56 protein-coding genes and 1 pseudogene (2 of these 57 running past the window's edge) are annotated in these 56,392 nt (G+C 67.7%); 35 read left to right on the forward strand and 22 right to left on the reverse strand.

Annotated elements, in window-relative coordinates:
* Positions 1-379: the 5' portion of a peptidylprolyl isomerase gene (locus tag MAAFP003_RS10280; RefSeq protein WP_096286617.1), read on the reverse strand. It extends 521 nt beyond the left edge of the window; only the first 379 of its 900 coding nucleotides appear in the window; it begins with the start codon at positions 377-379; the stop codon falls past the left edge of the window.
* A gap of 104 nt (positions 380-483) precedes the next feature.
* Between MAAFP003_RS10280 and MAAFP003_RS10285 the strand changes: the two genes are divergently transcribed.
* Positions 484-1,146 (forward strand): MBL fold metallo-hydrolase, encoded by a 663-nt coding sequence (locus tag MAAFP003_RS10285; RefSeq protein ID WP_096291037.1) that lies wholly within the window; start codon positions 484-486, stop codon positions 1,144-1,146.
* The gene (gene hisS / locus MAAFP003_RS10290; RefSeq protein WP_096286619.1) at positions 1,143-2,429 is read left to right on the forward strand and encodes a histidine--tRNA ligase; all 1,287 of its coding nucleotides are present in this window, start codon (positions 1,143-1,145) and stop codon (positions 2,427-2,429) included. Before MAAFP003_RS10285 ends, hisS begins: the two co-directional genes overlap by 4 nt.
* Here hisS and MAAFP003_RS10295 read toward each other — a convergent pair.
* The 3 genes from MAAFP003_RS10295 to MAAFP003_RS10305 are packed head-to-tail and all read right to left on the reverse strand — an operon-like array spanning position 2,407 to position 4,444.
* Positions 2,407-3,519 carry an NADH:flavin oxidoreductase gene (locus MAAFP003_RS10295; RefSeq protein WP_243393852.1) on the reverse strand — a complete coding sequence of 371 codons (1,113 nt, stop codon included), beginning with the start codon at positions 3,517-3,519 and terminating at the stop codon, positions 2,407-2,409. The genes hisS and MAAFP003_RS10295 overlap by 23 nt on opposite strands.
* 5 nt (positions 3,520-3,524) lie before the next feature.
* Complete coding sequence (locus MAAFP003_RS10300; RefSeq protein WP_096286623.1) at positions 3,525-3,962, reverse strand: hypothetical protein; 438 nt, start codon at positions 3,960-3,962, stop codon at positions 3,525-3,527.
* Positions 3,959-4,444 carry a peroxiredoxin family protein gene (locus tag MAAFP003_RS10305; protein WP_096286625.1) on the reverse strand — a complete coding sequence of 162 codons (486 nt, stop codon included), beginning with the start codon at positions 4,442-4,444 and terminating at the stop codon, positions 3,959-3,961. Before MAAFP003_RS10305 ends, MAAFP003_RS10300 begins: the two co-directional genes overlap by 4 nt.
* 93 nt (positions 4,445-4,537) lie before the next feature.
* Here MAAFP003_RS10305 and MAAFP003_RS10310 point away from each other — a divergent pair, with 93 nt between their 5' ends.
* The 3 genes from MAAFP003_RS10310 (at position 4,538) to MAAFP003_RS10320 (ending at position 7,254) form a co-directional block, all read left to right on the forward strand.
* Positions 4,538-5,185 carry a TetR/AcrR family transcriptional regulator gene (locus tag MAAFP003_RS10310; protein WP_096286626.1) on the forward strand — a complete coding sequence of 216 codons (648 nt, stop codon included), beginning with the start codon at positions 4,538-4,540 and terminating at the stop codon, positions 5,183-5,185.
* 226 nt (positions 5,186-5,411) lie between these two features.
* Positions 5,412-5,699, forward strand: coding sequence for a PPE family protein, SVP subgroup (locus MAAFP003_RS29145; protein WP_165796351.1), 288 nt, complete (start codon positions 5,412-5,414; stop codon positions 5,697-5,699).
* A 79-nt stretch (positions 5,700-5,778) separates the two neighbouring features.
* Entirely contained in the window at positions 5,779-7,254 is a 1,476-nt protein-coding gene (locus MAAFP003_RS10320) for an HNH endonuclease signature motif containing protein (protein WP_096286630.1), read from the forward strand.
* On the opposite strand, the gene helR is transcribed toward MAAFP003_RS10320, so the two are convergent.
* The 5 genes from helR to MAAFP003_RS10345 form a co-directional block, all read right to left on the reverse strand.
* A complete protein-coding gene (gene helR, locus MAAFP003_RS10325) occupies positions 7,251-9,428 on the reverse strand; it encodes an RNA polymerase recycling motor ATPase HelR (protein ID WP_207768502.1) in 2,178 nt (725 codons plus the stop codon). The two genes, MAAFP003_RS10320 and helR, sit on opposite strands and share 4 nt — an antisense overlap.
* Positions 9,429-9,520: 92 nt before the next feature.
* Positions 9,521-9,841, reverse strand: a complete 321-nt coding sequence (locus MAAFP003_RS10330; protein WP_096286632.1) for a hypothetical protein — start codon at positions 9,839-9,841, stop codon at positions 9,521-9,523.
* On the reverse strand, positions 9,838-10,302 hold the full coding sequence (locus MAAFP003_RS10335) for an SRPBCC family protein (protein ID WP_096286634.1): 465 nt from the start codon (positions 10,300-10,302) through the stop codon (positions 9,838-9,840). Before MAAFP003_RS10335 ends, MAAFP003_RS10330 begins: the two co-directional genes overlap by 4 nt.
* Positions 10,299-10,613 carry an ArsR/SmtB family transcription factor gene (locus MAAFP003_RS10340; protein WP_096286636.1) on the reverse strand — a complete coding sequence of 105 codons (315 nt, stop codon included), beginning with the start codon at positions 10,611-10,613 and terminating at the stop codon, positions 10,299-10,301. Before MAAFP003_RS10340 ends, MAAFP003_RS10335 begins: the two co-directional genes overlap by 4 nt.
* Positions 10,610-11,173 carry a TIGR03086 family metal-binding protein gene (locus MAAFP003_RS10345; RefSeq protein ID WP_243393854.1) on the reverse strand — a complete coding sequence of 188 codons (564 nt, stop codon included), beginning with the start codon at positions 11,171-11,173 and terminating at the stop codon, positions 10,610-10,612. The genes MAAFP003_RS10340 and MAAFP003_RS10345 overlap by 4 nt, the downstream gene beginning before the upstream one ends.
* Before the next feature lie 79 nt (positions 11,174-11,252).
* On the opposite strand from MAAFP003_RS10345, the gene MAAFP003_RS10350 reads away from it, so the two are divergent.
* Positions 11,253-12,275: an Rv2578c family radical SAM protein gene (locus MAAFP003_RS10350; RefSeq protein WP_096286638.1), complete on the forward strand. Its 1,023-nt coding sequence runs from the start codon at positions 11,253-11,255 to the stop codon at positions 12,273-12,275.
* Here the strand turns inward: MAAFP003_RS10350 and MAAFP003_RS10355 are convergent.
* The gene (locus MAAFP003_RS10355) at positions 12,272-13,876 is read right to left on the reverse strand and encodes a purple acid phosphatase family protein (protein WP_096291040.1); all 1,605 of its coding nucleotides are present in this window, start codon (positions 13,874-13,876) and stop codon (positions 12,272-12,274) included. The genes MAAFP003_RS10350 and MAAFP003_RS10355 overlap by 4 nt on opposite strands.
* An 89-nt stretch (positions 13,877-13,965) precedes the next feature.
* On the opposite strand from MAAFP003_RS10355, the gene MAAFP003_RS10360 reads away from it, so the two are divergent.
* Positions 13,966-14,406: a hypothetical protein gene (locus tag MAAFP003_RS10360; RefSeq protein ID WP_096286640.1), complete on the forward strand. Its 441-nt coding sequence runs from the start codon at positions 13,966-13,968 to the stop codon at positions 14,404-14,406.
* 33 nt (positions 14,407-14,439) lie between these two features.
* On the opposite strand, the gene ypfJ is transcribed toward MAAFP003_RS10360, so the two are convergent.
* Genes ypfJ through MAAFP003_RS10375 form a run of 3 tightly spaced genes read right to left on the reverse strand, consistent with a single transcriptional unit; the run spans position 14,440 to position 16,755 of the window.
* Positions 14,440-15,318, reverse strand: a complete 879-nt coding sequence (gene ypfJ, locus MAAFP003_RS10365) for a KPN_02809 family neutral zinc metallopeptidase (protein ID WP_096286642.1) — start codon at positions 15,316-15,318, stop codon at positions 14,440-14,442.
* Between the two features lie 19 nt (positions 15,319-15,337).
* Positions 15,338-15,841 (reverse strand): SRPBCC family protein, encoded by a 504-nt coding sequence (locus MAAFP003_RS10370; RefSeq protein WP_096286643.1) that lies wholly within the window; start codon positions 15,839-15,841, stop codon positions 15,338-15,340.
* Between the two features lie 26 nt (positions 15,842-15,867).
* On the reverse strand, positions 15,868-16,755 hold the full coding sequence (locus tag MAAFP003_RS10375; protein ID WP_207768525.1) for an oxidoreductase: 888 nt from the start codon (positions 16,753-16,755) through the stop codon (positions 15,868-15,870).
* A 60-nt stretch (positions 16,756-16,815) separates the two neighbouring features.
* On the opposite strand from MAAFP003_RS10375, the gene aspS reads away from it, so the two are divergent.
* The 3 genes from aspS to MAAFP003_RS10390 are packed head-to-tail and all read left to right on the forward strand — an operon-like array spanning position 16,816 to position 20,143.
* Positions 16,816-18,591, forward strand: coding sequence for an aspartate--tRNA ligase (gene aspS, locus MAAFP003_RS10380; RefSeq protein ID WP_096286645.1), 1,776 nt, complete (start codon positions 16,816-16,818; stop codon positions 18,589-18,591).
* A complete protein-coding gene (locus MAAFP003_RS10385) occupies positions 18,588-19,031 on the forward strand; it encodes a nitroreductase family deazaflavin-dependent oxidoreductase (protein ID WP_096286647.1) in 444 nt (147 codons plus the stop codon). The genes aspS and MAAFP003_RS10385 overlap by 4 nt, the downstream gene beginning before the upstream one ends.
* A gap of 47 nt (positions 19,032-19,078) precedes the next feature.
* A complete protein-coding gene (locus MAAFP003_RS10390) occupies positions 19,079-20,143 on the forward strand; it encodes an FUSC family protein (RefSeq protein ID WP_096286649.1) in 1,065 nt (354 codons plus the stop codon).
* A 6-nt stretch (positions 20,144-20,149) separates the two neighbouring features.
* Here MAAFP003_RS10390 and MAAFP003_RS10395 read toward each other — a convergent pair whose 3' ends face one another.
* Positions 20,150-20,539, reverse strand: a complete 390-nt coding sequence (locus MAAFP003_RS10395) for an MmcQ/YjbR family DNA-binding protein (RefSeq protein WP_096286651.1) — start codon at positions 20,537-20,539, stop codon at positions 20,150-20,152.
* Between the two features lie 90 nt (positions 20,540-20,629).
* Here MAAFP003_RS10395 and MAAFP003_RS10400 point away from each other — a divergent pair, with 90 nt between their 5' ends.
* Together MAAFP003_RS10400 and MAAFP003_RS10405 are read left to right on the forward strand one after the other, a co-directional pair.
* On the forward strand, positions 20,630-21,562 hold the full coding sequence (locus tag MAAFP003_RS10400; protein WP_096286653.1) for a transglutaminase family protein: 933 nt from the start codon (positions 20,630-20,632) through the stop codon (positions 21,560-21,562).
* Positions 21,555-22,604 carry a zinc-binding metallopeptidase family protein gene (locus tag MAAFP003_RS10405; protein WP_096286655.1) on the forward strand — a complete coding sequence of 350 codons (1,050 nt, stop codon included), beginning with the start codon at positions 21,555-21,557 and terminating at the stop codon, positions 22,602-22,604. Before MAAFP003_RS10400 ends, MAAFP003_RS10405 begins: the two co-directional genes overlap by 8 nt.
* On the opposite strand, the gene MAAFP003_RS10410 is transcribed toward MAAFP003_RS10405, so the two are convergent.
* The 4 genes and pseudogenes from MAAFP003_RS10410 to MAAFP003_RS10425 form a co-directional block, all read right to left on the reverse strand.
* Positions 22,601-25,234 (reverse strand): circularly permuted type 2 ATP-grasp protein, encoded by a 2,634-nt coding sequence (locus MAAFP003_RS10410; RefSeq protein ID WP_096286657.1) that lies wholly within the window; start codon positions 25,232-25,234, stop codon positions 22,601-22,603. The two genes, MAAFP003_RS10405 and MAAFP003_RS10410, sit on opposite strands and share 4 nt — an antisense overlap.
* A 26-nt stretch (positions 25,235-25,260) precedes the next feature.
* Complete coding sequence (locus tag MAAFP003_RS10415; protein WP_096286659.1) at positions 25,261-28,590, reverse strand: transglutaminase family protein; 3,330 nt, start codon at positions 28,588-28,590, stop codon at positions 25,261-25,263.
* 66 nt (positions 28,591-28,656) lie between these two features.
* Positions 28,657-29,394, reverse strand: coding sequence for a hypothetical protein (locus tag MAAFP003_RS10420; RefSeq protein WP_096286661.1), 738 nt, complete (start codon positions 29,392-29,394; stop codon positions 28,657-28,659).
* Positions 29,395-29,678: 284 nt separating this feature from the next.
* Positions 29,679-30,687, reverse strand: a pseudogene (locus MAAFP003_RS10425) (DUF2189 domain-containing protein).
* Positions 30,688-30,915: 228 nt separating this feature from the next.
* Between MAAFP003_RS10425 and MAAFP003_RS10430 the strand changes: the two are divergent.
* Entirely contained in the window at positions 30,916-32,271 is a 1,356-nt protein-coding gene (locus MAAFP003_RS10430; RefSeq protein WP_096286663.1) for a replication-associated recombination protein A, read from the forward strand.
* Positions 32,272-32,275: 4 nt separating this feature from the next.
* Here the strand turns inward: MAAFP003_RS10430 and MAAFP003_RS10435 are convergent, their stop codons facing one another.
* Positions 32,276-32,899, reverse strand: coding sequence for a hypothetical protein (locus MAAFP003_RS10435; protein WP_096286665.1), 624 nt, complete (start codon positions 32,897-32,899; stop codon positions 32,276-32,278).
* A 212-nt stretch (positions 32,900-33,111) separates the two neighbouring features.
* Here MAAFP003_RS10435 and MAAFP003_RS10440 point away from each other — a divergent pair, with 212 nt between their 5' ends.
* From MAAFP003_RS10440 to aroQ, 10 genes are all read left to right on the forward strand, one after another.
* Positions 33,112-33,501 (forward strand): secondary thiamine-phosphate synthase enzyme YjbQ, encoded by a 390-nt coding sequence (locus MAAFP003_RS10440; RefSeq protein ID WP_207768526.1) that lies wholly within the window; start codon positions 33,112-33,114, stop codon positions 33,499-33,501.
* Positions 33,502-33,588: 87 nt separating this feature from the next.
* Positions 33,589-36,300, forward strand: coding sequence for an alanine--tRNA ligase (gene alaS, locus MAAFP003_RS10445; protein WP_096286669.1), 2,712 nt, complete (start codon positions 33,589-33,591; stop codon positions 36,298-36,300).
* Positions 36,301-36,825, forward strand: coding sequence for a Holliday junction resolvase RuvX (gene ruvX, locus MAAFP003_RS10450; RefSeq protein WP_096286671.1), 525 nt, complete (start codon positions 36,301-36,303; stop codon positions 36,823-36,825).
* Positions 36,818-38,065, forward strand: coding sequence for an endolytic transglycosylase MltG (locus MAAFP003_RS10455; RefSeq protein WP_096286673.1), 1,248 nt, complete (start codon positions 36,818-36,820; stop codon positions 38,063-38,065). The genes ruvX and MAAFP003_RS10455 overlap by 8 nt, the downstream gene beginning before the upstream one ends.
* Positions 38,040-38,879: a shikimate dehydrogenase gene (locus MAAFP003_RS10460; protein WP_096286675.1), complete on the forward strand. Its 840-nt coding sequence runs from the start codon at positions 38,040-38,042 to the stop codon at positions 38,877-38,879. Before MAAFP003_RS10455 ends, MAAFP003_RS10460 begins: the two co-directional genes overlap by 26 nt.
* Positions 38,880-38,993: 114 nt before the next feature.
* Positions 38,994-39,413 (forward strand): A24 family peptidase, encoded by a 420-nt coding sequence (locus MAAFP003_RS10465; RefSeq protein WP_096286677.1) that lies wholly within the window; start codon positions 38,994-38,996, stop codon positions 39,411-39,413.
* 54 nt (positions 39,414-39,467) lie between these two features.
* A complete protein-coding gene (aroC, locus tag MAAFP003_RS10470; protein WP_096291042.1) occupies positions 39,468-40,679 on the forward strand; it encodes a chorismate synthase in 1,212 nt (403 codons plus the stop codon).
* A 7-nt stretch (positions 40,680-40,686) separates the two neighbouring features.
* Positions 40,687-41,250: a shikimate kinase gene (locus tag MAAFP003_RS10475; RefSeq protein ID WP_096286679.1), complete on the forward strand. Its 564-nt coding sequence runs from the start codon at positions 40,687-40,689 to the stop codon at positions 41,248-41,250.
* Positions 41,247-42,335 (forward strand): 3-dehydroquinate synthase, encoded by a 1,089-nt coding sequence (aroB, locus tag MAAFP003_RS10480; RefSeq protein WP_096286681.1) that lies wholly within the window; start codon positions 41,247-41,249, stop codon positions 42,333-42,335. Before MAAFP003_RS10475 ends, aroB begins: the two co-directional genes overlap by 4 nt.
* Positions 42,332-42,766: a type II 3-dehydroquinate dehydratase gene (gene aroQ, locus MAAFP003_RS10485; protein WP_096286683.1), complete on the forward strand. Its 435-nt coding sequence runs from the start codon at positions 42,332-42,334 to the stop codon at positions 42,764-42,766. Before aroB ends, aroQ begins: the two co-directional genes overlap by 4 nt.
* Before the next feature lie 3 nt (positions 42,767-42,769).
* On the opposite strand, the gene MAAFP003_RS10490 is transcribed toward aroQ, so the two are convergent.
* Positions 42,770-43,507, reverse strand: coding sequence for a B-4DMT family transporter (locus MAAFP003_RS10490; protein WP_207768503.1), 738 nt, complete (start codon positions 43,505-43,507; stop codon positions 42,770-42,772).
* 33 nt (positions 43,508-43,540) lie between these two features.
* On the opposite strand from MAAFP003_RS10490, the gene MAAFP003_RS10495 reads away from it, so the two are divergent.
* Together MAAFP003_RS10495 and MAAFP003_RS10500 are read left to right on the forward strand one after the other, a co-directional pair.
* Entirely contained in the window at positions 43,541-44,653 is a 1,113-nt protein-coding gene (locus MAAFP003_RS10495; protein WP_096286687.1) for a M24 family metallopeptidase, read from the forward strand.
* Between the two features lie 38 nt (positions 44,654-44,691).
* Positions 44,692-45,009 (forward strand): hypothetical protein, encoded by a 318-nt coding sequence (locus MAAFP003_RS10500; RefSeq protein WP_096286688.1) that lies wholly within the window; start codon positions 44,692-44,694, stop codon positions 45,007-45,009.
* 8 nt (positions 45,010-45,017) lie between these two features.
* Here MAAFP003_RS10500 and MAAFP003_RS29910 read toward each other — a convergent pair whose 3' ends face one another.
* On the reverse strand, positions 45,018-45,140 hold the full coding sequence (locus tag MAAFP003_RS29910) for a hypothetical protein (protein ID WP_279304391.1): 123 nt from the start codon (positions 45,138-45,140) through the stop codon (positions 45,018-45,020).
* 21 nt (positions 45,141-45,161) lie between these two features.
* On the opposite strand from MAAFP003_RS29910, the gene efp reads away from it, so the two are divergent.
* The 4 genes from efp to MAAFP003_RS10520 all read left to right on the forward strand — a co-directional run bounded on the left by efp (position 45,162) and on the right by MAAFP003_RS10520 (position 49,571).
* A complete protein-coding gene (efp, locus tag MAAFP003_RS10505; RefSeq protein ID WP_085221955.1) occupies positions 45,162-45,725 on the forward strand; it encodes an elongation factor P in 564 nt (187 codons plus the stop codon).
* 2 nt (positions 45,726-45,727) lie between these two features.
* Positions 45,728-46,213, forward strand: coding sequence for a transcription antitermination factor NusB (gene nusB, locus MAAFP003_RS10510; RefSeq protein WP_096286690.1), 486 nt, complete (start codon positions 45,728-45,730; stop codon positions 46,211-46,213).
* Complete coding sequence (locus MAAFP003_RS10515) at positions 46,210-46,566, forward strand: antitermination protein NusB (protein WP_096286692.1); 357 nt, start codon at positions 46,210-46,212, stop codon at positions 46,564-46,566. The genes nusB and MAAFP003_RS10515 overlap by 4 nt, the downstream gene beginning before the upstream one ends.
* 158 nt (positions 46,567-46,724) lie before the next feature.
* Positions 46,725-49,571 carry an aminotransferase class I/II-fold pyridoxal phosphate-dependent enzyme gene (locus MAAFP003_RS10520; protein ID WP_096286694.1) on the forward strand — a complete coding sequence of 949 codons (2,847 nt, stop codon included), beginning with the start codon at positions 46,725-46,727 and terminating at the stop codon, positions 49,569-49,571.
* Positions 49,572-49,600: 29 nt separating this feature from the next.
* Here the strand turns inward: MAAFP003_RS10520 and MAAFP003_RS10525 are convergent, their stop codons facing one another.
* A complete protein-coding gene (locus MAAFP003_RS10525) occupies positions 49,601-49,963 on the reverse strand; it encodes a hypothetical protein (RefSeq protein WP_096286695.1) in 363 nt (120 codons plus the stop codon).
* 247 nt (positions 49,964-50,210) lie between these two features.
* On the opposite strand from MAAFP003_RS10525, the gene MAAFP003_RS10530 reads away from it, so the two are divergent.
* The 6 genes in view from MAAFP003_RS10530 to MAAFP003_RS10555 are tightly spaced (at most 25 nt apart) and all read left to right on the forward strand, a layout consistent with a single transcriptional unit that may run on beyond the window.
* A complete protein-coding gene (locus MAAFP003_RS10530; RefSeq protein ID WP_096286697.1) occupies positions 50,211-50,960 on the forward strand; it encodes a GntR family transcriptional regulator in 750 nt (249 codons plus the stop codon).
* Positions 50,957-51,187, forward strand: coding sequence for a 4Fe-4S dicluster domain-containing protein (locus MAAFP003_RS10535; RefSeq protein ID WP_096286699.1), 231 nt, complete (start codon positions 50,957-50,959; stop codon positions 51,185-51,187). The genes MAAFP003_RS10530 and MAAFP003_RS10535 overlap by 4 nt, the downstream gene beginning before the upstream one ends.
* A 25-nt stretch (positions 51,188-51,212) precedes the next feature.
* Positions 51,213-52,601, forward strand: a complete 1,389-nt coding sequence (locus MAAFP003_RS10540; RefSeq protein WP_096286701.1) for an ABC transporter substrate-binding protein — start codon at positions 51,213-51,215, stop codon at positions 52,599-52,601.
* Positions 52,598-53,473 carry an ABC transporter permease gene (locus MAAFP003_RS10545; protein WP_243393856.1) on the forward strand — a complete coding sequence of 292 codons (876 nt, stop codon included), beginning with the start codon at positions 52,598-52,600 and terminating at the stop codon, positions 53,471-53,473. Before MAAFP003_RS10540 ends, MAAFP003_RS10545 begins: the two co-directional genes overlap by 4 nt.
* Positions 53,470-54,222 (forward strand): ABC transporter ATP-binding protein, encoded by a 753-nt coding sequence (locus MAAFP003_RS10550; protein WP_096286703.1) that lies wholly within the window; start codon positions 53,470-53,472, stop codon positions 54,220-54,222. The genes MAAFP003_RS10545 and MAAFP003_RS10550 overlap by 4 nt, the downstream gene beginning before the upstream one ends.
* Positions 54,219-56,392, forward strand: the 5' portion of a protein-coding gene (locus MAAFP003_RS10555) for a fumarate reductase/succinate dehydrogenase flavoprotein subunit (RefSeq protein ID WP_096286705.1). It continues 508 nt past the right edge of the window; 2,174 of the gene's 2,682 nt are visible here — the first part of the coding sequence; it begins with the start codon at positions 54,219-54,221; its stop codon lies off the right edge, out of view. Before MAAFP003_RS10550 ends, MAAFP003_RS10555 begins: the two co-directional genes overlap by 4 nt.

The following is a 56,392-nucleotide window of genomic DNA, read 5'->3' on the forward strand; positions in this document are numbered from 1 at the left end:
TCGGCACCTTGCCGGTGCGCGGCGGCTTGACCGGCTTGGCGGCCGGATCCGTCGACGGCGGGTACTGGCAGTTGGCGCCCACGGTGTCCGACGGTTTGAACACCGGCAGCGGCGGAACCGGCGGAACCTGACCCGTTTGCGGAGTCGTCGTGCCCGACGCCGCCGGCGAGTTGCTCGTCGTCGGCGCTGCCGTGTCCTGCTTGTGCTTGTTGTTCGTGTTGATCACGGTGACCACCACCGCGGCGATCACCGCGATGGCTGCCACGACGCCGCCGACGATGACTAACACACGTCGCCTGCGGGCTTGCTTCGCCCGGCGTTCGAGCTGCCGTTCGAGTTTGCGCTTGGCGTTGGCGCGTCGCTGTTCGTTGGTCGGCACGGCCGGTATGCCTCCATGCGTGTCAGTGGGGGCGGGTTTGCAGGCTCAGGCTAATGCGGGCGGCGCGAGCGGTGTCAACTGGGCCCCGTGGGAAAATGGCGAACGTGTTGATCACCGGATTTCCCGCGGGCATGTTGCAGTGCAACTGCTACGTGCTGGCCGAGCGCCCCGGTACGGACGCCGTGATCGTGGATCCGGGGCAGCGAGCGATGGCGCCGTTGCGGCGCATCCTTGACGAGAATCGGCTCACCCCCGCCGCCGTGCTGCTCACCCACGGGCACATCGACCACATGTGGTCTGCTCAGAAGGTTTCGGACACCTACGGCTGCCCGACCTACATTCATCCCGAAGACCGCTTCATGCTCAAAGACCCCATCTTCGGTATGGGGCCACGGCTGGCGCAGCTGATGACGGGTGCGTTCTTCCGGGAGCCCAAGCAGGTGATCGAACTGGACCGCGACGGCGACAAGATCGACCTGGGCAACGTCAGCGTCAACGTCGACCACACGCCCGGGCACACCCGCGGATCGGTGGTCTTCCGGGTGGCCGCGGACCAAGACGTGGTGTTCACCGGCGACACCCTGTTCGAGCGCTCGGTGGGCCGCACCGACCTATTCGGCGGCAGCGGCCGCGATTTGCTGACCTCGATCATCGACAAGCTTCTGGTGCTCGACGACAACACCATGGTGCTGCCCGGCCACGGCGCGGCGACCACGATCGGGGCCGAGCGGCGTTTCAATCCGTTCCTCGAAGGCCTGGCCGGATGACGGAGTCGTTCACCGCGTTTTCCGCGCCCAAGGGCGTGCCCGACTATGTCCCGCCGGACTCGGCACAGTTCGTCGCGGTGCGTGCTGGCCTGCTGGGCGCGGCACGGCGGGCCGGCTACGGTGACATCGAGCTGCCCATCTTCGAGGACACCGGGCTGTTCGCCCGCGGCGTCGGTGAATCCACCGACGTGGTGTCCAAGGAGATGTACACCTTCGCCGACCGTGGTGACCGCTCGGTGACGCTGCGGCCGGAGGGCACCGCCGGGGTGGTGCGCGCGGTGATCGAGCACGGCCTGGACCGCGGCGCGCTGCCCGTCAAGCTCTGTTACGCCGGGCCGTTCTTCCGCTACGAGCGTCCGCAGGCCGGCCGGTACCGCCAGCTGCAGCAGGTGGGCGTCGAGGCGATCGGCGTCGACGACCCGGCGCTGGACGCCGAAGTGATCGCGATTGCCGACGGCGGGTTCCGGTCGCTGGGCCTGGACGGGTTCCGGCTGGAGATCACCTCGCTGGGCGATGACAGTTGCCGACCGCAGTACCGGGAACTGTTGCAGGAGTACTTGTTTGGGCTCGACCTCGACCAGGAAACACTGCGACGCGCACGACTGAACCCGCTGCGCGTGCTCGACGACAAACGGCCCGAGGTGAAGGCCATGACGGCCGATGCGCCGGTGCTGCTCGATCACCTGTCCGATGAGGCCAAGCAGCACTTCGACACGGTGCTGGCCCACCTCGACGCGCTGGGTGTGCCCTACGTCATCAACCCGCGGATGGTGCGCGGGCTCGATTACTACACCAAGACGACTTTCGAGTTCGTGCACGACGGACTCGGCGCGCAATCGGGCATCGGTGGCGGCGGCCGCTACGACGGGTTGATGCGCCGGCTCGGTGGACAAGACCTGTCCGGCATCGGTTTTGGGCTCGGCGTGGACCGCACGCTGCTGGCGTTGCGCGCCGAGGGCAAGAGTGCGGGGGAGACCACGCGCTGCGACGTCTTCGGAGTGCCGCTCAGCGACGCGGCCAAGCTGCGGCTGGCGGTGCTGGGCGGTGAGCTGCGGGCCGCCGGTGTCCGGGTCGATATGGCCTACGGCGATCGTGGGCTCAAGGGCGCGATGCGCGCCGCCGACCGATCCGGTGCCCGCCTCGCGCTGGTCGCCGGTGATCGCGATCTGGAGTCCGGCACGGTCGGCGTCAAGGATCTCGCGGCCGGGGAGCAGGTGTCGGTGCCGATCGAATCGGTTGTCGCCGAGGTTCTCTCGCGTTTCAGGCGACTTCCCAATCCTTGATGTTGGCGACGGGCCCGAACAGGTCCCGCGGCACATCCGGTGACAACGGTCGTCCGGATCGCACGCGCTGGGGCCAGTCGCGATTCGCCAGCGCGGGTTTGGCCAGGGCGACGACATCGGCAGCGCCCGAGTCGATGATGGCGGCGCCGTCTTTCGGGTCGTCCAGGTGGCCGTTGGCGATGATCGGCAGCCCGCTGTACTGCTTCGCAAGCTGCGCGAGCGATTTGTCTGAACCGGCGAATGCCGGTGCAAGCGCGCGATATTCGGTGGTGTGTATGTAATCGATGCCGGTGTCGGCCAGCGTGGCGAAGATGGTGGCCGCGTCGTCCTCGCCGCCCGTCCAATGATGGTGGTTGTCGGAAACCTTTCCCTGGGAGATCCGGATACCGACCGCGATCTCGCCACCGACTGCCGACGCGACGTCGTGGCAGACCTCGGCCGCGAGGCGCACCCGATTGGCGACGCTGCCGCCGTAATCGTCGGTGCGGGTATTCAGGTAGTCGGTGAGGAATTCGTCCAGCAGATACCCATTCGCACCGTGGATCTCCACACCGTCGAACCCGGCGTCGCGCGCCTGCCGCGCGGCGTTGACGAAGGCGCTGCGGACTTGGCCGAGATGCTCGACGGTCATCGCTTGGGGAATTTTGAAGGGGCCGGCACCGCGGTACATGGGTAGTTGCTCGCCTTTCGGGCGTATGGCGGACGGCCCCCAGGTGGTGTCGGTATGCGGGTTGCCCTGCGACTGGCTGCCGGCATGCATGAGTTGAGCGAAATATTTGGCCCCGCAGTCATGGACACCCTCGACCACTGGCTGCCAGGCCGACGCGTGCACGGCGTTGGCGATGCCTGGTTGAAAGAGATATCCCTGACTGGTCAGGTCGTCGATGTAAAGCCCCTCCGTGATCAACAGGCCGAATCCGCCCCGGGCGAATCTGCGGTAGTAGGCAGCGACCTGGTCGGTGGGCAGTCCGTCGGCCGTCGCGCTGACTCGTGTCATCGGTGCCAGGGCCACGCGATTGGCGAGTTCGACCCTTCCGATTTTCGCGGCGTTGAACAAGGTCTGATAAGGCGGACACGTGTCGTCGGGCACTGCCATCACTTTCGGATCGGTTGACGCGGGTCGTTGTCTCGATGAACGGCAAGCACATTCACCGCAGCCAACCACATACACAACAGCGGTATGAACGGAGGCTTGATCCGCAGGGGAAGCACCTCGGCTGGCACCTCCGGGTGCAGATGTACATAGGTAGCCCCCGCCATGTTGGCAATCAGTGCGGCTGAGGCGGCGGAGGTGAGCGGGTTGGCACGTGGAGAGTGTTTGCGCCTCAAGCGGGAGGCTGAAAGCAGACTCAACCCAATAGATATCTCACCGACTATGCCCATCGGTATGCTGGATCGCGGCAATCGACTGTTGGTGATTTGAACATTGAACTGCGTACGAAACGGTTCGATCAACTTCAACAATCCGAACCAGAACATCACCCAACCCAGGAATGGCGTGTTGTATCGCAAGATTTTCGCGGGGTTGCTCATCGTAGGTCCGGATGCTCCTTGATGTAGCGGATGAAGCCGATCACGTCGTCGGCGACCAGCCGGCCTATGGCACCGCTCGAGTAGACGGCGAGTCGGACCGTCCCGTCCGGCGCCAGGACGAAGCCGGTCGATTGCAGGTAGTGCGGCTCCTCGCTGACGTAGGCGTCGGTCACTGCGGCGATCTTGTCGGCGTCGGCGCTGTGGCCGACCGGGAAGGACAGCTTGCGCTTCGACACCAGCGCTGCGGTGGTCTCGGCATCGTCGACCGAGAAGGCGACGACCTTGACGCCAAGGTCGTTCAGCGCGTCGGCGGCACGAGAGAACGCGGCCAACTGCGCGTTGCAGTAGGGGCACCACGACCCGCGGTAGATCAGGACGACGCCGTAGTACCCGGCGAGATCGCCCGGTAGCGAGATCGTGCCGCCACCGACCGCTGGAAGTTCTAACGCGGGAAACTGATCACCGTTATTCAGGCGGGACATGCATTCCTCTCCCGGGGTAGGCGGACGACGTGGACAAAGTGTGCTGAACCCGAACTGGACTATCAAGTCCAATTCGATCTACACTTCTGCTTCATGCCGTCAAAAGAGCGCCCCGCGGGTGCGCGGCTGACGAATCGCGGTGCGGCGACCAGAGCGCGAATCGTCGCTGCGGCCGCGGCACTCGTCCGCCGGCAGGGTGTCGCCGGAACAAGCCTGGACGACGTCATCGCCGATACCAACACGAGTAAGTCGCAGCTGTACCACTACTTCCCGAACAAGGAAGCGCTCATCTGCGAGGTCATCAAGACCCAACTCGGCCAGGTCATCGCGGCCCAGCAGCCAAATCTCGGCGAAGTCTCCTCGTGGGAAGGACTGCAGCGCTGGTGCGACCATGTCTTGGCGATGGCCCGCGCTACACACGGTGTCGGGGGTTGCCCGCTAGGTTCGCTCGTGGGCGAGCTCGCCGAACAATCCGACTCGGCGCGACAGCAGCTTGCGCAGAGCTTCGCCGAGTGGCAGGCATATCTCGCTGCTGGCATGACGACGATGCGTGGCAATGGTGAATTGTCCGCCGATGCCGATCCCGCCGATCTCGCACTGTCGATGATGAGTGCGGTGCAAGGCGGCTTGCTGATGGCGCAGACGATGCGCAGCGCGCGGCCTCTCGAACTCGCGCTGGACATGGCGCTCGGGCACATCGCTACCTACCGCAGCGACCCGAAGCGGGGGCGCAAGGCCTGAGGGCAACGAGCAGGTGTCGGTGCCGCTCGATTCGGTTGTCGCCGAGGTGCTCTCGCGTTTTGGGCGCTCATCGCCGCCGGTTTTGACCGGGCGGGCGGAAATTAGCGATCCCGTCGACGAATATTCAGCAAACTGGTTCATGGCGGCCCGTGGTTATTGTACGGTCGTGCAAGATTGCGCGGGACAGGCGTCGTCGCCGCGCAGGCCGGCCGATAAGGAGACGTCCGTGGAACGTGCTGAGATGCCGAGCGGGGCAACCCCTCCCAGGGTGAAGTCGTTCCGCGATTTCTCCAGCGTGGTGGTGGAGTGCGCGGCTCTGGGCGCGTCGCCCGCGCTGGGCTCGCTGTCGGTACCGCCGGCCTGGCCGAAGTCCGCTCCCAGGCCCGACGAGCTCCCGGCTACCCCGAAGGTCAAGCCACCCGGCCTCACTTACCAGGACGGCCTGATGAGCGTGATGACCGGCCGTCACGCCGTCCCTGCGCAACAGGGGGAGTTGCTGGCCGACGAGGCGTGAGTCAGTTCGCGCCAAATCACTTGTGTCACTTGCGTTTCAGGCTGACTTTCTTGTCGGTGGGGCGTTGTATCATTCGAACATGGGTTCGAGTAGCTGCGACGAGATCGATGAGGTCTTCGGGCGGCGCTATCCGTCCACCACACCCGATTCCGCGGCCTTGGTCAATCGCATCCGCTCGTCCGCACGGGCGGAAAATCGGGCGGCCGCCACCCAGCTGACCGACATCGCAGACCTGTTCGCCTATCGACTGGCGCGTTGTTCGGACACCGAGGCATGGGCGGTCGACACGATGGAGGCGGTGGCCGCCGAAGTGGCGGCGGCGTTGCGGATCAGTCAGGGGCTGGCGGCGAGTCGCCTTCGGTACGCCCGGGCAATGCGTGAGCGGTTGCCGAAGGTTGCAGCGGTGTTCAAGGCCGGCGACATCGACTATCGGATGTTTCAGACGATCGTCTACCGCACCGATCTGCTGACCGACGACGAGGCACTGGCCAGAGTCGATGCGGAGTTGGCGGTTTGCTTGCCGCGTTGGCCATCGCTGACGCACGGTCGGCTGGCCGGGCAGGTGGACAGGATTGTGGTGCGGGCCGATGCCGATGCCGTCCGGCGGCGAAAGCAACGGCAATCCGGGCGCGAGGTATGGATCGCGGACATCGGCGACGGCACGTCCGAGATCCACGGTTCCTTGCTGACCCCCGACGCCCGGGCTCTGGAAAAGCGGTTGAACGCGCTGGCTGCCACGGTGTGTGAACACGACCCGCGCGGCCGTGAGCAGCGCCGGGCCGACGCGCTGGGCGCGCTGGCCGTTTCCGCCGACCGGCTGGGGGGCCGGTGCGGCCGGCCCGACTGCGCGGCGGGCAAGCGTCCCGCCGCGTCGCCCGTCGTCATTCATGTGATCGCCGAGCGGGCCGCGGTCGACGGTACCGGCTCGGTGCCCGCGTCCCAGCTCGGTGCGGACGGACTCATCCCGCCGGAACTCGTTGCCGAACTTGCCAAGTCGGCCCGGCTGGTGCCGCTGGTCCATCCCGCCGATGCTGCGCCCGAACCCGGATATGTGCCTTCGGCGGCGCTGCGGGATTTCGTGCGATGCCGAGACCTGACCTGCCGCTGGCCGGGTTGCGACCGGCCGGCAGTCGAGTGCGACGTCGACCATACGATCCCGTACGGCGACGGTGGCCCGACGCATGCGTCAAACCTGAAGTGCTACTGCAGGACTCATCACCTGGTCAAGACGTTCTGGGGATGGCGCGACAAGCAGCTGCCCGACGGGACGGTGATTCTGACCTCGCCGGCTGGTCAGACCTATGTCACCACCCCGGGCAGCGCGCTGCTGTTCCCGAGCCTGTGCCAGCCGACAAGCGGCGCGCCGGCGCCCGACATCGAACGGCTGCAGGACTACTGCGGCGAGCGGACCGCGATGATGCCGATGCGACGGCAGACTCGCGCCCAGAATCGCGCCGCTCGCATCGCCGCCGAACGTCGGCAGAACCGCCAGGCGCGGGTGGGGCCGGACGAATCGCTCACTGCCACAGGCGATCCGGATCCGCCGCCCTTCTAGTTCAAGACGGCCAAGCCGGACAGCGCCTCTGGCAACGGTTCTCGATGCAAGACGCCGAGCCGTTGGGTGGCGCGGGTGAGGGCGACGTAGAGCTCGGATGCGCCGCGCGGGCCGTCCGCGAGGATCCGCTGCGGGTCGACCACCAGCACGGCGTCGAACTCCAATCCCTTGGTCTGTGAGACCGGCACCGTACCCGGCACCCCGGGTGGACCGATCACAACGCTGGTGCCGTCACGACCGGCTTCGTCGCGCACGAATTCTTCAATCGCGCCAGGCAATTCGTCGTCGGTGACCTGTCGCGACCAGGGCCGCGCGCCGCAGGCGCGAACCGATTCCGGTGGCTGTACCCCCGGCGCGAACTCCTCGAGCAGCGCGGCGGCGACCGTCATGATTTCTTCCGGCGTGCGGTAGTTGACCGTCAGCGACCGGTAATCCCACCGGCCCGGCACGTACGGCTGCAGCATCGCTTGCCACGATGTCGCACCGGCGGCCGACCGGCGCTGGGCGAGATCGCCGACCACGGTGAAGGACCGGCCGGGGCAACGTCGCATCAGCACCCGCCAGTCCATCTCGGACAGTTCCTGGGCCTCGTCGACCACGACATGGCGATAGGTCCAATCTCGATCTGCCGCAGCACGTTCGGCGAGTTCACGCGTGTCGCGCTCGATGAAACGGTCGGCTAGGGCCTCGGCATGGATCACGTCGCGGGCCATCAGCTGGTCCTCGTCGTCCATCAGATCCTCGCGCGCGATCATCAGGTCCAGCACGCCGGCGGCGTACTCGGCCTCGTAGTTGCGCTCGCGCTTGGCGTTCGCCTCCGCGGCCTCGGCCGCCTTGTCGCGGCCGAGCAGATCGACCAGCTCGTCGAGCAGCGGCACGTCCGACACCGTCCAGGCCTCGCCGTCGACACGCAACAGCGACTGGGGCGCACCCACGGCATGCAGCCGCTCGGGGGAGAGGTACAGCGAAGCCAGCAGCTCCCGCGGTGTCAGGATCGGCCAGAGCCGGTCGAGTGCGGCGGCGAACTGCTCGTTGTCCGCCAGCTCGGCGAGCAGGTCGGAACGCAGCTGTTCCCATGCGCTGCGGTCCTCGCGGGTCAACCAGCCGCGGCCGATCCGGGCGATCGCGCGCTCGGTCAGCGCCCAGGTGAGGATGTCGATGAACACCGCGCGGGCCTGGTTGTGCGGTTGTCCGCTGCCGCGTGCCTCGTCTCGCGCCCAGCCGCCGATCTCGGCGTCGATGCGCATTGTGACGTCGGCCAGTTCGATCTCCAGCGGGCGCTCGGGTAGTCGCTGCCGATCGGCGACCGCGGCGGCCAGCACGTCGAGGATTTTCAGCGACCCCTTGAACGCCGCGCACTCCGGGGTGTCCTCGGCGGTGACGCGCATTCCAGGGACCAGATCGCCCGGCGTCATGAACACCACGCTGGACTCGCCCAGCGACGGCAGCACCCGATCGACATGGCGCAGGAACGCCGGATTAGGTCCCACCACAAGGACTCCGTGGCGCTCGATGCGCTCGCGCTGGGTGTACAGCAGGTACGCGACGCGATGCAGCGCCACGACCGTCTTGCCGGTGCCGGGGCCACCCTCGATCACCAGCACGCCGGGATGATCGAGCCGGATGATCTCGTCCTGCTCGGCCTGAATGGTCGCGACGATGTCGCGCATGCCCTCGCCTCGTGGCGCGTTGATCGCCGCCAGCAGGGCCCCATCGCCTTGCGCGTCCGCGCCCGGCCGGCCGAACACCTCGTCGGTGAAGTCGTCGATGCTTCGCCCGCGGGTGTGGAACTGGCGCCGGCGGTGCATGCCCTCCGGGGTGGCGGCGGTCGCGACATAGAACGCCCGGGCGGCCGGAGCGCGCCAGTCGAGCAGCAGCGGGTGATACTCGTTGTCGGCGTCGAACAGGCCGATGCGGCCGATGTAGCTGCGTTCACCGGAGATGGCGTCCAACCGCCCGAAGCACAGCCCGTAGTCGGCGACGTCCAGCCGTTTGACCTCCCTCGCCACCGCCCGGACCTCCGCGTCCCGGTCCGACAGGCTCTCGCCATCGCCCAGCAATGCCGCGCGGAAATTCTCCTTCGCCCGGGCGCGCTCGGCATCGAGGCGCGCATAGAGCCCGGTCACGTAGTCCTGCTCGGACCGCAGTTCGCCTTCATACCCAGGATTCGACAAGTACCCCTCCGCCACTTCAGTTCTCGGCCAGCGATATTGCGCATTTAACCCAGGAGGAGCCGGAAGATTCCTCTTTCCATATTGCCCTTCGATCAAGCGCAAAAGGCCAGGGCCTCGTTGAGGAGGGCCGGCCAGTGTGGCGATTGGCTGGGTGTGATAGCGGCCCATTCCCGAAAGCGGCGTCCGGCCGGGGCGAAGGGTAAGGCCAATCCGGACGTGATGAGTTCATCAACTCTTGCCGCGGGAAGCTTGACCACCAAGCAATCGGTTCGCGGGTCGAACGATGCGAAGAAGAGCCCGTTGACGCGCAGGCAGGGTAGGCCCATCATCGTTGAGCGAGTCACCGAGTCGGTTTTCAAGAGGATTTCCGCGAGGTCGGAGAAGCAGACTTCGGGTGAGGCGTCATTGGTCACGTTCGCCGCTCTTCGAACGTGGGTACCCGACGTTGCGCCCACGGGTCGGCGCCGACGTCCTCACCCTCGGCCGTGCGTCGCATGCGGTCGATGTAGTGCGCCCAGCCGCCGCGGTGGGCATCGGCGGCGGGCTCGTCGAGGCCGCGATGGACCAATGTGACCATGGTGGAACCGTCCGGCTGAGGAGTCAGGTCGATCTCGACAGTGGTTGAGCCAGGCGGTATTTCGACCTCGGGGCGTTCCCATCCGTAGGTGAATACGATCCGGTGTGGCGTGATCTCCAGGTAGCGGCCAGAGACGGTGTCGCCGTTGGGATGGGTCCATCGCACGATCCCGCCGGGAATCGGTTCGAGCGTGGCTTGCGGGGCCATCCACTGAATGAATTGATCCGGGTCGGTGAACAGTTCGAACACCCGTTGCGCGCTGGCGTGGACTACGAGTTGCTGGGCGGCCAGTTTCATGTCGGATCTGATTCGGCGGTCGCACGCAGCCGTTGCAACGGAGCAGCCCAGAATTCGTCGAGTAGCGCAGCGATCTGGCCAACGCGGGCAAGGTCAGCGCGATACAACCGGCGGGTGGCCTCCACCCGGACCTCCACGAGGCCTGCCTCGCGCAGCAGCTTGAGATGTTGACTTGCAGCCGATTTCGACAACCCCGCGGCTTCGGCGAGAGCGGACGCGGTGCGTTCCTGGTCCCAGACCAGCTGCAACATCGTCCGCCGTCCCGGGTGGGCCAAGGCCCTGATCGCGTTCTCGACGGCGGCCTCGCTCATGGGCGACGACCCATCGCGGCCAGGAGCCGATCCTGCGCCGAAGCGTCAGCGCTGAGCTCCACCTCTGGTCCGATGATGCCGGCTGCCCTTCCCCGCCGGGGCATCTCGGGTACGAACATCGCCGTACACACCTGAACCAGTGCGGGGTCGAGCTGCTCGTCCTGACCGGTGGCGCGTGCCAGATCCCAGGTGTGGATCAGCACATCCATAAACGTCCCGGCGACCGCCTGAGCGAGCGGCCAATCAAAGCCGAGCGGGGACGCGCAGGTTCGTTCCAGCACCCCCGGCTTTGAGACAGCTGTCAGCACCCGATGAACGTCCTTGCGATAACCGCGCGGCATCGCATCCTGCACCACCGCGGGTTGGCGACCCGCCGCCGCTGCGAGGAGATACTCCGCGCCCCCGACGAGATGATCGATGAGCTGTTGCACGTTCCACTCTGAACATGGTGTGGGCCAATCGAGTTGATCGGACCGCACCGTTTCGACAACGGTGATCGCGCGATCAGTGGCGGTGCGGTACAGCGCGACGGGGTCGACCATCGTCTCATTGTTCAGCATCTGCTAAATTTAGCGTCTGCTAAACAATCGGTCAAGGACATCGCTTGACATCGCATCGAACAATTGTTCGAATAGTGGTATGCGGTGGGCAAAACAGGCCGTCGCTGTCAACGGGGAACCGGTCGACGACGGGGCATTACCAGGACTGCAGCGGATCGGCCTGGTCCGCAGTGTCCGCGCACCCCAGTTCGAGGGGATCACCTTTCACGAGGTGCTGTGCAAATCGGCGCTCAACAGAATTCCGGACGCGGCCGCGCTGCCGTTTCGCTATACCGTCAACGGCTACCGCGGCTGCTCGCACGCCTGCCGTTATTGTTTCGCCCGCCCCACCCACGAATATCTGGATTTCAACCCCGGCACCGACTTTGACACCCAGATCGTGGTCAAGACCAATGTCGCGCAGGTATTGCGCCGCGAGCTGCGCCGGCCGTCGTGGCGACGCGAAGCGGTCGCGCTGGGCACCAACACCGATCCGTACCAGCGCGCCGAGGGCCGCTACGCGTTGATGCCCGGCATCATCGGCGCGCTCGCCGAATCCGGCACGCCGCTGTCCATTCTGACCAAAGGCACGCTGCTGCGGCGTGACCTGCCACTGATAACCGCTGCGGCTCAACAGGTTCCAGTGTCGGTCGCGGTGTCGCTGGCGGTCGGCGACGCGGAGCTGCACCGAGACGTCGAGCCGGGAACGCCGACGCCGCAGGCGCGCCTGGGTCTGATCGCCGCCATCCGCGACGCCGGCCTCGACTGCCACGTGATGGTCGCGCCGGTGCTGCCGCACCTCACCGACTCCGTCGAGCACCTCGACGGACTGCTCGGCCAGATCTCGGCCGCCGGCGCCACCAGCGTCACCGTCTTCGGCCTGCATTTGCGCCGATCCACCCGCGGCTGGTTCATGTCCTGGCTGGCCGGTTCCCATCCCGAACTCGTCGGCCGCTACCGCGAGTTGTACCGGCGCGGAGCGTATTTGCCGCCCGACTACCGCGAAATGTTGCGGGCGCGGGCCGCTGCGCTGATCGTCAAACACCGGCTGACCGGTGACCAGCGACCGTTTTCGCAGGCGCCGAAGTCCGGGCCGGAACCCGGTCAGCCCACGCTGTTCTAAGCGGGCTTGTCGCCGCGCGGTTTGGTCAGGGTGAACTGCTCCACGACCGCGACCGCGCCGAGTTGCCCGCGCAGCGCGTAATGCGTGGCCTTGATCGAGGTGTCGCCGCCCGGTTGGCCCGGATCGACGTCGAAAGCCACGAAGCCATAAGGGTTCTCGAAGTCGCGAAACGCCGACCAGGGTGCGTCCTCGACGACGTAAATCGGCTTCTTGCGCCCGATCGAAGCATCGAACGCTCCGACGCCGGTGATCACCCGGCACCGGGGTTCGGGGAAGAGCATGCCGTTGGTCGGTGCCGAGGTGCCGCCGCCACCCGCGACGACGTGCACCGTCCCGCGGGTCGTATCGATCACGTCGTGGGTGTCGACGGCTATCGGCGTCCGGGTGTCGGTGCTTTCGGTTCCCCGCAACGGATGAGACCGCTCGTAGTGGTGTTCGTGACCGCACAACACCAGATCGACCTGGTACTGGTCGAACAGTGGCAGCCATTGCTCGCGGACGCCGAGGTCGGCGCCGTTGGCCCGTTCGGCGGTGGAGACGGCGGTCTGATGCATGCAGATGACCACCCAGTCGATATCGGGATCGCGCCGCGCCGCCGCGAGTTCGGTTGTCAGCCAACGCTTCTGCTCGCCACCCGAATAGTTGTGGACGTAGAAGTTGCCGCCGTCCTGGTAGGCCACGTCGTCGTTGTTGAGGCTGATCACTCGCACCGAACCGGCGGTGAACGAGTACCAGAGCCCCCGCAATTCGGGGCTTGCCCCGGAATCGGGCACCGTGAAGTACGTCTGGTACGCGCCGTAGCCGACCGGCCCGTTGCCCAACTCGTTTTCGTGATTACCGGCGGCCGGCATCCACGGCCGGTAGCGCGCCGAGCGCGTGTTGTTCTCGAACCAGTTCGACCAGGTGCGGACGCGGTCCTGGGCGAGATTGGCGTAGCACAGGTCGCCGTTGACGAGGTTGAACAACGGACCTAGACGCTCGATCGCCAGCGTGGTGTCGGCGGCCGCGGGCGAGCCGATGTTGTCGGTGCTGTAGGTGCCGTCGGGCATCTTGTCCAGCGCAGGGGTGGACTGATCGCCGAAGCTTGTGAAGCGCAACGGCTTTCGCCCGACGGGCCCGGTCCGCACGGTGCCCTGCTCCGGTTCGGCGCCGTCGTGGATCGCGGCGTACACATAGTCGGTGTCCGGCGTCAGATTGGTCAGGCGAGCGTGGTTGACGCGAACTTCATTGTTGGACTTGGCATCTCGATACGTTCGGGTTTCTGCAGCGATGGTCTGGCCGTAACCGGACCCCGGCGTGCCGAGCATCACCCGCGGATTGCGGACGGTCTCGGTGCTGTGCCAGGACACCACCACCTCGGTGCCGGCGTTCTTGCCGAATTGCAGGTGCAGGCCGAACACCGGCGGCGCGCCGCTGCGATCCGGCTGACGCAGCAGTCCGGGCTCGTGCGAGTCGGACCACAACAGCGCGGCGGTCCCCACCCCGACGCCGGCGCCGACGCCCAACCCGACGACCGCGGAGGTGGCGCTGGTGGTCAACAACCGGCGGCGGCTAATGCCAGGCGCGCTGTCCGGAACGGCCGGATCGACGTCGTCGGTCATGCCTGCTTCATACCCGAGCCGGGCGTCCGTTGGCATATCGAAGGGTGAACGCCGGAGCCGTCGGTAACAAATCCGGTAGCGTTTTCGATATGACGAGCGTGAAAACGAACCTGCGAAAAGGGGCCGGCGCGGCGGCGTTGGCAGCGTTTGCGCTGGTAGGGGGAGTGATTCTCGGACCGGCGACGGCGCATGCGGACGGCCACCAGGTGACCTACACGATCACCTCGACCGGCAACCTGACGGCCACGGTGAACTATGTGAGTTCCGATCCGCCCAGCCCGTCCGCCTACAGCGCGGACCCGTCGAAGTTCATGACCAGCGTGCAGGCCCCACTCAGCGGGGGAACGCCGGTCACCTACACGGCAACGCTGGCAAACCCGAACCAGTACGCGAGCATCACCGCCAGCGGCATGCTGCACTGGCCGGACTCGGGCAACGGCCCGGCCTCGTTCCACTGCGAGATCGCGGTGGACGGTCAGGTGATCGCCCAGGCGGACGCCACCACCACCGTCACCTGCAAGGCCGGTTAGTCGGCCCGGCCGGGCCTCCGGCCGGGCGTGGGTCTAGCCGAGGTTCGTCGAGGCGAACGTGTCGCACTGCTGCACATCGCCGGTCTGGTAGCCGACGGTGAACCACTTTTGGCGTTGTGCGGCGGATCCGTGGGTCCACGACTCGGGATTGACGCGACCCGTCGACTCCTTCTGGATCCGGTCATCGCCGACCGAGGCGGCAGCCGAGAGCGCGTCCTGAATGTCTTTGTCGCTCAACGGCTCTAGGTACGGTACGCCGGTGCTTTCCTGCTTGACCGTCGACGCGTAGTGCGCCCAGATGCCGGCGTAGCAGTCGGCCTGCAACTCGGTGCGGACCCCGTTCCCGCCGGCGCCCTGTGCGCCCTGCTGGGCGCGGCCCAGGTTGCCCTGCAACTGCTGGACGTGGTGGCCATATTCGTGGGCGACCACGTACTCCTGCGCGAAAGGCCCACCGCTGGAACCGAATCTATCGACCAGTTCCTTGAAGAAGTCGGTGTCGAAATACGCGGTCTGGTCGACCGGGCAGTAGAACGGCCCCACCGCGGTGGTGGCCGGTCCGCAGCCGGTGTTGACCGATCCGGTGAACAGCCGCACATGCGGGCGGGTGTAGTTCGGCATCAGCTGGTGCCACACCGCGTCCACCGAGTTGCCGGTGGCGACGACGCGGCACTGCACGTACTTGTTGGCGTCGGCTCCGGTCTTGCACTGGCTAAGGTCGAATCCGGGCGCCGAGTAGCCGCCGGTGTTCGCGCCCTGCGGGGCCATGACCTTGCCGGGATCGATGCCGAGGAACAAGGCCGCTACCAGGATCAGCAACCCGATCCCGCCGCCCCCGAGGGCCATCCCCATGCCGCCACCGCCGGATGACGCCGCGGTGCTGGTGTCGATCTGCATACCCTCGTTGAAGGTCATGGTTTAGCTTTGCACACACCTAACGTTGTTGCGTAGCAGCAAATCGGTTGTCGGTATAGCGGCGCAGGTTGCTCAAGAACCGGCGCAGGCCCAGGTTCAGCAGCGGCCCGGTGAAGACCATCGCAAATCGGGCCGGCCCGGCCGGTTTCTGGGCCATGGTCCAGGTCAGCCGGCAGCCGCCGGGGATGACCTCGACTAGGTAGTCCTCGGCGAAAGCGGCGACGGCTTTGGTGGAGCACTCGTTGAACCGGAAGGCCATGCGGGTGAACGGCTCCCAGGCCAGAAATTCCTCGTCACCGGTGATACCGCCCCGCATCTCGACGATGCGGGTGGTGCCCACCCCGCGCGGCTCGGGACTGGTCCAGGTCACCTTGGTGATCACCGACGCCCAGCGCGGCCAGGCCTCGGCGTCGGCCAGCACCTCGAAAACCTGCTCGGGTGTGATGGCCAGGTCGACGCTGTTGCGAAACCGGAATGGCGCGTTCTCGATGAAGTCGAGATCGACGCGCTCGCAGGGATGCATGGCGACGACCCTAGCCTGCCTGTCCCTCAGCCGGGACCGTCGCTGGCCGCGGCCAGCAGTGGCACCAGCACATCGCTGATCGGTGTCGGCAGGTTGTGCGCGCGTGCCTTGCGGATGATCACCCCGTTGCGCAGGTCCCATTCCATCCGCCGGTGGTTCTCCCGGTCGGCCAGGATCGAGGTGCCCATGTCCTGCGGCGCGCTGCGGAAGGTGCCGACCAATTCGCCGACGATATCGTCGGGCAACCGGGCGCCTTCGGCCTGCGCGACGGTCAGACATTCGGCGACATAGCGGTGCGACAGCTCGGCGACGTCGTCGCGGTGGAACATCCCGGACCTCCGTCCCGACAGCGCCATCAACCCGGCCAACGCGTTGAGCAGCAATTTGCGCCAGGCGCTGGTGAGAAAGTCGGGGTCGCAGTCCACCCGGCAGCCGGCGTCCCGCAGCAGCTCGGCAACCGTCTGCGCCGAAGGGCCGCTGGGCAGCACCAGTGCGGGCTCCGTGCGCAGCCGCACCCAGCCCTCGGGCTGGGTCTCGGCGCCGTACCAGACGATCCCCGGAACCACGGGCGACGACGGGCACAGCGGCTGGACCTGCTCGACCTGCTCGACGCCGTTCTGCAGCACCGTGACGATGGTGTGCTCGGCGCACAGGCGCGAGAGCCAGCCGGCCGAGGCCTCGTTCTGGGTGGCCTTGACCGCCAGTATCACCACGTCGACGGGTCCGGACACGTGATCGGGATCGGTGTGCACGGGCCCCGGCACCACGATCGGGTCCTGGCCGTCGGGACGCAGTTCGATGCTGGCGCGGGGCGTGCGGCCGCAGATCAGCACCGAATGCCCGGCCTTGTGCAGCAGTGCGGCGACCGTCGTGCCGACAGCGCCGGGACCGACGAGAGCGATGTTTGTGGCGATAAAAGCGAAGTTACACCGCCCCTTAGACTGGTCAGTCGTCCAACGTAAAGAGGAGTATTCGTGCTGCGCAGCCACGCCGCTGGTTCGCTAAGGGATCGCGACGCCGGCCAACGGGTGACGCTGGTCGGGTGGGTGGCTCGCCGCCGCGATCACGGTGGCGTCATCTTCATCGACCTGCGGGACGCGTCCGGCATCGCGCAGGTGGTGTTCCGCGCGGCAGACGTGCTGGAACAGGCGCACCGGTTGCGCGCCGAGTTCTGCGTCGCGGTGCAAGGCGTCGTCGAGATCCGCCCGGAGGGTAACGCCAACGCCGAGATTCCCACCGGCGATGTCGAACTGAACGTCACGTCGTTGACCGTGCTCGGTGAAAGTGCGCCGCTGCCATTCCAATTGGACGAGCCGGCGGGGGAGGAGCTGCGGCTCAAGTACCGCTACCTCGACCTGCGCCGCGACGGACCGGCGGCGGCAATTCGGTTGCGCTCCAAAGTGAATGCCGCCGCCCGGTCGGTGCTGGCGCGTCACGACTTCGTCGAGATCGAGACGCCGACGATCACCCGTTCGACGCCGGAGGGCGCGCGCGACTTCCTGGTGCCGGCGCGGCTGCACCCCGGATCGTTCTACGCGCTGCCGCAAAGTCCGCAGCTGTTCAAGCAGTTGCTGATGGTCGCCGGCATGGAGCGCTACTACCAGATCGCGCGCTGCTATCGCGACGAGGATTTCCGTGCCGACCGGCAACCGGAGTTCACTCAGCTCGACATGGAGATGAGCTTCGTCGACGTCGAGGACATCATCGCGATCTCCGAGGAGATCCTGACCGCGCTGTGGGCCCTGATCGGCTACCAGATCCCGACGCCGATCCCGCGGATCAGCTACGCCGACGCCATGCGGCGGTTCGGGTCCGACAAGCCGGACATGCGCTTCGGGCTGGAGCTCGTCGAGTGCACAGAGTTCTTCTCCGACACCACATTCCGGGTGTTCCAGGCGCCGTACGTCGGTGCGGTGGTGATGCCGGGCGGGGCGTCGCAGCCGCGCCGCACGCTGGACGGCTGGCAGGACTGGGCCAAACAGCGCGGGCACCGCGGGCTGGCCTACGTGCTGGTCGGCGACGACGGCGAGCTGAGTGGTCCGGTGGCCAAGAATCTGACCGACGCCGAACGCGACGGGCTGGCCGGCCACGTCGGGGCCGGCCCGGGCGACTGCATCTTCTTCTCCGCCGGCCCGGCGAAGGCGTCGCGCGCGCTGCTGGGTGCCGCGCGCGGCGAGATCGCCCAGCGGCTCAACCTGATCGACGCGGGCGCCTGGGCGTTCGTCTGGGTGGTCGACCCGCCGTTGTTCGAACCCGCCGAGGACGCGACCGCCGCCGGTGACGTCGCCGTCGGCTCCGGCGCCTGGACCGCGGTGCACCACGCGTTCACCTCGCCCAAGCCGGAGTTCGAGGGTGCCCTCGTCTCCGATCCCGGTGTGGTGCTCGCCGATGCCTACGACATCGTCTGCAACGGCAACGAGATCGGCGGCGGCTCGATCCGTATCCATCGCCGCGACATCCAGGAACGGGTGTTCGCGGTGATGGGCCTGGACCAAGCCGAGGCGCAGGAGAAGTTCGGATTCCTGTTGGAGGCGTTCACGTTTGGCGCGCCACCACACGGCGGCATCGCGTTCGGCTGGGACCGGATCAACGCCCTGCTGTCCGGGGTGGACTCCATCCGCGAGGTGATCGCCTTCCCGAAGACGGGCGGCGGCGTGGACCCGCTGACCGATGCGCCCGCGCCGATCACCGCCCAGCAACGCAAAGAGTCCGGAATAGATGCCAAACCCAAACGGGTTGACCAAGCATGACCGAGACCTCAGATACCGAAACCGTCAAGTCTTTCAACACCGCCATCGCCGACGAATTTCGCGCTAACGGCGGCAAGGTAGGCGGACCGTTCGAAGGTGCCAAGCTGTTGCTGCTCACCACGACGGGCGCCAAGTCCGGGCAGTCGCGGTTATCGCCACTGGCGTATTTCGACATCGACGGCAAGCTGATCATCCTCGGCTCGTTCGCCGGGTCGCCCAAGGATCCGGCGTGGGTACACAACCTGCGCGCCAACCCGCAGGCCCACCTCGAGGTGGCCACCGACTCCGGCGTGGACACCTACGACGCCACCGCCCGCGAACTGCCGCCTGCCGAGCGTGAAGCGATCCTGCCCAAGGTTGTCGCCGCGGCGCCGGTGTTCGCCGAATACCAGTCGAAGACCAGCCGGGTCATTCCGCTGTTCGAGTTGCGGCGCGGCTGACACGTCTCGCATTGCCGCGCGCACCGGCGCTGCGGTAAGCAGGCGAGATGAGCACTTCGCTGCTGACGCGGCCGTTCGCGGGCCGGGCCGTCGTCGGGGGTTTCCAACGGGTCCGCGGCGTGTGGTTCTATCTCGTGCAAACGTCGGTAGCAGCGGGTCTGTCGTGGTACATCGCGCATGACCTGCTGGCACACCCGCAACCGTTCTTCGCCCCGATCGCCGCGGCGGTGTCGTTGTCGACCAGCAACGTGCTGCGCGCGCAACGCGCGATCCAGATGATCGTCGGGGTGACCCTGGGCATCGGGACGGGGACCCTGGTGCAGGCGCTGTGCGGACCCGGCGCGGTGTCCATCACGATCGCGGCGCTGGCCGCGCTGTTGGCGGCGGTCTTCATCGGTCAGGGCTACATCGGTCAGGGGATGATGTTCGCCAACCAGACCGTCGTGTCGTCGATTCTGGTGATCGCCCTCTATCGCAGCGGTGTCGGCTGGGAACGCATCTACGATGCGCTGATCGGTGGGGGACTGGCGATCGTCGTCGCCACCCTGCTGTTTCCGGCCGACCCGCTCGTCGTGCTGCGCAGCGCGCGTGTCGAAGTGTTGCGCACCCTGCATTCGGTGCTGGACCGCACCGGTGCTCTGGCCCGCGGCCGTGACGTTCCCGCTCGGGACTGGCCGCTGCCCGCCGTCGACAGGGTGCACGAGCAGCTGAGCGGCCTCATCCAGGCGCGGGCCACGGCGCGTCAGGTCGTGCGATTCGCCCCGCGGCGGTGGGGACTTCGCGACGCCGTGCAAGCCGCGGATCACCAGGCCCTGCATCTGGCCCTGCTCGCCGTCTCGGTGCTGCAGCTGGCCCGTGCCGTGGTCCCCGCGGTCGACGGCTGCTGCGCCCGGCTCCCGCAACCGGCGGAGGCGGTGCTCGACGATCTCGCGCAGGCGACGGCGCTGGCCGACTCCGATCCCGCGACCGCGACCAGCCATGTCGAAGCCGCCCGCCGGCATACCTCGCTGCTGCTCGCGAACGCGCGGGAAAGAAACGAAGTGGTGCTGGCCGACGTCGTCCAGGCGTGCGTCGACGACCTGCAGCGGGTGATCGACCTGGGCCAGCGGTAGGGGTGCTCAGATCGAGCCGGTCAAATACTCCTGGACCAGCTTCTTGGGCGCGCGCGTCAGCCAGGCTTCGGTGATCAGCTCCTCGAGACCGCGGACGTCGATCGCGGCCAGCCTGACCAGCACCGCGGGATAGCCGTCGAAGTGCGGCGTGGTGAAGTAGATGTCCGGCTCGTCGGCGACCAGCGCGAACTTGACGCCCTCGTCGGACACCCAGACGCCGAGGATGTCGCCCTCGGGCGCCTGGACCCCGTTGGCCGCCAGCGCGGCGCGGTCCGATACGCGCAGCGGTCGCTCCCACGCCAGCAACTTCTTGCCGACCCTCCAGTCATGCGGTGACTGCTCGCGGGTGAGTGGCAGCTCATCCACGATCCGGGCGACATCGTCCCAGGTGGCCACACGTCGATTGTGCTCCCGCTAGGGTGCGGTTGGAGCCGTATTGGCTATCGGTCGCCCACCCACGCATTCGGAGATATCAGGAGGTCAGTCGTGTCTTCTGCAGTGCATGAGCCGGACACCCGCCGCCATCGCGTCACCCACCGCACCGAGTACCGCTACTCGGACATCGTGACCAGCTCCTACGGCCGCGGCTTCCTGACGCCGCGCGACTCCCAGCGCCAGCGCTGCATCGCGCACCGCCTGACGATCGACCCGCCCCCTGCCGACAGCTCTACCAGCGTCGATGGGTACGGCAACATCAGTTCGTACTTCCATGTCACCGAGCCGCACACCGCCCTGACGGTCACCAGCGACTCCATCGTCGACGTCTATCCGGCGCCCCCGCAGCGCTACCGCAGCGGGCCGGCGCTGCAGCCCTGGGAAGCGGCCCGGCCGGCCGGGCGCCGGGGAGCGCTGGCCACCGAATTCGCCCTGGACCTGAATCCACCGGAGATCACCGACGAGGTCCGCGACTATGCGGCGCCCAGTTTCGTACCCGAACGCCCGCTGATCGAGGTGCTGCGCGATCTCACGTCGCGGATTTACGCCGACTTCACCTACCGATCGGGGTCGACGACGATTTCCACCGGGGTCAAAGAGGTTCTGGCGGCCCGGGAAGGGGTATGTCAAGACTTTGCACGGCTGGCGATCGCCTGCCTGCGAGCCAATGGGTTGGCGGCCAGCTACGTGTCCGGTTATCTGGCCACCGACCCGCCCCCCGGAAAGGAACGAATGATCGGCATCGACGCGACCCATGCCTGGGCCGCGGTGTGGACCCCGCAGGAACCCGGCCAGTTCGAGTGGCTTGGGCTAGATCCCACCAATGACCAAATGGTCGACCAGCGCTACATCATCGTGGGGCGGGGCCGTGACTACGCCGACGTCCCACCGCTGCGCGGCATCATCTACACCGACTCCGAACGCAGCGTGATCGACGTGGCCGTCGACGTGGTGCCCTTCGAAGGGGACGAACTCCATGCGTGATTTCAATTGCCCCAACTGCGGACAGCGGCTGACGTTCGAGAACTCCACTTGCCTGAATTGTGGTAGCGCGCTGGGGTTCTCACTTGATCAGATGGCTCTGCTGGTGATCACCGACGGCGAGGCCAGCGAGAAGCCTGGCTTCGTCAGCGCCTCCGAGTATGAGCTGTGCGCTAACCGTCAAGTGGCCGTGTGCAATTGGCTGGTGCCAGTCAACAACCCGCGGCTGCTGTGCGCATCGTGCGTACTGACCACCGAACGGCCCAACGATGCCGACTCGGTCGGCCTGGCCGAGTTCGCGGCGGCTGAGGCCGCCAAGCGGCGGCTGATCGTCGAGTTGCACGAGCTGAGGCTGCCGGTCATCGGCCGCGATCAGGACCCCGATTACGGGCTGGCCTTCCGGTTGCTGTCGAGTGGGCAGGAAAAGGTGATGACCGGCCACGAAAATGGCGTCATCACAATCGATTTGGCCGAGGGCGACGACGTGCACCGGGAGCAGCTACGGGTCGAGATGGACGAGCCCTACCGGACGTTGCTCGGGCACTTCCGCCACGAGGTCGGGCACTACTACTTTTACCGCCTCATCACGTCGGACGATTACCTGCGGCGGTTCAACGAGTTGTTCGGCGATCCCGATGCCGACTATCAGGAAGCGCTGGATCGGCATTACAACCAGGGTGCACCGGAGGGCTGGCAGGAAAGTTTCGTGTCGTCGTACGCGACGATGCACCCGGCCGAGGATTGGGCCGAGACGTTCGCCCACTACCTGCACATCCGCGACACCCTGGACACCTGCGCGTGGTCCGGATTCGCGCCGGCCTCGGCGACCTTTGATCGACCACCGTTGGGCCCCAGCGCGTTTGGTGCCATCATCGACTTGTGGCTGCCGCTGTCGTGGTCGCTGAACATGGTGAACCGCTCGATGGGCCACGACGACCTGTACCCGTTCGTGCTGCCCGCCCCGGTGCTGGAGAAGATGCAGTTCATCCATAACGTCATCGAAGAGGTGACGACGGCGGACACGCCGGCCGCCGTCGCGGGCTAGGCGGGCATCACCCGTCGTTCGTCCGGGCCCCACAGCGGCTGCATGCCGCCGGGCAGGGTCAACTGCGTGTCGGTGATGACGCCGGCCAGGTCGCGCAACTCGGTGTGGATCGTGGCGAGCAGGTCGGCCAGCTCTTCGCGGTGCCCGTCGACGGCCACCTCCAGCTCGGCGGGGTCCGAGCGGCGCAGCAGCGTGCTGATCTCCTCCACGGTCCGCTCCGGACGTGACGACCCCGACGCGCTGGGCAGGTCCTTGAGGTTGGCCCGTAGCCGCTCCAGCTGATAGAGCAGGGAGCGGGGGTTTTTCGCGTCGAACAGCATCAGTTCGGTCACCGCGGCGATGCTGACCTGACCGACGGTGCGGCGCCGGTAGATGACCGACGATTCGCAGGCCACCAGCGTCGACTCGATGATGGTCTGCTCGGCATCCGCGCTGCGCACCGTCGTGAGCGTGGCGCCCAGCAATGCGGTCAGCCACAGGCCGCGTTCGATCCGCTTGCCGATGTCCATCATCGTCCAGCCCGCGTCGCGCACCATCGACTCGCCGGCCACCCCCGACAGGGTCAGCATCCCGGCCAGGGTGCGTCCGTGCGCCGACGCGAGCCGGGTGTCGGCCTCGGCCAGCGATTGCGGCGGCTCGGGCCGGTGCGCGAGTCCGCGCTCCAGGTTGGCCAGCACCACCCAGGTGTCGTTGGACATCTGGTCGCGCACCGCCCTGGCGGCCAGGGCGAGGCCCTCCACGGACTGGATCAGAGATCCCGCCCGGTCCGGGTCGAAGGTCAACGCCCACAAGGTCGACGGGACGATCGCGATCATCTCGGCGTGGTCGTTGTCGGCCCCGGTGTCGCTGCCGGTGATGTGGCCCAGGGCGGCCATCAGCACCGGCACCACCTCGCTTTCCTCGGTGTCCTGATGGTGGCGGTAGACGTGGAAGCGGTCGCGGGCCGCCATCAGCAGCCGGGCGGTGCTTTCCGCGCGCTCGCCGTAGCGGCCGATCCAGAACAGGTCGGAGAGCACCCGCGGCGAGCTGACGCCCCAGGTGCCCGCGGCGGTCTTGACCGGCTGCGCCTCGGTCGGCAACGTGATGGTCTCCGCTCGCACACGTTCGGTGGGGCGAACCCAAACATCCTTAGCTGCAACAGTTTTCAACTCATAAGCGGCGGGGCCCGGAGCCACTACGTAGCCGATGCCGCCGATCATCGGGGCATAGCCGCTGCGCTGGGCGACCGTGAACAGCCGCATGCCCACGCCCGCCGACGACAACACTCCGGCGTGGTCGGTCGGTGCGGAGGAGAATTGGGGTAGCTCCTGGCCGGCCCACTGCCACGGCATGCTCTCGATCTGTGCGGCGAGTCCGGTCAGCTGGGTCGACGAAAGCGTCGGTCCGACAAGGGTTTCCCCGCCGACGGTAGATTTGATCAACAGCGACGAGAGGTTGGCCAGCAGGTGCGAACGTTCCTTGTCGATGCCTCCCCAGTACACCGGCGCCGTGTTCAGCAGCGGGGCTTCGCCGAGCAGTTGCTCGGCCAGCTCGGGCAGAAAACGCAGCAGCCCAGGGCTTTCCAGGATTCCACTGCCCAGCGTGTTGACGACGGTCACCGTGCCGCGGCGTTGCGCCTCCACCAAGCCCACCACCCCGAGCCGGGAATCGGCGCGCAAGTCCAGCGGATCGGCGTAGAGCGCGTCCACGCGGCGAAGAACGACGTCGACCCGCTTGAGCGTCCCCAGCGAACGCATCCAGAGTTTGCCGTCGCGGACCACCAAGTCGGCGCTTTCCACCAGCGGAAAACCCAGCTGCGTCGCGAGATACGCCTGGTCGAACGCGGTTTCGGAGTAGATGCCCGGGCTGAGCACCACGACCACCGGGTCCTGGGCGTCGTCGGGCGCAGAATCGATCAGCGCCAGCCGCAGCGCCTGCGCGAACGGTGTGTTGGGCCGCGGCGCGATCCGCTCGTAGAGATCCGGAATCGCGTGCGCCACCACGCGCCGATCCGCCAGCGCATAACCGGCGCCCGAGGGCGCCTGCGTCCAGTCGGCATTGACCTCGAAGGAGCCGCTGGGCAACCGGCTCAAATCGCAGGCGTGCATGAACAATTGGTGGTGGCCCGGCACTTCGATTCCGTTGGCCGCGCGCACGTATCCGGGGTGGGCGAACACCAGCTCCGGGGGCAGCAAGCCGTCGGTGAGCAGCCGGCGCGGCCCGTACAGGTCGGCCAGCACGGCATCGAGCAGCCGCGAGCGCTGCACCAGCCCCGCCTCGAGCACCTCCCAGTCGGCCGCGGACACCACGATCGGCAGGGTGTCCAGGCTCCACGGCCGGGGTTCGAGGGCGTGGCCGCTGGTGGGATCGACTTCGGTGTAGGTGATTCCGTCGTTGTCGATCAGGTTGTGCACCACCGAGCGCAGCTGATTCAGCCCGGTGCGGCCACGTTCGGCGACCGTGTCGGCCAGCTCGGTCCAGGCCGGCCGCACGTGTCCGTCTTCGCCGAGGAATTCGTCGTAGCCGGCTCCCAGCGAGCCGGTGGGGCGCACCTCGAACAGTGCTTCCTGGGCGCGTGCGGTCCGGTACCCGGCCAGCAGGCGATCGGCGTCGTAATGCTCGGCCGAAACCGCCGACGGGTCGAGTGCCATCTAGATGCCAGTTTCCAAAGACGCCATCACCGCTGCACGGTACGCACGCGCCGCAGGTCGAGAATGCCCGGCGCGCCGATATCGGTGAATATCCGGGCCTGCTTCTCCCGGAGGCCGGCGAGGTCCAATTTGCCGGGGGTGAAGCCGATCGCCTCGAACCGTCGGGCTCGCCGCGATTCGGCCGCAACGGCGTTGACGGGTGGCTCCTCGTACGCCATGCCACCGGGATGCGAGACGTGATAGGTGCAGCCGCCGCGCGAGGTGCCCGACGTCAGGTCGATCAGCTCGAACTGTAACGGCACGTCGGTGGTGATCGTCGGATGCAGCGCGCTGGGCGGCTGCCACGCCTTGTACCGCACCCCGCCCACGTGGATGTCGGGGTTGTCGGTGGCCAGCAACGGCACCGGATAGCCGTTGCAGGTCACCACGTAGCGGTGCCGGTCGGCGCCGATGACGCGGATCTGCAGACGCTCGACCGAGGAGTCGACATAACGGGCGGTGCCCGTCGCGGTGGCCTCCTCGCCGAGGGTGTTCCACGGCTCGATCGCTCCGCGCAGCTCGATCTCGACGCCGTCGAAGACCGCGGTACCGATGCGCGGGAACCGGAATTCGGTGAACGGGTCCAGCCAGCTGGTCTCGAACGCGATACCGTGCGCGCGCAGGTCGGCGGCGACGTCGGCGATGTCGTGAATCAGGAAGTGCGGCAACAGGTATCGGCCGTGCAGATTAGTCCCGTGCCGGATCAGCGGGGCGCGCAGCGGCTCGTCCCAGAACCAGGCCACCAGCGAGCGCACCAGCAGCGACTGCACCATCGCCATCCGCAGGTGCGGCGGCATCTCGAAACCGCGCAGCTCCAGCAGGCCGAGCCGGCCACGGGGGCTGTCGGGGCTGTAGAGCTTGTCGATGCAGAACTCGGCGCGGTGGGTGTTGCCCGTGATGTCGGTCAGCAGGTGCCGCAGCGCACGGTCGGTCACCCACGGTTGTGGCGCCCCACCCTTGGAAGATGAAGCGAGCCGGGCGATCTCGGCGAACGCGATCTCGAGCTCGTACAGCGCCTCGGCGCGACCCTCGTCGACCCGTGGCGCCTGCGAAGTGGTGCCGACGAACCGGCCGGCGAACAGGTAGGACAGCGACGGGTGCCGCTGCCAGTAGGTCAGCAGCGAGACCAGCAGGTCCGGGCGGCGCAACAGCGGCGAGTCCGCCGGCGTCACGCCGCCGAGCGTGATGTGGTTGCCGCCCCCGGTGCCGCCGTGGCTGCCGTCGATGTCGAACGACTCCGTGGACAGGCGGGCCAATCGTGCCTGCTCGTAAAGCGTTTCGAGCTGCTGGCGCTGTTCGTCGAAACTGGCGGTGGGCGCGATGTTGACTTCGATCACGCCGGGGTCGGGCGTGATCGTCGTCGACTGCAGCCGCGGGTCCGGCGGCGGGCCATAACCCTCGATGACGACCGGGCTGCGGGTTTTGGCGGCCGCGGCCTCGATGCGGGCGACGATGTCGACGAAGTGTTCCAGCGCCTCGGTGGGTGGGATGAACACGTAGAGCAGCCCGTCCCGGGCCTCGGCGACCATCGCGGTCGGCGGCGCGGTGTCCGAGTCCTCCACCGGCGCGCTGGACGACTCCGCCGGCAGGGTGTGCGACACGGCGGTGGGATCGACGCCGAACGACGGCCGCGGCGGTTTCCAGCTGATCGAATTCAGGGGCAGCCGCAGCCCAGCGGGCGAATCTCCCTCCAGCAGCACGACGCGGCCGCGGCGCAGCTTCCAGTTCGCGCTGGCCCAGCCCAGGTCGTCGTCGCGGCGGTGCAGTGGAAGCACGAATGCGGCTGGGGCCGTGGTGGTTTCGTCGAGGTGAGCCAGCAGTGCCGCGCGCGCCTCGGCGTCGTCGTCGGCGAGGTCATCGCCGGGTTGCACCGCGTCGCCCTGCGGGAGGCGGACTTTGGCCGCCAGCCGGGCCAACGGGTCCTCGAAGGCGGGCCGCACCTGGGACAGCGGCAACCCCAGACCTTCGGCGACCTCGGCGAGGATCTTGTAGGCCGTCTCGGTGTCCGCGGTCGAACTCGTCGGCTGCGCCGCCCAGGGGTCGGCCAGCAGCGCGTCGTCGGTCCACAGTGGCAACCCGTCGGTGCGCCAGTACAGCCCGATCTGCCAGCGCGGCAACGGTTCTCCTGGATACCACCGACCCTGGCCGCGATGGATCAGCCCCTGCGGAGCCCACACCGCTTTGAGCCGAGCGGCCAGCGCCGACGCGCGCTCTCGTTTGTGCGGACCGTCTGCGGCGGTCGTCCACTCCTTATCGACCTGGTTGTCCACCGACACAAAGGTCGGTTCGCCGCCGACCGTCAGCCGGACATCGGCGGCGGCAAGCCGCTCGTCGACACCGCGGCCGACCGCGCAGATGGTCTCCCACGCCGCCTCCGCGTAGGGCCGCGTGACGCGCGGATCCTCATGGATGCGGGTGACGGTGTTGGAGAACTCCAGAGTGGTCTGACACGGGTCGGTGCTGCCGGTGATGGGAGCAGCGCTCGAGGGATGCGGGGTGGCCGCCAGCGGGATGTGGCCTTCCCCGGCGAACAGTCCTGACGTGGGATCGAGCCCGATCCAGCCCGCGCCGGGGATGTACACTTCGGTCCACGCGTGCAGGTCGGTGAAATCGGCCGCGGGCCCCGACGGCCCGTCGAGGGCTTCCACGTCGGAGGCCAGTTGCACCAGATAGCCGGAGACGAACCGGGCGGCCAGCCCGACCTGGCGCAGGATCGACACCAGCAGCCATGCCGAATCACGGCACGATCCGACACCGGTGCGCAGCGTGAAATCCGGTGTCTGGACGCCGGGTTCCATCCGCAGGCTGTAGGCCACGTCGGCGTTGACCGCATGGTTGAGTGCGACCAGGAAGTCGATGGTGCGGGTGCCGTCGGGCACCGAGAAGTTCTCCACCCAGGCCCGCGCCAGCTCACCGGGGCCCGACCCTTCGATGTCCTCGTCGACCGGGCGCAGATAGGGCTTGAGATCGTCGGCGAGCGCCTTGGGGTAGATCAACCCCGAAGCGGGAGGCCATGTTTCGGCCCAGTCTTCGATGAAGAAGTCGAACGGGTTGATCACCTTGAGGTCGGCGATCAGGCCGACGGTGATCGTCAACTGTTGCATGGGATTCGGAAACACAAGCCGGGCAAGGAAATTGCCGAGCGCGTCCTGCTGCCAGTTGATGAAGTGGTCGGCGGGCTCGACGCGCAGCGAGTATGCCTCGATGGGCGTGCGCGAGTGCGGAGCCGGGCGCAACCGCACCACGTGCGGGAACACTGAAACCAGCCGGTCAAAGGTGTAGCTGGTGCGATGCTCCAGCGCAACTTTGATGCTCATAACCGCTGATCTCATCACAAGGGCCGCAGCGCCGCAGCGCGCCGCGAGCGGGCAGAGCCGGGTCGGTTACGCGGAAACCGGTCCCGGCGGGGGGCCGGCGGGCGGTCCGGGCTGGTAGCCGGGCTGCTGCACCGGCACCACCTGACCACCCGAAAGCTTGCGGTAGGAGTACGTCAGGATCAGCGCCACCAGCGGGGCGGCCACCACGAGGCCGACACCGCACAACAGCGCACCGACGATGATCGTGGCCATGGTGACCAACCACACCAGCAGGGCGTTGAGGAAATTCGAGGCGACCAACGAGAAGCCCGAGGCGAACCCCTTGAAGGCGTTCTCCCCGCGGTCGACCACGAACAGGATGATGAACTGGGTGAAGATCCCCACGATGATGCCCGGAAGGAAGCACGCGGCATAGCCGACCGAAGTGACGATGCTGACCAGGATCGCGGCGAGAAACGCCATGCCGAGGTTGCGTGGCTTGAAGAAGGATCCGATGCTCACCGCCCGCCCGTCCGCGAGATCGAGGCATCCGGAGAAGAACGCGGCCTGGGCATACGCGGTCACAATCAGGGAGACGACGTAGCCAAGCCCGGCGACGGCCATACCGGTGGGACTGAGATTCGCCGCGAACGCGAAGTCATAGTCGGACGAGTCGTATGGGGTCACGTTCGAGCTCATGTTCTGGCCTACGAAGTTCAGCGCGGACGACGCGGCGAACAGCAGACCGAAAACAAGGGTGGGAACGATCAGCGCGACGGCATTCTTGGTGAAGGCGTTCCAGGCCCAGCTGAAGGCATCACCCACGCTGAATTGCGGCTTGGCCGGGCCGCCGTAGCCCGGGGGCGGTCCGTAGCCGGGAGGTGAGGGGGCGGAAGGGTTGGGAGGGGGGGAGTGGACGGCCGGCGGAAAGTTCGGGGGGGGTATCGTCGGCAGCGTCAGATGTGTATAGGAGGCAGCGTCCGGGAGGTGGCCCATAGCCCGGAGGAGTGGGGCTGCTGCCGAGAGGTTCGGCCGAATCGCCTGGATGTTCGGGGGGCTGGCTCATGTTGTCGTCCTAACGTGCACGCGCGGAACTTGGATTGGCCTGGCTAGGCGAGCTGTTGTCCGGGTGGGGGCCCGGCGGGCGGTCCCGCCGGGTAACCGGGCTGCACCAGCTCAACGACCTGACCGCCGGAAAGCTTGCGGTAGGTGTAGACCTGGATCAGCGCGGCAACCGGGATGGCCGCGATCATGCCCACCCCGCAGAGCAGCTCGCCGACCAGCACCACCGCGTACTGCACCAGCCACGACAGCAGCGCAGGGACGAGGTTGGCCCGCGTCGTCGCGATGCTGGCTTTGATGGATTCCACCGGTGACAGCGATCGGTCGACGGCGAACGGGATGGCGAACAAGGTGACGAACGCAAAGATGATGCCGGGGATGATGCACAGGATCGATCCGACCACGGTGCCTAACGCGATCAGCAACGCGACGACGAACACCGCCCCGACATTGCGTGGTTTGAAGAACGTGCCGATCGTCACCGGTTTGCCGTCGGCGATGTCCAGGCAGCCGGTCGTCACCCCCGCGTGCATGTAGATCGCCGCGATGAAGAGCAGCACGTAGCCGACGACCATGACCGCGATCGACGCCGGGCCGTACGCGATGTCCACGCCACTGGTCGCCTCGCCGTAGCTGTCGGTGTAGGTGGCGCTCGTGGTTTCACCGAAAACCATCGGCAGCAGCGCGGCGATCAGGGCGAAGATGGTGATCACCGCGACGTAGATCAGGACCGGAACGACCAGTGTGGCGATGTTCTGCTGGAACTTGCCCCACGCCCACTTGAACGCCTGGGTGACGTCGAACTGCGGGGACGCTGGTTCCCCGTAGCCGCCGAAACCGGGCGGCGGCGGGTCCCCAGCACGCTGCGCCGTAGCCGGGCGGCGGGGGAGGTGGTGCGCCGTAGCCGGCAGGCGGCTGGCCGTAACCCGGAGGAGGCGGAGGCGGGGTGCCATAGCCCGGCGCAGCGTGCTGGGGTGGTGGCGCGTAGCCCGGCGGGTTCTGGTCGCCAGCGAAGGGTTCGGCCGGGTCGCCTGGCTGTTCAGGGGGCTGGCTCATGTGCCGTCCTAATTTGCTGTCGGAATCGCTTGCTGGGCATACGCGCGGAACTAGGCAACCCGGAACTTAGCAAATATGCGGCGGGGGAGCGAGGATTGGGCTTCGGTTGTTCCGGAGGTTGTTTCGGGGCTTGTTTCGCGGGTTGTTTCGGGGCCTGTTTTGGAGCCCTTTGCGGGGTCTTTTGCGGATCCCAGCGGCCAATACGCGTACCTGCCCCAGCTGCGTGGTATGCCTGAAGCCGTGTCCGACGGTCTGTTTGACCTGCCCGGCGAATCGCAGACGGCCAACGACGCCCTGAGCGTGTCCGCCGGCGCGCCGCTGGCGGTGCGGATGCGCCCGGCCTCGCTGGACGAAGTCGTCGGGCAGGACCACTTGCTGGCGCCCGGCTCGCCGCTGCGCCGCCTGGTCGAGGGCTCGGGGGTGGCCTCGGCCATCCTGTACGGGCCGCCGGGCAGCGGCAAGACGACGTTGGCGGCGCTGGTCTCGCGCGCGACCGGCCGCCGATTCGAAGCGCTGTCGGCGTTGTCGGCGGGGGTCAAAGACGTCCGGGCGGTCATAGACAGCGCCCGCAAGGCCCTTCTTTCCGGCGAGCAGACGGTGCTGTTCATCGACGAGGTGCACCGGTTCTCCAAAACCCAGCAGGACGCCTTGCTGTCCGCGGTGGAGAACCGGGTGGTGTTGCTGGTGGCGGCGACGACCGAGAACCCGTCGTTCTCGGTCGTGGCGCCGCTGCTGTCGCGATCGCTGATCTTGCAGCTGCGCCCGCTGACGGCCGACGACATCCGGACCGTGGTGCAGCGCGCCATTGACGATCCGCGGGGGCTGGGCGGCCAGATCGGCGTGCAGCCCGAGGCCGTCGACCTGCTGGTGCAACTGGCCGCCGGCGACGCCCGGCGCGCGCTGACCGCGCTGGAAGTCGCCTCGGAGACGGTCGAGGCGGGCGGCGAGCTGACGGTGGCGGCCGTCGAGCAGTCACTGGACAAAGCCGCCGTGCGCTACGACCGTGACGGCGATCAGCACTACGACGTCATCAGCGCGTTCATCAAATCGGTGCGTGGCTCCGACGTCGACGCCGCGCTGCACTATCTGGCCCGCATGCTGGTCGCGGGAGAGGACCCGCGGTTCGTCGCGCGCCGGCTGATGATCCTGGCCAGCGAGGACATCGGGATGGCCGATCCGACGGCGCTGCAGATCGCGGTCGCCACCGCGCAGACGGTGGCGCTGATCGGCATGCCCGAGGCGCAACTGACGTTGGCGCACGCCACCATTCACCTGTCCACCGCGCCGAAGTCGAACGCGGTGACCACCGCACTGGCCGCGGCGATGAACGACATCAAGGCCGGCAAGGCGGGTCTGGTTCCGGCGCATCTGCGCGACGGTCACTATTCGGGAGCGGCCGCACTGGGTAACGCGCAGGGCTACAAATACGCGCACGACCACCCGGATGGCGTTGTCGCACAACAATATCCGCCGGACGAGCTGACCGGCGTCGACTACTACCGGCCGACCGGGCGCGGCGTCGAACGCGAGATCGGCGGACGGCTGGAACGGCTGCGCGCGATCATCCGCCGCAACCGCGGCTGACGCCTCAGACCAGGTCGGCCACTTTCACGTTGGCGATCGCCAGCTCGAACTCGGCCACGTCGACGATCTCGGCGCCCAGGTCGCGGGCCCGGCGGCTGCGCAGCTCGCTGGCCGCGTCACCGTTGCGAGCCATCGCCTCCGGGCTGTCGAACGTCGTGCACAACACCGCCCGCCGGCAGGTGGGGTGGTCGACCAGCAGGCTGGCGTTGCAGAAACCCTCGAGGTCCTCCATCTCCGGAACCACGACCAATTGGTAGAAGTCGAGAGAGCGCTCGAGCTGGTCCGGCACGATCTTGACCCAGGTGGCCCGCACCGCGGCGCCCTCGTGCGACGGCTGGCGACGGTTCAGGAAGGCCACGCTCCATTCCTGCACGCTGGCGCTGCCGTCGAACATCAACGCGATGTGGTCGCGGATGATGGCCACCCGCTCGGCGCTGGCGCGCATCTCCCGGATGCTCTCCCATGAGCTGGTGGCGATGCAGCGGCCCGATTGCCGGTCGACCAACAGCGAAAGGCCGACACACCCCTCAAGCTCCTCCATGGCGGGCACCACGACCTCGCGACAATGCGCGATTCCGGTGTCGATCGACTCGGGTTGTCCCTCGATGGTGAAAGAACGTGCGAACACGGATGGACCCCTAACTCCTCGGAGCAACGCCCCCTGCGTTGCGCGCCAACGGCCCCCTGGCAAATAACCTTCCTCCTCCCCGCTACCGCTGGCAATGGCTTCGCCGCAGTGTTCTCGCGGTGTTCTCCGGCTGTGGCCGCGCTCACAAACGGATGGCTGGTCCAGGGCACGTCCAGTGGTCGCGCCGTACGCTTGATCGGATGCAGACGGATGTGCTCGAGGTCGACACCAGCAGTCGTCGCATCGTGGACCTGACCGATGCGGTGCGCAGGTTTTGCTTCTCGTACGGCGACGGTCTGTGCAACGTGTTCGTCCCGCACGCGACGGCCGGGGTGGCGATCATCGAAACCGGCGCCGGATCCGACGACGACCTGGTCGAGACCTTGGAACGGTTGTTGCCCCGCGACGGCCGCTACCGGCACGCGCACGGCTCGGCCGGACACGGCGCCGACCACGTGCTGCCGGCGATCGTCGCGCCCTCGGTGACGCTGCCGGTCGCGGCCGGCGAGCCGCAGCTGGGCACGTGGCAAAGCGTCGTCTTGGTCGACCTCAACCGGGACAACCCGCGCCGCTCGGTGCGGTTGAGCTTTCTGGAGGGTTAGCTGCCGGGTAGGGGACGGCGCCGGGACCGGTACTGTGAGCGGTCGAAACGCGTCGTTGGACAGCTGATAGGAAGAAGCGGAAAAGAAGTGCAGACACACGAGATCAGGAAGCGGTTTCTTGATCACTTCGTGAAGGCGGGCCACACCGAGGTGCCGAGCGCATCGGTGATCCTCGACGACCCCAACCTGCTGTTCGTCAACGCCGGCATGGTCCAGTTCGTGCCGTTCTTCCTGGGTGCGCGCACCCCGCCGTACGCGACGGCCACCAGCATCCAGAAGTGCATCCGCACGCCGGATATCGACGAGGTGGGCATCACCACCCGGCACAACACCTTTTTCCAGATGGCCGGCAACTTCTCGTTCGGCGACTACTTCAAGCGCGAGGCCATCGAGCTGGCCTGGTCGTTGCTGACCACGTCCGTCGCGGACGGCGGCTACGGCTTGGACCCCGAAAAGATCTGGACCACGGTCTTTTTCGACGACGACGAGGCCATGCAGCTGTGGCAGGACATCGCCGGGCTGCCCGCGGAGCGGATCCAGCGACGCGGCATGGCGGACAACTATTGGTCGATGGGCATCCCCGGACCGTGTGGCCCGTCGTCGGAGATCTACTACGACCGTGGCCCGGAATTCGGTGTCGAGGGCGGCCCGATCGCCAACGAAGACCGCTACATCGAGATCTGGAATCTCGTGTTCATGCAGAACGAGCGCGGCGAGGGAACCGGCAAGGAAGACTTCGAGATCCTTGGGCCGTTGCCGCGCAAGAACATTGACACCGGCATGGGTGTGGAGCGGGTGGCGTTCATCTTGCAGGGCGTGCACAACGTGTACGAGACCGACCTGCTGCGCCCGGTCATCGACATGGTGGCAGCGCGCGCCCCGCGCGGCTACGACGCCGGCAACCACGACGACGACGTGCGCTACCGCGTGATCGCCGACCACAGCCGCACCGCCGCGATCCTGATCGGCGACGGCGTCAGCCCGGGCAACGACGGCCGCGGCTACGTGCTGCGCCGGCTGCTGCGCCGGGTGATCCGCTCGGCCAAGCTGCTGGGCATCGATGGACCGATCGTCGGCGACCTGATGACCACGGTGCGCGACGCGATGGGCCCGTCCTATCCCGAACTCGTCGCCGATTTCGACCGGATCAAGCGCATCGCCGTCGCCGAGGAGACCGCGTTCAACCGCACCCTGGCGTCGGGCTCGAAGCTGTTCGACGACGTGGCCGGTGCCACCAAAGCCGCCGGGGCCAAAGTGGTTTCCGGTTCGGACGCCTTCGCCCTGCACGACACCTACGGCTTCCCGATCGAGCTCACCCTGGAGATGGCGTCGGAGGCCGGCCTGCAGGTCGACGAACTCGGTTTCCGGGAGCTGATGGCCGAGCAGCGCCGGCGCGCCAAGGCCGATGCCGCCGCCCGCAAACACGCGCACGCCGACCTGACCGCCTACCGCGAGCTGGTCGACTCTGGCCCGACGGAGTTCACCGGCTTCGACGAGTTGAGCTCGCAGGCAAGGATTTTGGGCATCTTCGTCGACGGCAAGCGGGTGCCGGTGGTCGCGCACGGCGAGCACGGCGCCGAGGCGGCCGACCGAGTCGAGCTGATCCTGGACCGCACGCCGCTGTATGCGGAATCCGGTGGCCAAATCGCCGACGAGGGCACCATCAGCGGAACCGGAGCCGGCGAGAGCGCCCGGGCGGCGGTCACCGATGTGCAGAAGATCGCCAAAACCCTTTGGGTGCATCGGGTTAACGTCGAGTCCGGTGAGTTCGTCGAGGGCGACACCGTGATCGCGGCGGTGGACACCGGCTGGCGTAAGGGTGCAACCCAGGGTCACTCGGGCACCCACATGGTGCACGCCGCACTGCGACAAGTTTTGGGCCCCAACGCCGTTCAGGCCGGATCCCTGAACCGTCCGGGCTACCTGCGCTTCGACTTCAACTGGCAGGGCGCGCTGACCGACGAACAGCGCAGCCAGATCGAAGAAGTCACCAACGAGGCCGTGCAGGCCGACTTCGAGGTGCACACCTTCAACGAATCGCTGGAGAAGGCCAAGGCGATGGGCGCGATGGCGTTGTTCGGCGAGGCCTACCCCGACGAAGTGCGGGTGGTCGAGATCGGCGGCCCGTTCTCGCTGGAGCTGTGCGGCGGAACCCACGTGCACAACTCGGCGCAGATCGGCCCCGTGACGATCCTCGGCGAGTCGTCGATCGGCTCGGGGGTGCGCCGGGTGGAGGCCTACGTGGGGCTGGAGTCGTTCCGGCACCTGGCCAAGGAGCGGGCGCTGATGGCGGGGCTGGCGTCTTCGCTGAAGGTGCCCTCCGAAGAAGTGCCCGCCCGGGTGGCCAACCTCGTCGAGCGGCTCAAGGCCGCCGAGAAGGAACTCGAACGCGCCCGGCTGGCCGGTGCGAAGGCCGCGGCGGTCAATGCGGCAGCCGGCGCGGAGCGGATCGGTAACGTCCGTGTGGTGGCGCAGCGGATGGCGGGCGGGATGACGGCGGCCGATCTGCGTTCCCTCGTCGGAGACATCAAGGGCACGCTGGGCAGCGATCCCGCGGTGGTCGCCCTGATCGCCGAAGGCGAGAACGAGACGGTGCCCTACGCCGTCGCCGCCAATCCGGCCGCCCAAGATCTCGGGCTGCGCGCCAACGATCTGGTCAAACAGCTCGCCATGGCCGTCGACGGCCGCGGTGGCGGCAAGCCCGACCTGGCGCAGGGCTCCGGGAAGAACCCGACCGGCATTGACGCGGCGCTGGAGGCCGTCCGCTCCGAGATCGCCGTGATAGCGCAGGTCGGTTGAGTGGCATTGGCAGAGCATCGCTTGCCCGACCGGCCCGGCGACCCTAACCAGGACCCCGGGCGGGGACGGCGGGTTGGCATCGACGTGGGCAGGGTGCGCATCGGCGTGGCCGCCAGCGATCCCGACGGCATCCTGGCCACACCGCTGGAAACCGTGCGCCGGGACCGTTCCGGCAAGCACGTCCGACGGCTGGCCGAGCTCGTCCGCGAGCTGGAAGCCGTCGAGGTCGTCGTCGGGTTGCCCCGGACGCTGGCCGACCGCACCGGCCCGTCGGCGCTCGACGCGATCGAGATGGCCGAGGCGCTGGCCGAGCTTCTGGCGCGGGGAGCCGCGCCGGTGCCGGTCCGGCTGGCCGACGAGCGACTGACCACCGTCAGCGCGCAGCGTGCCCTGCGCGAGGCGGGAGTGCGGGCCAAGGAGCAGCGGGCGGTGATCGACCAGGCGGCGGCCGTCGCGATCCTGCAGAGCTGGCTCGATCAGCGCCGGGCGACGCTGGCCCAGTCGGGGGATGTCATCGATGGTTGATAGCGCACGCGACGAACGGGCCGAGCCGGCCGCGGTCGGTCCACCCCGGCAGCGGATGAGCCGGATGGCCCGCATCCAGGCCGAGCGCGGCCGTCGACGGCGCCGCTTCACCGGTCGCATCGTGCTGGGCGTGCTCGTCGTGATCGTGGTTGCCGCGGTGTTCGTCGGCTCCAAAATGTGGCACACGATGTTCGGCGCCGGCGACGACTACAGCGGAGACGGCAAGCGCGACATCGTGATTCAGATACAGGCCGGCGACTCGACGACGATGGTCGGTGAGACGCTGCACAACCAGGGTGTGATCAAGACCGTCCGGGCGTTCATCAACGCCGCGCACGGCAACGCCGCGATCACCTCGATCCAGCCGGGCTTCTACCGGCTGCGCACCGAGATCCCGGCCGATTCGGCCGTCGCGCGGCTGACCGACCCCGGCAACCGGGTGGGCAAGCTGGTCATTCCGGAAGGGCGCCAGCTCGACGACACCACCGACATGAAGACCAACAAGGTCAACCCGGGAATCCTGACGCTGATCTCCCGCGCCAGCTGCGTGGACCTCGACGGCAACAAGCACTGCGTCTCGGTGGAGGACCTGCGCGCGGCGGCGGGCAACACCCCGCCCAACGTGTTGTCGGTGCCGGCCTGGGCGATTCAGCCGGTCACCGAGCTGGGCACGGACCACCGCCGCCTCGAGGGCCTGATCGCACCGGGAACCTTCAACGTAGATCCGTCGGCCGCCCCGCAGAACATCCTGGCCAACCTGATCAGCGCGGGGGCCGCGACGTACATGCAGTCCGGGCTGGTGGACAGCGCGCAGGCGATGAAGCTGTCGCCCTACGACATCCTCGTGGTGGCCTCGCTGGTGCAGCAGGAATCCAACTCGCAGGACTTCGCGAAGGTGGCGCAGGTCATCTACAACCGGCTGAACGCCCACCACACACTGGAATTCGACTCGACGGTGAATTATCCGCTGGACCGTCGCGAGGTGGCCACCAGCGATGCCGACCGGGCGCAGAAGACGCCGTGGAACACCTACGTCTCACCGGGCCTGCCCGCCACGGCGATCTGCTCGCCCGGCATCGACGCGCTGCGTGCCGCCGAGCACCCCGAGCCGGGTGACTGGTTGTACTTCGTCACGATCGACGCCCAGGGGACCACGCTGTTCACCAAGGACTACAAGCAGCATTTGGCCAACATCGAGCTGGCTAAGCACAACGGTGTCCTCGACAGCACGCCCCGCTAGCGCGGGCCCGAGAAAGGCGGCCGTCCTCGGCTCGCCGATCGCCCATTCGAAGTCCCCGCAACTGCACCTGGCCGCCTATCGTGCGCTGGGCCTGGTCGGGTGGACGTACGAGCGCATCGAGTGCGGCGCCGAAGAGCTGCCGGGCGTCGTCGGCGGGTTCGGGCCGGAATGGGTCGGCGTGTCGGTGACCGCGCCGGGCAAGTTCGCCGCGCTGGAATTCGCCGACGAGCGCACCGAACGCGCCGAGCAGGTGGGATCGGCCAACACCCTGGTGCGCACGCCGCACGGCTGGCGGGCCGACAACACCGACATCGACGGCGTCAGTGGCGCCTTGGCGTCCATCGGGGGAGCCTCGGGATGGGCGCTGGTCTGTGGATCGGGCGGCACCGCGCCGGCGGCCGTCGTGGGCTTGGCGCAGCTCGGCGTCAGCGGCATCACGGTGGTGGCGCGCAACCCGCAGAAGGCGGCCCGGTTGATGGACCTGGGAACGCGGATCGGGGTGCCGACCCGGTTCCGCGGGCTGGACGAGGACGCCTTGGGTGACGAGGTGGCGGCGGCGCAGGTGCTGGTCAGCACGATTCCGGCCGATGTGGCGTCGCGGTATGCCGGCGCTTTCGCGCCGATTCCGGTGCTGCTGGACGCTGTCTACGACCCCTGGCCCACCCCGCTGGCCGCCGCGGTGGCCGACGCGGGCGGACGGGTGGTCAACGGCCTGCAGATGCTGCTGCACCAGGCCTTCGCGCAGGTGGAGCAGTTCACCGGGCTGCCGGCCCCCCGCGAAGCGATGACTTGCGCGCTGGCCGCCCTGGACTAGCGTTCCCTCGGTCTGGTGCCGACTTTCAGTCGCCGAGCGTGGGGCTTATGGACGAATTCGGGGCGGTTTCTGTACCTAGCCCCCACGCTCGGCGCACGCCACAGGAGAAAACCCATGCGGGCAACAGCGGCGGCGGTGGTGGCCGTCTGGCTGACGGTGCTGAGCTGCTACGACCTTCGGCACCGCCGATTGCCCAACCTGCTGACGCTGCCCGGTGCCGGCGTGATTCTGGTGGCCGCGGGGTGTCTGGGGCGCGGCGGGCCCGCGCTGGCCGGCGCCGCGGCATTGGCCGGCCTGTATCTGCTGGTGCACCTGATCGCACCGGCCGGGATGGGAGCCGGCGACGTGAAGCTGGCGATCGGCCTGGGCGGGCTGGCCGGCTGCTTCGGCGCCGCGGTGTGGTTTCTGGCGGCGGTGGCCGCGCCGCTGCTGACCGCGCTGGTGGCGGGGGGGCGGGGCGCCGGTTCGGTGCCGCACGGTCCGTCGATGTGTCTGGCCACCGCGGGCGCGGCGGGCCTGGCCCTGCTGGCCTGACGCTGGCCGGCACCATGGCAAGACCGGGCCGCGCACCATGGGAGAATGGGACCCGTGTTGCGTTGGATCACCGCCGGGGAGTCCCATGGCCGCGCGCTGGTAGCCGTGGTCGAAGGCATGGTCGCGGGCGTGGAGGTCACCTCCACCGACATCGGCGACCAGTTGGCCCGTCGCCGGCTCGGCTATGGCCGCGGCGCCCGGATGCAGTTCGAGCGGGACGCGGTGACCGTGCTGGCCGGGGTGCGCCACGGCGTGACCCTGGGCGGGCCGATCGCCATCGAGATCGGCAATACCGAATGGCCGAAGTGGGAAACCGTGATGGCCGCCGATCCGGTCGATCCCGCCGAGCTCGCCGACATCGCCCGCAACGCGCCGCTTACCCGGCCGCGGCCCGGGCACGCCGACTACGCCGGCATGCTCAAGTACGGCTTCGACGACGCCCGCCCGGTGCTGGAGCGGGCCAGCGCGCGGGAGACCGCCGCCCGCGTCGCGGCGGGAACCGTCGCCCGGTCGTTTCTGCGCCAGGCGCTCGGTGTCGAGGTGCTCTCGCACGTCATCGCGATCGGCCCGTCGCAGCCCTACGACGGGCCGCCGCCCGGACCGGATGACCTGGCGACGATCGACGCCAGCCCGGTGCGCGCCTTCGACAAGGCCGCCGAGCAGGCGATGATCGCCGAGATCGAGGCCGCCAAGAAGGACGGCGACACCCTCGGCGGCGTGGTGGAAGTCGTGGCGCTGGGCCTGCCGGTCGGACTGGGCTCGTTCACCAGCGGCGACAACCGCCTGGACAGCCAGCTCGCCGCCGCCGTGATGGGCATTCAGGCGATCAAGGGCGTGGAGATCGGCGACGGCTTCCAGACCGCACGACGCCGCGGCAGTCAGGCCCACGACGAGATGTACCCGGGGCCCGACGGCGTGATCCGCTCGACCAACCGGGCCGGCGGCCTGGAAGGCGGCATGACCAACGGCCAGGCGCTGCGCGTGCGGGCGGCGATGAAGCCGATCTCGACCGTGCCGCGGGCGCTGGCCACCGTCGACATGGCCACCGGTGACGAGGCCGTCGCCATCCACCAGCGCTCCGACGTGTGCGCGGTGCCGGCCGCCGGCGTCGTCGTCGAGACCATGGTGGCGCTGGTGCTGGCCCGGGCCGCGCTGGACAAATTCGGCGGCGATTCGCTGACCGAAACCCGGCGCAACATCGAGGCTTACCGGCGCGCGGTCGCCGAGCACGAAACACCGGCCGCGCGCGCCGAGGCGTCCGGGTAGGCGCGCGGTGACCCCCAGGGCGGTACTCGTCGGGTTGCCGGGCTCGGGCAAGTCGACCATCGGACGCCGGCTGTCCAAGGCGATGGGCGTCGGCTACGTCGACACCGACGTGCTGATCGAGCAGCAGACCGGCCGCACCATCGCCGACATCTTCGCCACCGACGGGGAACAGGAGTTCCGTCGCATCGAGGAGGACGTGGTGTGCGCGGCGCTGGCCACCCACGACGGGGTCGTGTCGCTCGGCGGCGGTGCGGTCACCACGGCCGGGGTGTGCGATGCGCTCGCCGGCCACACCGTCATCTACCTGGAGATCGGTGCCCGCGAAGGGGTGCGGCGCACCGGCGGCACGTCCGTGCGGCCCCTGCTGGCCGGCGGAAACCGGGCCGAGAAATACCGCGCGCTGATGGCGCAACGCATTCCGCTGTACCGGCGCGTCGCGACCATCCGGGTCGACACCAACCGTCGCAACCCCGGGGCGGTGGTGCGCTACATCATGTCCCGGCTGCCCCTGCAAACCACCCACCAGCCGGTCACGCCCGGCACCCCGAACGCCAGCAAGGCAACCACATGACAGAACCCACCCCACCGGTCACCGTGCAGGTGGCCGTCGATCCGCCGTACCCGGTGGTGATCGGCACCGGATTGCTGACCGAGCTGGGCGAACTGCTCGGCAGCCGGCACCGGGTCGCGATCCTGCACCAACCGGTCCTGGCGCAGACCGCCGAGGCGATCCGCAGCCACCTGGCCGGCCAGGGCGTCGACGCGCATCGCATCGAGATCCCCGACGCCGAGGCCGGCAAAGACCTGCCGGTTGTCGGATTCATCTGGGAAGTGTTGGGCCGCATCGGAATTGACCGCAAGGACGCACTGGTCAGCCTCGGCGGCGGCGCGGCCACCGACGTCGCGGGTTTCGCGGCCGCCACCTGGCTGCGCGGCGTCTCGATCGTGCATGTGCCGACGACCTTGCTGGGCATGGTCGACGCGGCAGTGGGCGGCAAGACCGGCATCAACACCGAGGCGGGCAAGAACCTGGTCGGCGCCTTTCACCAGCCGCTTGCCGTTCTGGTCGACCTGGCCACCCTGGAAACCTTGCCGCACAACGAGATCGTGGCCGGAATGGCCGAAGTCGTGAAGGCCGGGTTCATCGCCGATCCGGTGATCCTCGACCTGATCGAGGCCGACCCGCAGGCGGCCCTTGACCCCAAGGGTGAGGTGATGCCGGAGCTGATCCGTCGCGCGATCGCGGTCAAGGCCGAGGTGGTCGCCGCCGACGAGAAAGAATCCGAACTGCGCGAGATCCTGAACTACGGCCACACTTTGGGGCACGCCATCGAGCGCCGGGAGCGCTACCAGTGGCGGCACGGCGCCGCGGTGTCGGTGGGCCTGGTGTTCGCCGCCGAGCTCGCCCGGCTCACCGGCCGGCTCGACGACGAGACCGCCGCGCGTCATCGCGCCATTCTGACCTCGCTGGGCCTGCCCGTCAGCTACGACCCGGACGCCCTGCCCCAGCTGCTGGAATACATGGCCGGAGACAAGAAATCCCGCGCCGGCGTGCTGCGGTTCGTGGTTCTCGACGGGCTGGCCAAACCGGGCCGGCTGGTGGGACCGGACCCGGGCCTGCTGGTGACGGCCTACGCGGGAGTGTGTGCGCCATGACCGTCACCGTCAACGTCGTCAACGGCCCCAACCTGGGCCGGCTGGGCCGCCGTGAGCCCGAGGTCTACGGCGACACCACGCACGATCAGCTGGCCACGCTCATCGAACGCGAGGCCACCGAACTCGGACTCAAAGCCGTTGTGCGGCAAAGCGATAGCGAAGCCGAATTGCTGGACTGGATACACGCGGCCGCCGATGCGGGAGAGCCGGTGATCCTCAATGCCGGCGGCCTGACCCACACCTCGGTGGCATTGCGTGATGCCTGCGCCGAACTGCGGGCACCGCTGATCGAGGTGCACATCTCCAATGTGCATGCGCGCGAAGAGTTTCGGCGTCACTCATACCTGAGCCCGGTGGCGACCGGAGTGATCGTCGGGCTGGGTGTCGACGGGTACCTGCTGGCGCTGCGCTACCTGGCGAACACGGGCTAGCGACTAGTCCTTCTTCCCCCACTGCGAACTCGGCCATTCGGATTCCGGGCCCGCGTGCTTCGGGTCGGACTCGGTACGGATCACCTCGGTTTTGTCGTCGTCCGCACGGGTCGGGATCACCTCGGTTTTGGCGTCATCGGCACGAGTCGGGATCGTCTCGGTGGGCGCCTCCCGCTCGGCGGTGGCCACCGCCGAGGTCTGGGCCTGCGCTCCCGGGTGCTGCACCGGAACCTCACCCGTCGGTGCCTCGTCGGCGCTGGCGGCGGCGAACACGTCGGTGTCGGCGCGTTCCTCGTCTCCTCCCGTGCCGCGGTCAGCCGGGGGATTGCGGTCGATTCGCCATCGGCCGACGGCCACGCCGATGATGCCGGGCAGGAAGACGCACAGCGCGGTGAACGCCGCGAACGTCGTCACCTCGTTGATCAGGCCCCCGGTGTAGAGGCCCTTATAGAACAGCGCGATGAGCCACGAGACGGCCCCGCTCACAATCCCGGCGAACAGGCCGGCCAGCAGCCAGGTCATCGCCAGATCCGCCCGGCGATCCGGATCCGCGTGGGCTTTCGCGTCGGCCCGGCCGTCCATCACCCCCCACACGCTCACGGCGATGACGAACACAAGAAGCAGTACGACACTTACCAGCGCGGCCTGTGTCTGCCACGCGTTGATGATCGCCCCCTGAAACAACCGGACAACAACCATCAGCCCAGCGAACGCCAATCCACGCAGCATCCAGTTACTCATGGCCAATCAGCGTAGCGAGTACCGTCGTGAGTCGTGACACATTCCCAGCGTCGAGACAATCTAAAACGCCAGATCGGGGCCAGTGGCTTGGACGCGATGCTGGTCACGGACCTGATTAACGTGCGTTATCTGTCAGGTTTCTCCGGATCCAACGGCGCGTTGCTGGTCTTCGCCGACGATCGCGAGGCCGTTTTAGCCACCGACGGCCGTTACCGCACCCAGGCCGCCGCTCAGGCGCCCGATCTCGAGGTCGCCATCGAGCGGGCGGTCGGGCGCCACCTGGCGGGGCAGGCGGCCGAGGCGGGCGTGTCCAAGCTGGGCTTCGAAAGCAATGTGGTCACGGTGGACGGCTTCGACGCCCTGACCAACGAGGTCGGCGAGCACGGCGGCGCGACCGAGCTGGTGCGGGCCGCCGGAATGGTCGAGGCGCTGCGCGAGATCAAGGATGCCGGCGAAGTGGCGCTGCTGCGACTGGCCTGCGAGGCCGCCGACGCCGCACTCAAAGACCTGGTCGGGCGGGGCGGCTTGCGGCCCGGCCGCACCGAGCGTGAGGTGAGCCGCGAGCTCGAGGCCTTGATGCTCGATCACGGCGCCGACGCGATCTCGTTCGAGACGATCGTGGCCGCCGGACCGAATTCGGCGATCCCGCACCACCGGCCGACCGACGCGGTCCTGGCCGACGGCGATTTCGTCAAGATCGACTTCGGCGCGCTGGTCGCCGGCTACCACTCCGACATGACCCGCACCTTCGTGCTGGGCAAGGCCGGCAAAGTCGCCGCCTGGCAGCTGGAGATCTACCAGCTGGTCGCCGAGGCGCAGCGGGCCGGCCGGGAGGCGCTGCGGCCGGGCGCCGATCTGCGTGAGGTGGACGGCGCGGCGCGGCAGGTGATCGTCGACGCCGGCTATGGCGAGCAGTTCAGCCACGGCTTGGGGCATGGGGTGGGTCTGCAGATCCACGAGGCACCGGGAATCGGCGCGACGTCGTCGGGGACTTTGCTGGCCGGTTCGGTGGTGACGGTGGAGCCCGGTGTCTACTTGCCCGGCCGCGGCGGTGTGCGCATCGAGGACACCTTGGTCGTGGGCGACCAGCCGGCCGCGGCGGAACTGCTGACCCGGTTCCCCAAGGAGCTGGCCATCCTGACGTAGCCGGCGTTCGCGCCCGGATGCTGCGTAGGATTGGGGAAATGGCCTACCTAGCCCTCATCGCCGTCTACGTAGTCGCCGCGTGCACCGCTCTGGCCGGGTTCTGGCTCACCGCCGTGTTGTTCGTCGGCCACGGCTACGACGCCACCGGGGTTGTCATGACGGCCGTCCGCCGGGTGGCCGGGCGGGGCCCGCTTCTGATCGCGGCCGGCGTCGGGCTGGGTTTGCTGGGCAACCTCGCCGCGAACCATCTGCCCCCGGCGCCCGCCTCCGACCTGGTGGCGCCGTCGCACCCGTCGGACCTGTGCGATCTCAACGACGGCCTTTTCGGCCTGTGCGGTGCCGGGCAGCTGCGCTAGCCGCGCGGTTAGTGGCGCACCGCAGCGCGGGTAAGCTGCATCCGGTGCTGTTCTGCTCGCACCGTTTGCGGCGGAACCCCGCTGCCGGGCAGCTGCCCGGCCTTGGAGAACAAGCCCTGTAAATTGGCCATCCTGTAGGAGATAGAGCGACCGTGGCATCGACTGCCGACTTCAAGAACGGACTGGTGCTGGTGATCGACGGCCAGCTGTGGCAGATTACCGAGTTTCAGCACGTCAAGCCGGGTAAAGGTCCGGCCTTCGTACGTACCAAGCTGAAGAACGTGCTCTCGGGCAAGGTCGTCGACAAGACCTACAACGCCGGCGTGAAGGTAGACACCGCCACCGTCGACCGCCGCGACGCCACCTATCTGTACCGCGACGGCTCGGACTTCGTGTTCATGGACAGCCAGGACTACGAACAGCACCCGCTGCCGGAATCGCTGGTCGGCGACGCCGCCCGGTTCCTGCTGGAGGGCCTGCCGGTGCAGGTGGCCTTCCACAACGGCGCACCCCTGTACCTCGAGCTGCCGGTGTCGGTCGAACTCGTCGTCACCCACACCGAGCCGGGCCTGCAGGGCGACCGGTCCAGCGCCGGCACCAAGCCCGCGACCGTGGAGACCGGCGCGGAACTGCAGGTGCCGTTGTTCATCAACACCGGCGACAAGCTCAAGGTGGATTCGCGCGACGGCAGCTACCTGGGTCGGGTCAACGCCTGACCATGCCGGACGGTAAATCGCCGCGGCCTGCCAAAGGACGCCACCACGCCCGTAAGCGCGCGGTGGACTTGCTGTTCGAAGCCGATTCCCGCGGCCTGACCCCGGTCGAGGTGGCCGAGGCCCGGATCGCGCTGGCGCAAGCCAACCCCGACGTCAAGGCGCTGCACCCGTACACGGTCGCGGTCGCGCACGGCGTCGGCGACCAGTTCGCCCACATCGATGACCTGATCAGCACCCACCTGCAGGGCTGGACGCTGGACCGGCTGCCCGCCGTCGACCGCGCGATCCTGCGAGTTGCGGTGTGGGAGCTGCTGTATGCCGACGACGTGCCGGAGCCGGTCGCGGTCGACGAGGCCGTGCAACTGGCCAAGGAGCTGTCCACCGACGAATCGCCGGGCTTCGTCAACGGCGTCCTGGGCCAGGTCATGCTGGTGACGCCGCAGATCCGGGCCGCGGCCAAGGCCATGCGGGGCAGCCAGGAAACGTGACCCGGCTGGAACTCCGCGTGTTCGTCGCCGCCTTCCTGGCCGCGACGGTGGTGCTGGGTGCGGTGATCTGTGCCGCGTACGGGTGGACCATCGTCGCCTCGGCGCTCTCGATCTACGCGCTGGGCGTGGGCGCCTGGCTGTACCACTCGATCGAGCGGCTGATCGTCGCCCGCCGCATCAGCACGGTGCGAGCGGCGGCCAGGCCGCTGCAGCCGCTATTGCCGGTGATGGCCGCGATCATGGGTCTCACTCAGGCGGTGGTGCGCTCGCTCAGCGACGTCGGCGATCTGCCGGTGCGACGGTGGGAGCTGCCTCGGCGGCGAGTCGTCGACAGCGACGAAAGCGAGCGCTGACCGAACAACGGCGATGCTGAGCGAAAAGATCGCGCACGCAGGCCAGACCGGATAACAATGAGGACGCGCGCTGATTCGTACGAGTCGTTTAGGTCGGTGTCGGGAAATATTCACTGCGGTAGCCGAGTATCGGACACCATCACAGAACAGGTGACGACATGAATCCCTACAGTGCCTACACGCGACGGCTGCGGGTCTCCGCGCTGGCGGCAGTGGCCAATCCGTCGTATACCCGCATCGACACCTGGAACCTGCTCGACGACGCATGCCGTCATCTCGCCGAGGTGGACCTGGCCGGGCTGGACAAGACGCACGAGGTGGCGAAGGTCAGGCGGCTGATGGACCGCCTCGGCGCCTACGAGCGGTACTGGCTGTATCCCGGGGCGGACAATCTGGCGACCTATCGTTCCCACCTCGACGGCCTGTCCACGGTGCGGCTGGCCGAGGAGGTGTCGCTGGCGGTTCGTCTGCTCAGCGAATACGGCGACCGCACAGCACTTTTCGACACTTCCACCCCGCTGGCCGACCAAGAGTTGGTGGCCCAGGCCAAGCAGCAGCAGTTCTACACCGTGTTGCTCGCCGACGACTCGCCGAATACCGGACCCGACTGCCTGGCCGAAGCCCTGCGGGCGTTGCGCTGCCCGTCCGACGACGTGCAATTCGAGCTGCTGGTGGTGCCCAGCGTCGAAGACGCCATCACCGCCGTCGCGCTGAACGGCGAGATTCAGGCCGCGATCATCCGCCACGACGTGGCACTGCGTTCGCGTGACCGGGTGCCGTTGATGAACACCCTGCTGGGCGCCACCGACGACGCGGTCGGACGCGACAGCGGCAGCGACTGCATCGAATGTGGCGACTGGATCCGTGAATTGCGGCCGCACATCGACCTATATCTGCTCACCGACGAGTCGATCGCGGCGGGCAACGACGAGGAACACGACGTCTATGACCGGACGTTCTACCGGCTCAACGACGTCACCGATCTGCACAGCACGATACTGGCCGGACTCCGAAATCGTTTCGCCACACCGTTTTTCGATGCTTTGCGGGCGTACGCGGATTCGCCGGTCGGGCAATTCCACGCGCTGCCCGTCGCCCGCGGCGCCAGCATCTTCAATTCCCGGTCACTGCAGGACATGGGGGAGTTCTACGGCCGCAACATCTTCATGGCCGAGACCTCGACCACGTCGGGCGGCCTGGACTCGCTGCTGGACCCGCACGGCAATATCAAGAAGGCGATGGACAAGGCCGCTCGCACCTGGCACTCCAACCAGTCCTACTTCGTCACCAACGGGACGTCGACGGCCAACAAGATTGTGGTGCAGTCGCTGACCCGGCCGGGCGACATCGTGCTGATCGACCGCAACTGCCACAAGTCGCACCACTACGGCCTGGTGCTGGCCGGCGCCTACCCGCTGTATCTCGATGCTTATCCGCTGCCGCAGTTCGCGATCTACGGGGCGGTGCCGCTGGACACGATCAAGAAGGCGCTGCTGGACCTGGAGGCGGCCGGCCAGCTGGACAAGGTGCGCATGCTGTTGGTGACCAACTGCATCTTCGACGGCGTCGTGTACAACCCGCTGCGGGTGATGGAGGAGGTGCTGGCGATCAAGCCGGACATCTGCTTCCTGTGGGACGAGGCGTGGTACGCGTTCGCGACGGCCGTTCCGTGGGCCCGGCAACGCACCGCGATGGTGGCGGCGGACCGCTTGGAGCAGATGCTGGCATCGCCGGAATACGCTGCGGAATACCGTGATTGGGCCGCGAAGATGGAGGGGATCCCCCGGTCGGAGTGGGTCAACCACCGGCTGCTGCCCGACCCGGCCAAGGCGCGGGTGCGGGTGTACGCGACGCACTCCACGCACAAGTCGCTCTCAGCGTTCCGGCAGGCGTCGATGATCCATGTGCGCGACCGCGACTTCAATTCGCGCGCTCGCGACGCGTTCGGTGAGGCGTTCTTGACGCACACCTCGACCTCGCCCAACCAGCAACTGCTGGCCTCGCTGGACCTGGCGCGCCGGCAGGTCGACATCGAGGGATTCCAGTTGGTCCGCCAGACCTACGACATGGCACTGGTGTTCCGGCACCGCGTCCGCAAGGACCGGCTGATCAGCAAGTGGTTCCGCATCCTCGACGAAGCCGACCTGGTGCCCGAGGAGTTCCGGGCGTCGGCGGTCAGCTCGTACCGCGAAGTCCGGCAGGGCGCGCTGGCCGAGTGGAACGAAGCCTGGCGGTCCGATCAGTTCGTGCTGGATCCGACGCGCGTCACCCTGTTCCTGGGCAACACCGGGATGAACGGGTACGACTTCCGCGAGAAGATCCTGATGGACCGGTTCGGGATCCAGATCAACAAGACGTCGATCAACAGCGTGCTGCTGATCTTCACGATCGGTGTCACCTGGTCGAGCGTGCATCACCTGCTCGACGTGCTGCGCCGGGTCGCCACCGACCTCGATCGGGAGCGGGAGCTGGCCAGTGTGGCCGACTGGACGCTGCACCAGCGCCGCGTCGAGGAGATCACCGAGGATCTGCCACACCTGCCCGACTTCAGCGAATTCGATATCGCGTTCCGCCCGGTGGATGCCTGTGCGTTCGGTGACATGCGGGCGGCGTTCTACGCCGGCTACGAGGAGTCCGATCGCGAGTACGTGCAGATCGGCAGCGCCGGTCGGCGGATCGCCGAGGGCCGCAAACTGGTGTCCACCACGTTCGTGGTGCCCTACCCGCCCGGTTTCCCGGTGCTGGTTCCAGGGCAGGTCGTCTCCAAGGAGATCCTGTATTTCCTGGCGCAGCTCGACGTGAAGGAAATCCACGGCTACAACCCGGATCTCGGGCTGTCGGTGTTCACCGCGGAGGCATTGGACCGGCTGGAGGCGCAGCGCAGCGCGGCGTCGGCCGCGGTGGGCACCGCGTACCCGTCGTTCGAACTGCCCGCGGACACGTCGGTTCTCAACGGCGCGCGCAACGGTGATCGCATCCAGCGGGCCGTCACCGAAGACGCCTGACGTTTGATGCGGCCGCACGGTCGCCGGGGCTAAGCGATCAACGACCCGACGATTTGCCCGCCTCTGAGCGACTCTGCCCGTGCGCGTAGTGCGAGCACGCGTTGATGGATTCGATGCTCGGTGCCGCGCGGCATCCAGCCAGGCCCGTACCGGCCGCGGGCCAATCGCACGACTCGCACATAGCGGATCTCCCAACGCAACGCGTCGGAAATGGACTTCGACGGGCGCTCGCCGGCGTCAAAGTTGTGGTGCGCCAGCGCCTGGATCAAATCGGGGATTGTCGCCGCACCGTGCAGGGCCAGCTGCCACGTGAGCACATAGCGGAGTTCAATTCCGCTGAGTCGTAAAGAGTTGCTCGTGATTCTCCGAACTGTCCCATTGCACTCCGACATCCTCGGTGTTGTCGCTCGGAGGCGGGCAAAACGTCGTGTCCCGCGCGGCGCGACGCCGCACCCGGGGTGAAAGTTCGGCTCACCGCGATCACAAAGGCACCGCGTTTCCGTAGGTGGCGTAATAGTCGAAGGGCTCTGGGTTTTAGCTGGTCGTGGCCGAATGTGAACCGGCGCAATACTCGCGGCCGCCGGTCAGGCCCGGATCCCCGGCCCCAAAAATGCCCCTGAGCTGCATTAGCGTGGCGGCGTGGCCGAGGCGATACCCATTCGCGGACCCCGGGCCGACCGTGCCCGCCGGGTCGCCGACGTGTTGCGTCAGCAGATTCACGCCGCCGCCTATCCGGACGGTCTGCCCGCCGAAAGCCAACTGGCAGCCGAATTCACGGTGTCCCGCAACACGATCCGCGAGGCCCTGGGCATCCTCAAGCACGAGGGCCTGATCGACCGTGGGCCCAAGGTTGGCACCCATGTCGCACAACGCAAGTACGACCACCGGATCGACTCGCTGCTGGGGCTGAAGGAAACCTTCAAGCACATCGGCGAAGTCCGCAACGAGGTGCGCGCCGCCATGCTGGTGGTGGCGCCGCCTGCAGTGGCCAGCCGGCTCCAACTCGGACCCGGTCAGCAGGCGGTGTTCATCGAGCGATTGCGTTACCTCGGCGACCTGCCGCTCAGTCTCGACCTGACCTACCTGACCCCGGATATCGGAACCCAGATCCTGGACCACCCGCTGGAAAACCCCCTAGAACAGCAAGACCTTTTCGCGCTGATCGAGCAGGTGAGCGGGTGCCGGCTGGGCTCGGCATCGCTGGCTCTGGAGGCGATCCCGGCCGACGCCCACTCCGCGGCCACCCTGCACGTGCCCGACGGCTCGGCGCTGCTGATGCTCGAGCGCCTCACCAGCCTTGCCGACGGCAGGCCCGTCGACCTCGAGTACATCCGGATGCGCGGCGATCGAATCACCATGCGCGGCCACCTAGTAAGGAGTAAGCCATGACCTTGGTCAACAACAACCGAGTCGACGTGCCGGTCACGATCGACGAGTCGCTGTGTATCGACGGCTGTACCCTCTGCGTCGACGTCTGTCCGCTCGACGCGCTCGCCATCAACCCGGATACCAACAAGGCGTACATGCACGTCGACGAATGCTGGTACTGCGGCCCCTGCGCCGCCCGTTGCCCGACCGGAGCCGTCACGGTCAATATGCCCTATCTACTTCGCTGAAATAACCTACAGCCCAGGATCTTTCATGAAACGACACGCCTTTGCGCTGTTGTCGGTAGCGGCCGTGATCATCATGGCCGTGTCCGGCTGCTCGCTGGAATCATTCTCGGCGTCCTCCGGTGTGGTCAACGTCGTCATCGGTTACCAGTCCAAGACCATCAACACCGTGACCGCCGGAACATTGCTACGCGCCCAGGGCTACCTGGAACATCGGCTCGCCGACATCACCGCCCGCACCGGCACCAAATACGCGGTCCGGTGGCAGGATTACGACACCGGTGCCCCGATCACCGCTCAGATGCTGGCCGAGAAGATCGACATCGGCTCGATGGGGGATTACCCCATGCTGATCAACGGCTCCAAGACGCAGACCAATCCGCTGGCGAAAACCGAAATCGTCTCGATCACCGGCTATAACCCCAAGGGCGCACTGAACATGGTTGTGGTGGCGCCCGGTTCGCCGGCCGCCACGTTGAACGACCTGGCCGGCTCCAAGGTCTCGGCCAGCGTCGGATCGGCAGGCCACGGCACGTTGGTGCGGGCCCTGGACAGGGGCGGCATCAAGGGCGTCGAGGTGCTCAACCAGCAGCCGCAGATCGGCGCTTCTGCACTGGAATCCGGCCAGGTACAGGGTCTTTCGCAGTTCGTTGCCTGGCCCGGGCTGTTGGTGTACCAGGGCAAGGCCAAACTGCTGTACGACGGCGCCGAGCTGAACCTGCCCACCCTGCACGGCGTGGTGGTGCGCCGAGCCTATGCGGCGTCGCATCCGGAGGTGCTGGGCGCGTTCCTGCAAGCGCAATTGGATGCCACCGACTTCCTCAACCAGAAGCCACTGGAGGCGGCCCGCATCGTCGCCCAGGCCAGCGGGTTGCCGCAGGAAGTGGTGTACCTCTACAACGGCCCCGGCGGCACGTCATTCGACACCACCCTCAAACCGTCACTGGTCGAAGCGCTGAAAAACGATGTGCCATACCTGAAGTCGATCGGCGACTTCGCCGATCTCGACGTGGCGGGCTTCGTCCAGGACGCGCCGCTGCGTGCCGTGTTCGGCGCACGCGGCCGCAACTACGACGCGACTGCGGCCGTGACCGCCAACCCATCCCTGCTCACTGGGGACCCCGCGCAGGCCAGCGAACTGTGGCTGGACGGAACCGATACCACCCAGACACTGGCCAATCCGAGCAGCCTGCTGCGGGCCGTGCGGGACGCGACCGCGCACGGTGCCAAGGTCCGTGCCGCCTATGTCCCCGACGCCGAGCTGGGCACCCGGTGGTTCGCCGACAAGGCAGTCTGGGTGCAAGACGGCCCGAACTACCTGCCGTTCGGAACCCCGGCCGGCGCGCATCGCTATCTCACCGCCCATCCCGGCGGCGCCATCGTGAACTACCAACAGGCCCTTGGAGGTTCGGTATGACTGCTTTCCTGACCGGCGATCCGGCCGCACCGGTCACCGGCCACGTCGCCGACGTGGTCCCGGCGGCCGGCACCCCGCGGCGCGTCACGTCGCCCTGGCAGTGGCGGCTGCTGCGGCTCGTCTCGGTCGCCGCCGCGATCGGGTTGTGGCAGCTGCTCACCGCCGACAAGGTGCGGCTGCTGCTGCGATTCGACACGCTGCCCACCGTCACCGAGATCGTCCATGCGCTGGGGCGCCGGCTCGGAACCTACGAGTACTGGCTCGACCTGGCGCAGTCGCTGATCCGCATTCTGACCGGTTTCGGGCTGGCCGCGGTGATCGGTGTCGCGACGGGCGTGCTGCTGGGCCGTTCCCGGTTGTTCGCCAACACCTTTGGTCCACTGGCCGAATTGGCCAGGCCCATCCCCGCGATCGCGATGGTTCCGGTGGCGATCCTGCTGTTCCCGACCGACGAGGCCGGGATCGTGTTCATCACCTTCCTCGCGGCCTACTTTCCGATCATGGTCAGCACCCGGCATGCGGTCCGGGCGTTGCCCACGCTGTGGGAAGACTCGGTGCGCACCCTCGGTGGCAACCGGTGGGACGTGCTGAAACAGGTGGTGTTGCCGGGCATCCTGCCGGGCGTGTTCGGCGGCTTGTCGGTCGGCATGGGGGTGGCGTGGATCTGCGTGATCTCCGCCGAGATGATCTCCGGCCGCCTCGGCATCGGCTATCGCACCTGGCAGGACTACACCGTGCTGGCCTACCCGCAGGTGTTCGTCGGCATCATCACCATCGGTGTGCTCGGGTTCGCCACAGCCGCCGCAGTCGAAGTCGTCGGCCGCCGGGTGACCAGCTGGCTGCCGCGCGCCCAGGAGGAGAGCAGGCGATGACCCTAGAAAACGTCGGTATGAGTCTCGAACTGGATCGAGTTCGTTTGTCCTACACCGGAGATCCGGTGATCGACGGGCTGAGCCTGTCGGTGCGCCCGGGTGAGATCCTGGTGCTGACCGGTCCCTCGGGATGCGGCAAGTCGACGGTGCTGCGTGCGCTGGCGGGCCTGCTGCGCCCCGACGCCGGCCGTGTGCTGGCCGACGGCGCCGACGTGACCACGACGTCCGGCGACCGCGGGATGGTGTTCCAGGACAACGCCCTGCTGCCGTGGCGCACCGTGCGGTCCAACATCGAGTTGGCCCTGCGGCTTCGGGGTGCGCCGCGATCCGGGCGCCGCGCGGAGGCCGACCGCTGGATCGCCGAACTCGGCCTCACCGGCTTCGGCGACTACCTGCCCAAGAGTCTGTCCGGCGGCATGCGACAGCGGGTCCAGCTGGCCCGCGGCCTGGCGGGGACGCCGCGCGCGGTGATGATGGACGAGCCGTTCGGCGCGCTGGACACCCAAACCCGTACGGCCATGCAGCGGCTGCTGATCGACACCTGGAGCGCACATCCGACCACGATCGTCTTCGTCACCCACGACGTCGACGAGGCGCTGCTGCTGGGTGACCGCATCGCCGTGCTGGGCAAGGCCGGTCAGCCGCTGCGTGCCCTGATCGACGTGCCGGACCCGCGAGTCGATCAGCAGCGCACTGCACTGCGTGCCGAAGTGATTGCCGCCCTGGATCATTCGGCGGTGGCGGCATGATGGAGATTCCAGACATGACGCCGCTGCGCCTGGACTGTGACGTGCTGGTCATCGGCGGCGGGACGGCCGGAACGATGGCGGCACTGTCGGCCGCCGAGAACGGCGCGCAGGTCCTGCTGCTGGAGAAGGCCCACGTGCGGCACTCCGGCGCGCTGGCGATGGGCATGGACGGGGTCAACAACGCCGTCATCCCGGGCAAGGCCGAGCCGGAGGACTACGTCGCGGAGATCACCCGTGCCAACGACGGAATCGTCAACCAGCGCACCATCTATCAGACGGCCAGCCGCGGGTTCGCGATGGTGCAGCGACTCGAGCGCTACGGGGTGAAGTTCGAGAAGGACGAGCACGGCGAGTACGCGGTGCGCCGGGTGCACCGTTCGGGTTCCTACGTGTTGCCGATGCCCGAGGGCAAGGACGTCAAAAAGGCGCTGTACCGGGTGCTGCGGCAACGGTCGATGCGCGAGAAGATCCGGATCGAGAACCGCCTGATGCCGGTGCGGGTGCTCGTCGACGGCGGCCGTGCCGTCGGGGCGGCGGCATTGAACACGCGCACCGGCGAATTCGTCGCGATCGGCGCTAAGGCGGTGATCCTGTCGACCGGGGCATGCGGCCGGCTCGGGCTGCCCGCGTCCGGCTACCTGTACGGCACCTACGAGAACCCGACCAACGCCGGCGACGGGTACGCCATGGCCTACCACGCGGGCGCCGAACTGTCCGGCATCGAGTGTTTCCAAGTCAACCCGTTGATCAAGGACTACAACGGCCCGGCCTGTGCGTATGTCGCTAACCCGTTCGGCGGCTACCAGGTCAACGCGGACGGTGAGCGGTTCGTCGACTCCGATTACTGGTCGGGGCAGATGATGTCCGAGGTCAAGAGTGAAATCGACTCCGCACGCGGGCCGATCTACCTCAAGGTGTCCCACCTGCCGGACGAGACGCTCACCGCGCTGGAAAACATCCTGCACACCACCGAGCGGCCCACCCGTGGCACGTTCCACGCCAACCGCGGTCACGACTATCGCACCCACGACATCGAGATGCATATCTCCGAAATCGGTTTGTGCAGTGGGCATTCCGCGTCCGGAGTCTGGGTCGACGAACACGCCCGGACCACGGTGCCGGGGCTGTACGCCGCGGGCGACCTGGCGTGTGTCCCGCACAACTACATGATCGGGGCTTTCGTGTTCGGCGACCTCGCCGGCACGCACGCCGCCTCGAAGCGCTCGGAAGTGGCTGCGCCACAGCAACTCCCGGAGGATCAACTCAAAGAGGCACACGAGCTGATCTACCGGCCGCTGCGACACCCGGACGGGCCGCCGCAGCCACAGGTGGAGTACAAGCTGCGACGCTTCGTCAACGACTATGTGGCCCCGCCGAAGACGGCGGCCAAGCTGTCGATCGCGGTGCGCACCTTCGACCGGATGCATGACGAGATCGCCGCGATGGGGGCCCGCACTCCGCACGAGCTGATGCGCGCGGTCGAGGTGTCGTTCATCCGGGACTGCGCCGAGATGGCCGCGCGATCCTCGTTGACCCGGACCGAATCCCGTTGGGGTCTTTACCACGAACGCGCCGACATGCCGGTTCGCGACGACAGCGAGTGGGGCTATCACCTGAACCTGCACAAGGGTCCCGACGGACAGATGCGGTTCCTCAAGCGTCCCGTGGCCCCTTACCTGGTGTCGGTCCCTGAGCTGGACGGTCTGCCGCCGGTGGATCAGACGGTGCATGCGGTGGCGCAGCCGCCGCTGGTCGGCGGCAAGGCCCCGGCCGCTGCGGGTTCGCGAATCGAAACGGCGGCAACCACATTCGATCCGCCCTCACCACGGATCGCCGAGGTGCTCGCCCTCGAGGAACCGACGATCGCCGATCTGCAGCCGTATCTGGCCGACGCTGATCCCGGGGTGCGCCGCACCGCCGTGGCGACGCTGACCGAGTACATTCCCGACGGCTATGCGCCCGCGCTGTTTGCCGCGCTCGACGACGCCGACCCCGGGGTGCGCCGCACCAGCGCCGAGGCGATCCGCGAACTGGTCGAGGTACTGCCCGATCCGGGCGGTGCCGAGCCCTATCTGCGGTCCCAGGACACCGTGGTGCGGGCGGCCGCGGTCTACCTGCTGTCCGCGCGCCGCGCCGGTGCGGCCGGCCAATACCGCCGCGCGCTCGACGA

Origin of the sequence: Mycobacterium ahvazicum (assembly GCF_900176255.2) — a bacterium.
Classification (GTDB): domain Bacteria; phylum Actinomycetota; class Actinomycetes; order Mycobacteriales; family Mycobacteriaceae; genus Mycobacterium; species Mycobacterium ahvazicum.

Bases quoted from the DNA above. Each gene is read 5' to 3' on its own strand.
- aroB (WP_096286681.1), top strand. From the start codon at position 41,247: ATGACAGAACCCACCCCACCGGTCACCGTGCAGGTGGCCGTCGATCCG.
- MAAFP003_RS10410 (WP_096286657.1), bottom strand. From the start codon at position 25,234: ATGGCACTCGACCCGTCGGCGGTTTCGGCCGAGCATTACGACGCCGAT.
- MAAFP003_RS10350 (WP_096286638.1), top strand. From the start codon at position 11,253: ATGCGGTGGGCAAAACAGGCCGTCGCTGTCAACGGGGAACCGGTCGAC.
- MAAFP003_RS10390 (WP_096286649.1), top strand. From the start codon at position 19,079: ATGAGCACTTCGCTGCTGACGCGGCCGTTCGCGGGCCGGGCCGTCGTC.
- MAAFP003_RS10360 (WP_096286640.1), top strand. From the start codon at position 13,966: ATGACGAGCGTGAAAACGAACCTGCGAAAAGGGGCCGGCGCGGCGGCG.
- MAAFP003_RS10300 (WP_096286623.1), bottom strand. From the start codon at position 3,962: ATGAGCAACCCCGCGAAAATCTTGCGATACAACACGCCATTCCTGGGT.
- MAAFP003_RS10370 (WP_096286643.1), bottom strand. From the start codon at position 15,841: ATGCATCCCTGCGAGCGCGTCGATCTCGACTTCATCGAGAACGCGCCA.
- MAAFP003_RS10550 (WP_096286703.1), top strand. From the start codon at position 53,470: ATGACCCTAGAAAACGTCGGTATGAGTCTCGAACTGGATCGAGTTCGT.
- MAAFP003_RS10545 (WP_243393856.1), top strand. From the start codon at position 52,598: ATGACTGCTTTCCTGACCGGCGATCCGGCCGCACCGGTCACCGGCCAC.
- MAAFP003_RS10385 (WP_096286647.1), top strand. From the start codon at position 18,588: ATGACCGAGACCTCAGATACCGAAACCGTCAAGTCTTTCAACACCGCC.
- nusB (WP_096286690.1), top strand. From the start codon at position 45,728: ATGCCGGACGGTAAATCGCCGCGGCCTGCCAAAGGACGCCACCACGCC.
- MAAFP003_RS10500 (WP_096286688.1), top strand. From the start codon at position 44,692: ATGGCCTACCTAGCCCTCATCGCCGTCTACGTAGTCGCCGCGTGCACC.
- MAAFP003_RS10355 (WP_096291040.1), bottom strand. From the start codon at position 13,876: ATGACCGACGACGTCGATCCGGCCGTTCCGGACAGCGCGCCTGGCATT.
- MAAFP003_RS10405 (WP_096286655.1), top strand. From the start codon at position 21,555: ATGCGTGATTTCAATTGCCCCAACTGCGGACAGCGGCTGACGTTCGAG.
- MAAFP003_RS10320 (WP_096286630.1), top strand. From the start codon at position 5,779: ATGGGTTCGAGTAGCTGCGACGAGATCGATGAGGTCTTCGGGCGGCGC.
- MAAFP003_RS10465 (WP_096286677.1), top strand. From the start codon at position 38,994: ATGCGGGCAACAGCGGCGGCGGTGGTGGCCGTCTGGCTGACGGTGCTG.
- MAAFP003_RS10535 (WP_096286699.1), top strand. From the start codon at position 50,957: ATGACCTTGGTCAACAACAACCGAGTCGACGTGCCGGTCACGATCGAC.
- MAAFP003_RS10305 (WP_096286625.1), bottom strand. From the start codon at position 4,444: ATGTCCCGCCTGAATAACGGTGATCAGTTTCCCGCGTTAGAACTTCCA.
- MAAFP003_RS10490 (WP_207768503.1), bottom strand. From the start codon at position 43,507: ATGAGTAACTGGATGCTGCGTGGATTGGCGTTCGCTGGGCTGATGGTT.
- MAAFP003_RS29910 (WP_279304391.1), bottom strand. From the start codon at position 45,140: ATGGCCAATTTACAGGGCTTGTTCTCCAAGGCCGGGCAGCTGCCCGGC.
- MAAFP003_RS10525 (WP_096286695.1), bottom strand. From the start codon at position 49,963: ATGTCGGAGTGCAATGGGACAGTTCGGAGAATCACGAGCAACTCTTTA.
- ypfJ (WP_096286642.1), bottom strand. From the start codon at position 15,318: ATGACCTTCAACGAGGGTATGCAGATCGACACCAGCACCGCGGCGTCA.
- hisS (WP_096286619.1), top strand. From the start codon at position 1,143: ATGACGGAGTCGTTCACCGCGTTTTCCGCGCCCAAGGGCGTGCCCGAC.
- MAAFP003_RS10455 (WP_096286673.1), top strand. From the start codon at position 36,818: ATGGTTGATAGCGCACGCGACGAACGGGCCGAGCCGGCCGCGGTCGGT.
- MAAFP003_RS10520 (WP_096286694.1), top strand. From the start codon at position 46,725: ATGAATCCCTACAGTGCCTACACGCGACGGCTGCGGGTCTCCGCGCTG.
- MAAFP003_RS10310 (WP_096286626.1), top strand. From the start codon at position 4,538: ATGCCGTCAAAAGAGCGCCCCGCGGGTGCGCGGCTGACGAATCGCGGT.
- MAAFP003_RS10335 (WP_096286634.1), bottom strand. From the start codon at position 10,302: ATGAAACTGGCCGCCCAGCAACTCGTAGTCCACGCCAGCGCGCAACGG.
- aroQ (WP_096286683.1), top strand. From the start codon at position 42,332: ATGACCGTCACCGTCAACGTCGTCAACGGCCCCAACCTGGGCCGGCTG.
- MAAFP003_RS10415 (WP_096286659.1), bottom strand. From the start codon at position 28,590: ATGAGCATCAAAGTTGCGCTGGAGCATCGCACCAGCTACACCTTTGAC.
- MAAFP003_RS10430 (WP_096286663.1), top strand. From the start codon at position 30,916: ATGCCTGAAGCCGTGTCCGACGGTCTGTTTGACCTGCCCGGCGAATCG.
- MAAFP003_RS10540 (WP_096286701.1), top strand. From the start codon at position 51,213: ATGAAACGACACGCCTTTGCGCTGTTGTCGGTAGCGGCCGTGATCATC.
- MAAFP003_RS10340 (WP_096286636.1), bottom strand. From the start codon at position 10,613: ATGAGCGAGGCCGCCGTCGAGAACGCGATCAGGGCCTTGGCCCACCCG.
- MAAFP003_RS10345 (WP_243393854.1), bottom strand. From the start codon at position 11,173: ATGCTGAACAATGAGACGATGGTCGACCCCGTCGCGCTGTACCGCACC.